44 protein-coding genes, 1 tRNA gene, 1 pseudogene and 1 riboswitch (1 of these 47 only partly in view) are annotated in these 52649 nt (G+C 71.1%); of the genes and pseudogenes, 31 read left to right on the top strand and 15 right to left on the bottom strand.

Translation table 11 applies throughout. The features are described from left to right. Together AC07DI_RS05905 and AC07DI_RS05900 are read left to right on the top strand one after the other, a co-directional pair. Nucleotides 1-1287 (top strand): SUKH-4 family immunity protein (locus tag AC07DI_RS05905; protein WP_478902460.1); only part of this gene is annotated, 1287 nt, incomplete at its 5' end. Nucleotides 1288-1542: 255 nt separating this feature from the next. Continuing rightward, the gene (locus AC07DI_RS05900) at nucleotides 1543-2445 is read left to right on the top strand and encodes a cellulose-binding protein (protein ID WP_478902459.1); all 903 of its coding nucleotides are present in this window, start codon (nucleotides 1543-1545) and stop codon (nucleotides 2443-2445) included. 26 nt (nucleotides 2446-2471) lie between these two features. On the opposite strand, the gene AC07DI_RS05895 is transcribed toward AC07DI_RS05900, so the two are convergent. Both AC07DI_RS05895 and AC07DI_RS05890 read right to left on the bottom strand, forming a co-directional pair. Continuing rightward, the gene (locus tag AC07DI_RS05895) at nucleotides 2472-2813 is read right to left on the bottom strand and encodes a hypothetical protein (protein WP_384255461.1); all 342 of its coding nucleotides are present in this window, start codon (nucleotides 2811-2813) and stop codon (nucleotides 2472-2474) included. Between the two features lie 50 nt (nucleotides 2814-2863). Continuing rightward, nucleotides 2864-4393, bottom strand: a complete 1530-nt coding sequence (locus AC07DI_RS05890; protein WP_478902846.1) for an MFS transporter — start codon at nucleotides 4391-4393, stop codon at nucleotides 2864-2866. Between the two features lie 501 nt (nucleotides 4394-4894). Here AC07DI_RS05890 and AC07DI_RS05885 point away from each other — a divergent pair. Both AC07DI_RS05885 and AC07DI_RS05880 read left to right on the top strand, forming a co-directional pair. Beyond that, on the top strand, nucleotides 4895-5683 hold the full coding sequence (locus tag AC07DI_RS05885) for an ABC transporter ATP-binding protein (protein WP_478902457.1): 789 nt from the start codon (nucleotides 4895-4897) through the stop codon (nucleotides 5681-5683). After that, nucleotides 5680-8262 carry an ABC transporter permease gene (locus tag AC07DI_RS05880; RefSeq protein WP_478902455.1) on the top strand — a complete coding sequence of 861 codons (2583 nt, stop codon included), beginning with the start codon at nucleotides 5680-5682 and terminating at the stop codon, nucleotides 8260-8262. Before AC07DI_RS05885 ends, AC07DI_RS05880 begins: the two co-directional genes overlap by 4 nt. A 90-nt stretch (nucleotides 8263-8352) precedes the next feature. Here AC07DI_RS05880 and AC07DI_RS05875 read toward each other — a convergent pair whose 3' ends face one another. From AC07DI_RS05875 to AC07DI_RS05865, 3 genes are all read right to left on the bottom strand, one after another. Next, nucleotides 8353-9804 (bottom strand): DUF2079 domain-containing protein, encoded by a 1452-nt coding sequence (locus AC07DI_RS05875; RefSeq protein ID WP_478902454.1) that lies wholly within the window; start codon nucleotides 9802-9804, stop codon nucleotides 8353-8355. A 244-nt stretch (nucleotides 9805-10048) separates the two neighbouring features. Beyond that, the gene (locus AC07DI_RS05870) at nucleotides 10049-10435 is read right to left on the bottom strand and encodes a hypothetical protein (protein ID WP_478902452.1); all 387 of its coding nucleotides are present in this window, start codon (nucleotides 10433-10435) and stop codon (nucleotides 10049-10051) included. After that, complete coding sequence (locus tag AC07DI_RS05865) at nucleotides 10428-10931, bottom strand: SigE family RNA polymerase sigma factor (protein WP_384255472.1); 504 nt, start codon at nucleotides 10929-10931, stop codon at nucleotides 10428-10430. The genes AC07DI_RS05870 and AC07DI_RS05865 overlap by 8 nt, the downstream gene beginning before the upstream one ends. A gap of 336 nt (nucleotides 10932-11267) precedes the next feature. Between AC07DI_RS05865 and mfd the strand changes: the two genes are divergently transcribed. The 16 genes from mfd (at nucleotide 11268) to AC07DI_RS05785 (ending at nucleotide 30985) form a co-directional block, all read left to right on the top strand. Next, nucleotides 11268-14798, top strand: coding sequence for a transcription-repair coupling factor (gene mfd, locus AC07DI_RS05860; RefSeq protein WP_478902450.1), 3531 nt, complete (start codon nucleotides 11268-11270; stop codon nucleotides 14796-14798). A 78-nt stretch (nucleotides 14799-14876) separates the two neighbouring features. Continuing rightward, complete coding sequence (locus AC07DI_RS05855) at nucleotides 14877-15587, top strand: MOSC domain-containing protein (protein ID WP_478902448.1); 711 nt, start codon at nucleotides 14877-14879, stop codon at nucleotides 15585-15587. Continuing rightward, entirely contained in the window at nucleotides 15584-16324 is a 741-nt protein-coding gene (locus tag AC07DI_RS05850) for an HNH endonuclease family protein (protein ID WP_478902446.1), read from the top strand. The genes AC07DI_RS05855 and AC07DI_RS05850 overlap by 4 nt, the downstream gene beginning before the upstream one ends. A 256-nt stretch (nucleotides 16325-16580) precedes the next feature. Further along, entirely contained in the window at nucleotides 16581-17324 is a 744-nt protein-coding gene (locus AC07DI_RS05845) for an N-acetyltransferase (protein ID WP_384255482.1), read from the top strand. 186 nt (nucleotides 17325-17510) lie between these two features. Continuing rightward, nucleotides 17511-18095, top strand: coding sequence for a hypothetical protein (locus tag AC07DI_RS05840; protein WP_478902445.1), 585 nt, complete (start codon nucleotides 17511-17513; stop codon nucleotides 18093-18095). Between the two features lie 2 nt (nucleotides 18096-18097). Next, on the top strand, nucleotides 18098-19651 hold the full coding sequence (locus tag AC07DI_RS05835; protein ID WP_478902444.1) for a serine/threonine-protein kinase: 1554 nt from the start codon (nucleotides 18098-18100) through the stop codon (nucleotides 19649-19651). 152 nt (nucleotides 19652-19803) lie between these two features. Continuing rightward, nucleotides 19804-20469, top strand: coding sequence for a SurA N-terminal domain-containing protein (locus tag AC07DI_RS05830; RefSeq protein ID WP_478902442.1), 666 nt, complete (start codon nucleotides 19804-19806; stop codon nucleotides 20467-20469). Between the two features lie 58 nt (nucleotides 20470-20527). Continuing rightward, nucleotides 20528-21556, top strand: a complete 1029-nt coding sequence (locus tag AC07DI_RS05825) for a nucleoside triphosphate pyrophosphohydrolase (RefSeq protein ID WP_478902441.1) — start codon at nucleotides 20528-20530, stop codon at nucleotides 21554-21556. A 42-nt stretch (nucleotides 21557-21598) separates the two neighbouring features. After that, complete coding sequence (locus tag AC07DI_RS05820) at nucleotides 21599-23554, top strand: sel1 repeat family protein (protein ID WP_478902440.1); 1956 nt, start codon at nucleotides 21599-21601, stop codon at nucleotides 23552-23554. A gap of 16 nt (nucleotides 23555-23570) precedes the next feature. Beyond that, nucleotides 23571-24833 (top strand): cytochrome P450 family protein, encoded by a 1263-nt coding sequence (locus AC07DI_RS05815; protein WP_384255497.1) that lies wholly within the window; start codon nucleotides 23571-23573, stop codon nucleotides 24831-24833. Between the two features lie 152 nt (nucleotides 24834-24985). After that, entirely contained in the window at nucleotides 24986-26065 is a 1080-nt protein-coding gene (locus AC07DI_RS05810; RefSeq protein ID WP_478902438.1) for a transglycosylase family protein, read from the top strand. Nucleotides 26066-26259: 194 nt separating this feature from the next. Beyond that, a riboswitch (cyclic di-AMP (ydaO/yuaA leader) is annotated at nucleotides 26260-26460 on the top strand. A gap of 4 nt (nucleotides 26461-26464) precedes the next feature. Next, the gene (locus AC07DI_RS05805) at nucleotides 26465-27196 is read left to right on the top strand and encodes a transglycosylase family protein (RefSeq protein ID WP_384255502.1); all 732 of its coding nucleotides are present in this window, start codon (nucleotides 26465-26467) and stop codon (nucleotides 27194-27196) included. A 344-nt stretch (nucleotides 27197-27540) separates the two neighbouring features. Next, nucleotides 27541-28827 (top strand): phosphopyruvate hydratase, encoded by a 1287-nt coding sequence (gene eno / locus AC07DI_RS05800; protein ID WP_384255504.1) that lies wholly within the window; start codon nucleotides 27541-27543, stop codon nucleotides 28825-28827. 133 nt (nucleotides 28828-28960) lie between these two features. Next, nucleotides 28961-29440 carry an FtsB family cell division protein gene (locus AC07DI_RS05795; protein ID WP_384255507.1) on the top strand — a complete coding sequence of 160 codons (480 nt, stop codon included), beginning with the start codon at nucleotides 28961-28963 and terminating at the stop codon, nucleotides 29438-29440. Between the two features lie 37 nt (nucleotides 29441-29477). Next, on the top strand, nucleotides 29478-30017 hold the full coding sequence (locus tag AC07DI_RS05790) for a DUF501 domain-containing protein (RefSeq protein ID WP_384255509.1): 540 nt from the start codon (nucleotides 29478-29480) through the stop codon (nucleotides 30015-30017). Further along, nucleotides 30014-30985 carry a Ppx/GppA phosphatase family protein gene (locus AC07DI_RS05785; protein ID WP_478902435.1) on the top strand — a complete coding sequence of 324 codons (972 nt, stop codon included), beginning with the start codon at nucleotides 30014-30016 and terminating at the stop codon, nucleotides 30983-30985. Before AC07DI_RS05790 ends, AC07DI_RS05785 begins: the two co-directional genes overlap by 4 nt. A 142-nt stretch (nucleotides 30986-31127) precedes the next feature. Here AC07DI_RS05785 and AC07DI_RS05780 read toward each other — a convergent pair whose 3' ends face one another. The 3 genes from AC07DI_RS05780 to AC07DI_RS05770 form a co-directional block, all read right to left on the bottom strand. Then, entirely contained in the window at nucleotides 31128-32312 is a 1185-nt protein-coding gene (locus AC07DI_RS05780; protein ID WP_478902433.1) for a methyltransferase domain-containing protein, read from the bottom strand. A 485-nt stretch (nucleotides 32313-32797) separates the two neighbouring features. Next, nucleotides 32798-32989 carry a DUF397 domain-containing protein gene (locus tag AC07DI_RS05775; protein WP_478902844.1) on the bottom strand — a complete coding sequence of 64 codons (192 nt, stop codon included), beginning with the start codon at nucleotides 32987-32989 and terminating at the stop codon, nucleotides 32798-32800. A gap of 13 nt (nucleotides 32990-33002) precedes the next feature. Next, a complete protein-coding gene (locus tag AC07DI_RS05770) occupies nucleotides 33003-33854 on the bottom strand; it encodes a DUF5753 domain-containing protein (protein ID WP_478902432.1) in 852 nt (283 codons plus the stop codon). A gap of 354 nt (nucleotides 33855-34208) precedes the next feature. Between AC07DI_RS05770 and AC07DI_RS05765 the strand changes: the two genes are divergently transcribed. Together AC07DI_RS05765 and AC07DI_RS05760 are read left to right on the top strand one after the other, a co-directional pair. Next, nucleotides 34209-34562 (top strand): ATP-binding protein, encoded by a 354-nt coding sequence (locus AC07DI_RS05765; protein WP_478902431.1) that lies wholly within the window; start codon nucleotides 34209-34211, stop codon nucleotides 34560-34562. Nucleotides 34563-34767: 205 nt separating this feature from the next. After that, nucleotides 34768-35118: a hypothetical protein gene (locus AC07DI_RS05760; RefSeq protein WP_478902430.1), complete on the top strand. Its 351-nt coding sequence runs from the start codon at nucleotides 34768-34770 to the stop codon at nucleotides 35116-35118. 138 nt (nucleotides 35119-35256) lie between these two features. Here the strand turns inward: AC07DI_RS05760 and AC07DI_RS05755 are convergent. After that, nucleotides 35257-35479: pseudogene (locus AC07DI_RS05755) on the bottom strand (hypothetical protein). A 405-nt stretch (nucleotides 35480-35884) separates the two neighbouring features. On the opposite strand from AC07DI_RS05755, the gene AC07DI_RS05750 reads away from it, so the two are divergent. Next, complete coding sequence (locus AC07DI_RS05750; protein ID WP_478902428.1) at nucleotides 35885-36454, top strand: peptidase inhibitor family I36 protein; 570 nt, start codon at nucleotides 35885-35887, stop codon at nucleotides 36452-36454. Nucleotides 36455-36551: 97 nt separating this feature from the next. Next, nucleotides 36552-36716: a hypothetical protein gene (locus tag AC07DI_RS05745; protein ID WP_478902426.1), complete on the top strand. Its 165-nt coding sequence runs from the start codon at nucleotides 36552-36554 to the stop codon at nucleotides 36714-36716. Nucleotides 36717-36869: 153 nt separating this feature from the next. Here AC07DI_RS05745 and AC07DI_RS05740 read toward each other — a convergent pair whose 3' ends face one another. Further along, nucleotides 36870-38099, bottom strand: coding sequence for a helix-turn-helix domain-containing protein (locus AC07DI_RS05740; protein WP_478902425.1), 1230 nt, complete (start codon nucleotides 38097-38099; stop codon nucleotides 36870-36872). A gap of 574 nt (nucleotides 38100-38673) precedes the next feature. Here AC07DI_RS05740 and AC07DI_RS05735 point away from each other — a divergent pair. Together AC07DI_RS05735 and AC07DI_RS05730 are read left to right on the top strand one after the other, a co-directional pair. Further along, complete coding sequence (locus AC07DI_RS05735; protein WP_384255514.1) at nucleotides 38674-40077, top strand: NAD(P)/FAD-dependent oxidoreductase; 1404 nt, start codon at nucleotides 38674-38676, stop codon at nucleotides 40075-40077. Nucleotides 40078-40377: 300 nt separating this feature from the next. Then, nucleotides 40378-41673 carry a class I SAM-dependent methyltransferase gene (locus AC07DI_RS05730; RefSeq protein WP_478902422.1) on the top strand — a complete coding sequence of 432 codons (1296 nt, stop codon included), beginning with the start codon at nucleotides 40378-40380 and terminating at the stop codon, nucleotides 41671-41673. Nucleotides 41674-41814: 141 nt separating this feature from the next. Here AC07DI_RS05730 and AC07DI_RS05725 read toward each other — a convergent pair whose 3' ends face one another. Further along, complete coding sequence (locus AC07DI_RS05725) at nucleotides 41815-44346, bottom strand: ABC transporter permease (RefSeq protein WP_478902420.1); 2532 nt, start codon at nucleotides 44344-44346, stop codon at nucleotides 41815-41817. Between the two features lie 150 nt (nucleotides 44347-44496). Beyond that, nucleotides 44497-45267, bottom strand: a complete 771-nt coding sequence (locus tag AC07DI_RS05720) for an ABC transporter ATP-binding protein (RefSeq protein ID WP_384255521.1) — start codon at nucleotides 45265-45267, stop codon at nucleotides 44497-44499. A 394-nt stretch (nucleotides 45268-45661) separates the two neighbouring features. Here AC07DI_RS05720 and AC07DI_RS05715 point away from each other — a divergent pair. Beyond that, nucleotides 45662-45744 (top strand) — tRNA-Leu (locus AC07DI_RS05715). 49 nt (nucleotides 45745-45793) lie between these two features. Here the strand turns inward: AC07DI_RS05715 and AC07DI_RS05710 are convergent. Further along, nucleotides 45794-47473 (bottom strand): IclR family transcriptional regulator domain-containing protein, encoded by a 1680-nt coding sequence (locus AC07DI_RS05710; RefSeq protein ID WP_478902418.1) that lies wholly within the window; start codon nucleotides 47471-47473, stop codon nucleotides 45794-45796. Nucleotides 47474-47597: 124 nt separating this feature from the next. Here AC07DI_RS05710 and AC07DI_RS05705 point away from each other — a divergent pair, with 124 nt between their 5' ends. The 3 genes from AC07DI_RS05705 to AC07DI_RS05695 all read left to right on the top strand — a co-directional run bounded on the left by AC07DI_RS05705 (nucleotide 47598) and on the right by AC07DI_RS05695 (nucleotide 51219). After that, nucleotides 47598-48782 (top strand): 4-hydroxybenzoate 3-monooxygenase, encoded by a 1185-nt coding sequence (locus AC07DI_RS05705; RefSeq protein WP_478902416.1) that lies wholly within the window; start codon nucleotides 47598-47600, stop codon nucleotides 48780-48782. Between the two features lie 87 nt (nucleotides 48783-48869). Next, nucleotides 48870-50222 carry an MFS transporter gene (locus AC07DI_RS05700; RefSeq protein ID WP_478902415.1) on the top strand — a complete coding sequence of 451 codons (1353 nt, stop codon included), beginning with the start codon at nucleotides 48870-48872 and terminating at the stop codon, nucleotides 50220-50222. A 67-nt stretch (nucleotides 50223-50289) separates the two neighbouring features. Continuing rightward, nucleotides 50290-51219 carry a Bax inhibitor-1/YccA family protein gene (locus AC07DI_RS05695; RefSeq protein WP_478902413.1) on the top strand — a complete coding sequence of 310 codons (930 nt, stop codon included), beginning with the start codon at nucleotides 50290-50292 and terminating at the stop codon, nucleotides 51217-51219. Between the two features lie 123 nt (nucleotides 51220-51342). Here the strand turns inward: AC07DI_RS05695 and AC07DI_RS05690 are convergent, their stop codons facing one another. Continuing rightward, nucleotides 51343-51573: a DUF4287 domain-containing protein gene (locus tag AC07DI_RS05690; RefSeq protein ID WP_355807324.1), complete on the bottom strand. Its 231-nt coding sequence runs from the start codon at nucleotides 51571-51573 to the stop codon at nucleotides 51343-51345. Nucleotides 51574-51675: 102 nt separating this feature from the next. Here AC07DI_RS05690 and AC07DI_RS05685 point away from each other — a divergent pair, with 102 nt between their 5' ends. Beyond that, nucleotides 51676-51987 carry a hypothetical protein gene (locus AC07DI_RS05685; RefSeq protein WP_384255533.1) on the top strand — a complete coding sequence of 104 codons (312 nt, stop codon included), beginning with the start codon at nucleotides 51676-51678 and terminating at the stop codon, nucleotides 51985-51987. 60 nt (nucleotides 51988-52047) lie between these two features. Here the strand turns inward: AC07DI_RS05685 and AC07DI_RS05680 are convergent, their stop codons facing one another. Continuing rightward, nucleotides 52048-52649, bottom strand: partial view of a hypothetical protein gene (locus tag AC07DI_RS05680; RefSeq protein ID WP_478902411.1) — the 3' portion only. Its footprint extends 253 nt past the window's final position; the window shows 602 of its 855 coding nt (coding positions 254-855); the start codon falls outside the window, past its right edge; the stop codon is at nucleotides 52048-52050.

Here is a 52649-nt window from a genome sequence, read left to right as displayed (position 1 = left end):
CCCGGTGGAATCAGGCCGCCGGGTGCTCCCGGTGCTCCCGGTGCTCCCGGCGCACCCCAGCCCCCCGGCCCGCCCGGCGCCCCAGGTGCTCCGCTGCCCCCCGCCGCACCCGCCCCCGGCACCCCGCCCCCCGGCGGCGGCGTCCACCACGCCGCGACCATGCTGGCCGGTCCCGCGGTCGGCGGCCCGGGTGCGCCCGGCATGCCTCCGCCGCCCGCGCCGATGCAGCACGGCCCAGGTGTGCCCGGTGCGCCCGGCGCTCCCGGGATGCCCGGCGGTCAGCCGTACGGCTATCCGCAGCAGCCCCTCGGGCAGCCCACCGTCGGGCCCGGCTACCAGGCAGTGCTGCGCTTCCGTGCCGCCGACGGGTCCGAGCAGCAGCTCATCCGCCGCTCGGCGCCCGGTACCCCGCACCCGGAGTGGCAGATCCTGCACGAGCTGCGCGGCATGAACGTGCCGCCGCAGCAGGTGCTCGAACTCCACACGGAGCTTGAGTCCTGCGAGCTGCCGGGCGCGTACTGCGCCCGGATGATCCGGGAGACCTGGCCGCAGGCGCGGATCACGTCCATCGCGCCGTACGGCAGGGACCACGCGTCCCGGCAGCAGGGCATGCGGCAACTGCTCGCGCACCAGGGGGAGCTGCACCAGGTCGCGGACGGCCCCGCGAGGCCCGCGCCGGTGCGCGCCCCGGTGCAGCAGATGCCGCCCGCCCCGCCGATTCCGCCGGAGGGCGTCGCGCAGGAGCTGGCTGCGGCCTTCGGGCCCGGCATCTTCCGGTTCGATCAGCGGGCGGTGTCGCGGCAGGGCGTGCCGGACATCGTGGCGCACACCCTCGTGGTGGCGGGTCTGCCCGTCGATTTCGGGCCGTTCTTCTGGGCGCAGGCCCAGCCGGGACGGCCGGTGCCGACGCTGGCGGAGCTGGCGCAGGAGCGCGGTGTGCAGCCGGGGTCCGACGCGGGCTCGTACCTGGTGATGGGCAGCGACTTCGGCCGTGCGCTCTGCGTCCAGTACGGCACGGCGAACATCGTGGCCGTGCCGGTGGAGGCGGGTCCCGGAGGTGCGCCGGTGCCGCCGCAGTTCGTGAACACGGGGCTGCCGGAGTTCGCGCGCTGCATGGCGCTGCTCGGCCGCATGTGGCGGCTGCGCTTCGGGCTCAACCAGGAGCAGGCGGGCCGCTGGACGGTGGACTTCCAGAACCAGCTGGCCGCGCTCGACCCGGCGGCGCTCGCGTCGCCGGAGAGCTGGTGGTCGGTGCTTCTGGAGCAGATGTGGGACGGCCTGCTCTAGACCGCGTCCCGAGCGGCAGGTGACGGACGAGGCGCCCGACCCGGGGGAAAGGGCCGGGCGCCTCGTCCGTGCCGGCCCGTACGGGGCGCGGGAGCCGATGAGTGTCGCCCCGATTCCGGCTTCCGGCCCCGATTGCCGCATCCTTGACCGGGTGGAGTGGGCGGAGTGTCGCGTTATGAGCGCTTCCGCTTGATCCATCAAGATGTGCGCCAATCGTGCTGTACGCGAGTGGTACGTCGGAGAGGGGATCCAAGGATGAGCAGCAGCGGTGCACCGTCGTCGCCGCACGGCTTCTTCACCGGGCGGGGGCGGGGCTACCGTCCCGCGCAGGTGGAGGCGTACGCCGCCGGTCTTTCCCAGGAGCGGGACGGGGCGTGGGAGCGTGCCGCCCGGCTGACCGTCCTGGCCAAGGAGATGGAGGCGGAGGCCGAGCGGCTGCGGGACGTGGTGGCCCGGCTCGCCCCCCAGACGTACGAGACGCTCAGCGTGCGGGCCCGGGAGATCCTGGCGGAGGTGGAGGCCGAGGCGGCCGCCGTGCGCGAGAGTGCCGGGGCCGATGCGCAGCGGCTGGCGGAGGAGGCCGAAGGGGCGGCGCGGGAGGCGCGGGACGCCGCGCGTGCCTACGCCGAGCAGGTCGGCGCGGACGCGGAGGAGTGGGCGCGGCAGCGGCTCCTCGCGGACCGGGCGACGGCCGATGAGGAGCGTGTCTCCGCGCGGCGGGACGTGAAGGCGTGGCGCGGCGATTCGCTGGCGGTGCTGCGTGAGATGCGGCAGCGGTGCGAGGGTCTGCTCGCCGACCAGCAGAAGGAGCAGGACGAGCGGTGGGAGGCGGCCGAGCGGGAGGCGGCGGAGCGGGAGGCCGCGTCGGACGCGCGGGTCGCGGAGCGGGTGGCCGCCGCCGAGGCCGGGCTCTCCGAGGCCAAGCGGATGTTCGCCGAGGCGGAGGAGGCCGCGCGGCACGGGCAGGAGGACGCGGAGGCGCGGGCAGCCGAGCTGGTCGCGGAGGCCGGGGTGCGCGAGGAGCGGCTGGCGCGGGAGACGGAGCGGGTGCTGCGCGAGCACGGTGAGCGGTGGGACGAGGTGCGGGCGCACATGGACCACGTACGCAACAGTCTGGCCACGCTGACGGGCCGGGCGCCGGTGGAGGAGGCTCCCTGACGGTCCCGTCATGGCGCCCCGCCGGGTCAGTCCAGTGCGGGCAGTCGGGGCAGGACGCCCTCGGGGCCGCCCTCGTCGAGGATCGCGTGGAAAGCGGCCGTCATGGCGTCGACCCCTGCGGTGGGGACGACGACGAGGTCCGCGCACTGGAAGAAGGCGCCGCCCGCGCATTCGCCCGTCTGCTTCCAGCGGTCCATGACGGCGGCGATCTCGCGGAGCGTCATGAAGCAGGCGCTCCACCTCGTGCCGTCGGGCAGCCGGAGTTCGGCGTCGACGTTCTCGACGTCCTCGGCGCGGTCGTCCGCTCCCAGCATGAAGAGGGCGGTGAACCGGTCGTCCGTGACGCGGTGGCAGGGCTCGCTTTCCATGGGCCCATCATCCGTGACGAGCCGCGGTGTCGGCACGGGTGGCATACCGGTCAGTCGGCCTGCCGCGTGGGCGACAGCTGATCGTGGCGTGGTTCCGGTTGCTTCTCCTGGAGTACGGGGAAGCGTCGGGGTGCCAGGAGGAGCAGGACGCCCAGGGCCAGTACGGCGGCGCATCCCGCCCCCACGTACACGGAGTCGACCGCCGAGTCGACCGCCCGCCGCAGCCGTTCGGGGTCGGCCACCGCGCCGGGGTCCTCAAGGACGCGCGCCACCGAGTCGAGGGATCCTGAGCCGCCGAGCCGCGCGCTCAGTACGCCGTTTGCCACCGCGCCGAACAGGGCGGCGCCCAGGGTCTGGCCGATCTGGCGGCAGAACAGGACGGAGGCGGTGGCCGTGCCGCGTTCGGCCCAGCCGACGGTGGACTGGACGCCGACGATCAGGGGGAGCTGGAAGAGGCCGAGGGCGGCGCCGAGCAGCAGCATCAACAGGGCGGGCTGCCATGCGGTGCCGGGGTAGGGCAGCAGGGGGAAGGCGAAGAGGAGCGCCGCGGCCGCGGAGATGCCGGTGGCGGCGGTGTTGCGGAAGCCGATCCTGCGGTACACGTGCTGGCTGAGCGCCGCCGAGACCGGCCAGCTCAGCGTCATCACGGAGAGCACGAATCCGGCGGCGACCGGCGCGAGTCCGAGGACGGACTGGGCGTACGTGGGCAGGAAGACGGTGGGCGCGACCATGAGGAGGCCGAGCGCGCCGAGGGCGAGGTTGACGGCGGCGATGGTGCGCCTGCGCCAGACCCAGCCGGGGATGATCGGTTCCGCGGCCCGGCGTTCGATCAGGACGACGGCGGCGATCAGGGCGAGCCCGGCGGCGAACAGCGCGAGGGAGGGCGCCGACAGCCATTCCCAGGCGACGCCGCCCTGGACGAGCGCGGTCAGGAGCGTGCCGCCGCAGGCGAAGACGGCGAGCGCGCCGGGCCAGTCGATGCGGCCGCGCGGGACGGTCTCGCGCTCGGGTTCGTTCAGGTGGCGGACGATGAGCCAGAGCGCGAGGACCCCGATGGGCAGGTTGATCAGGAAGATCCAGCGCCAGTCGGCGTACGCGACGATGAAGCCGCCGAGCGCGGGGCCCGCGATGGACGACGTGGCCCACACCGTCGACAACTTGGCCTGGATCCTGGGGCGTTCCTTCAAGGGGTACAGATCGGCGGCGAGGGTCTGCACGGTGCCCTGGACGGCGCCGCCGCCGAGTCCCTGGACGACGCGGAAGGCGATGAGCGACGCCATGTTCCAGGCGAGGGCGCAGAGCGTGGAGCCGAGCAGGAACAGGACGCAGCCCGTGATGAGGACGGGCTTGCGGCCGAAGGTGTCGGAGAGCTTGCCGTAGACGGGCAGGGTGACGGTGGCCGCGAGGAGGTAGCCGGAGAAGAGCCAGGAGAAGATCGAGAAGCCGCCGAGCGCACCCACGATCTGCGGGACGGCGGTGGACACGATGGTGGAGTCGACGGCGGCCAGCGCCATGGCGAGCATGAGTGCGGCGACGACCGGGCCCCTGCCGCGCGGGTCACCCGCTGTCCCGCCCGGTATCGCGCCCGGGGCGTCCGCGGCGCCCGGAGCCGCTTCCTGCGTGCCCAACGGAACTTCCTTCCCCCTGCAACCAGTTGCTGTGGTCACCTTCTCACCCGGCCGGAGCGGAGGGCAGGGTGGAGAGCGGGGGTGGAGCCGACCCCGAGTCCCGCTCCACCGGCGGGTGGAGATCCCCTAGGGGTACCTCCGTACAACGGACCGGGGAGCGATCGTCCCACTGGAGGATGAGGCGGGCCGGATCGGTCCTTAGATTGGCTTTACGAGCCGGGCACGGGGCCGGCTCGGACAACCACACCATCGGGGGTGGGGTTTTCCCCCGGAGAAGAGTGCGCCGAGCACCAGCGCGCCGGACCTGGTCCGGACAGCAGACTGAGGCGCGACAGCGCACGCACCGCATCCACCCGCACCACACCGCGGCGCGTCCACCCGCACCAGACCGCGGCGCGGACACGCACACCGCACACACCTGACGCACCGCATGACCGACATAGGAGACTTACCGTGACAACGGCTGTGACAACACCCAGGCACGGGGGCACTGGAGGACGCACGGCCGTGGCAGCGCGGGCGCGCCAGGTCGTCAAGGCGTACGGCTCCGGCGAGACCCGCGTCGTCGCCCTGGACCACATCGACGTGGACATCGTCCGCGGCCAGTTCACCGCGATCATGGGCCCCTCGGGCTCCGGCAAGTCCACCCTGATGCACTGCCTCGCGGGGCTCGACACGGTCAGCGGCGGGCAGATCTTCCTCGACGAGACCGAGATCACCGGGCTGAAGGACAAGAAGCTCACGAAGCTGCGCCGGGACAGGATCGGCTTCATCTTCCAGGCGTTCAACCTCCTGCCGACCCTGAACGCCATCGAGAACATCACGCTGCCGATGGACATCGCGGGCCGCAAGCCCGACCGCGCCTGGCTCGACCAGGTCGTGGAGACCGTGGGCCTCGCGGGCCGCCTCAAGCACCGCCCGACCGAGCTCTCCGGCGGCCAGCAGCAGCGCGTCGCCGTGGCCCGCGCGCTCGCCTCCCGGCCCGAGATCATCTTCGGCGACGAGCCGACCGGAAACCTCGACTCCCGGGCCGGCGCCGAGGTCCTCGGCTTCCTGCACCGCTCGGTGGCCGAGCTCGGCCAGACCATCGTGATGGTCACGCACGACCCGGTCGCCGCCTCGTACGCGGACCGCGTCCTGTACCTCGCCGACGGCCGGATAGTCGACGAGATGCACCACCCGACCGCCGACCAGGTCCTCGACCGCATGAAGTCCTTCGACGCGCGCGGGCGGACGTCATGACCGTCCTCAAGACCTCGATGCGCAACTTCTTCGCGCACAAGGGCCGCATGGCGCTCTCCGCGGTGGCCGTCATCCTCTCGGTGGCGTTCGTGTGCGGCACGCTCGTCTTCTCCGACACCATGAGCACCACCTTCGACAAGCTCTTCGCGGCCACCTCCGCCGATGTGACGGTCACCCCCAAGTCCGCCGGGGACGCGGGCGACACGCCGCGCAGCGGCAAGCCCGAGTCGCTGCCCGCCTCGGTGGTGCAGCAGGTGAAGAAGGCCGGTGGCGTCAAGTCCGCCGAGGGCGCCGTCAGCAGCCAGAGCGTGACGGTCGTCAACGCCGAGAACAAGAACATGGGCCCCACCAGCGGCGGCCCGACCATCGCGGGCAACTGGACGCGCAACGACCTGCGTTCGATGGACATCACCTCGGGCCACGCCCCGCGCGGCCCGACCGAGATGATGGTCGACGCCGACACCGCCGACAAGCACGACCTCAAGATCGGCGACAAGCTGCGCACCGTCGCCGCGACCGGTGACCACACCGCGAGGATCTCCGGCATCACCACCTTCAAGGTGACCAACCCCGGCGCCGCCATCTTCTACTTCGACACCGCGACCTCGCAACGCGAACTCCTCGGCGCCACAGGGCGGTTCACGCACGTCAACCTCACCGCGGACGCGGGCGTCAGCGACGCCCGGCTGAAGCGGGACGTGTCGAAGGTCCTGGGCAAGAGCGCGTACGACGTCAAGACGCAGAAGGAGACCGCGGACGACAACCGCGAGTCCGTCGGCAGCTTCCTCGACGTCATGAAGTACGCGATGCTCGGCTTCGCCGGTATCGCCTTCCTCGTCGGCATCTTCCTCATCATCAACACCTTCTCGATGCTGGTCGCCCAGCGCACCCGCGAGATCGGCCTGATGCGCGCCATCGGCTCCAGCCGCAAGCAGGTCAACCGCTCCGTGCTCGTCGAGGCGCTGTTGCTCGGCGTGTTCGGCTCGGTCCTCGGCGTCGGCGCGGGCGTCGGCCTCGCCATCGGCCTGATGAAGCTGATGGCCGGCATGGGCATGGAGCTGTCCACCGGCGACCTCACCGTCAACTGGACGACCCCCGTGGTCGGCATGGTCCTCGGCATCGTCGTCACCGTCCTCGCCGCCTACCTCCCGGCCCGCCGGGCGGGCAAGGTCTCCCCGATGGCCGCGCTGCGCGACGCCGGAACCCCGGCCGACGGCAGGGCGGGCGCGCTGCGCGCCGTCATCGGCCTGGTCCTCACCGGCGCCGGAGTCCTCGCCCTGTACGCCGCGACGCAGGCCGACAAGGCGAGCGAGGGCTCGCTGTTCCTCGGCGGTGGTGTCGTGCTGACCCTCATCGGCTTCGTCGTCATCGGCCCCGTCCTCGCCTCCGGCGTGGTCCGCGTCATCAGCGTGCTGCTGCTGCGGATGTTCGGCCCCGTCGGACGGATGGCTGAGCGCAACGCGCTGCGCAACCCGCGCCGCACCGGCGCCACCGGCGCGGCCCTGATGATCGGCCTCGCGCTGGTCGCCTGCCTCTCCGTCGTCGGCTCCTCGATGGTCGCATCGGCCACCGACGAGCTCGACAAGTCGGTCGGTACGGACTTCATCGTGCAGCCCACCCAGCCGGGCATCTCGATCACCGACAAGGCCGCGCAGGCGATGGGCAAGGCCGAGCACATCGGCCACATCACCCGCCTGAAGGCGATCGACGCCGACATGACCACGCCCGACGGCAAGACCGTGGACGGCGTCGGCCTGAGCGCCGCCGACCCCACCTACGCCAAGGACCTGCGCCGCGAGACGCTCTCCGGCGACCTGTCCGCCGCGTACGGCAAGGACGCCATGTCGGTCGGCGACGAGTTCGCGAAGAAGCACCACCTGAAGGTCGGCGACGAGCTGAAGATCGCCTTCGAGCACGGCAGGACGGCCGAGCTGAAGCTGGCCGCCATCACCAAGGACGAAGGCACCCTCGACAACGGCGCGATGTACCTGAACATCACGACGCTCCAGAAGTACGTCCCGGCCGACCGCATCCCGCAGAACGACATGATGTTCGCGACGGCCGACAAGGGTCACCAGGACGCCGCGTACGCCTCCCTGAAGGACTCCCTGAAGAAGTACCCGCAGTACAAGGTGATGGACCAGACCGACTTCAAGCAGACCCTGAAGGACCAGGTCGGACAGCTCCTGAACATGGTCTACGGCCTGCTCGGCCTCGCCATCATCGTCGCGATCCTCGGCGTGGTGAACACCCTGGCGCTCTCCGTGGTCGAGCGCACCCGGGAGATCGGCCTGATGCGGGCCGTCGGCCTCTCGCGCCGCCAGCTGCGCCGCATGATCCGCATGGAGTCGGTGGTCATCGCCCTCTTCGGCGCGCTGCTCGGCCTGGGCCTGGGAATGGGCTGGGGGGCGACGGCACAGAAGCTGCTCGCCCTGGAGGGCCTGAAGGTCCTGGAGATCCCGTGGCCGACGATCATCGCGGTCTTCATCGGGTCGGCGTTCGTGGGCCTGTTCGCGGCGCTGGTCCCGGCGTTCCGGGCCGGCCGGATGAACGTCCTCAACGCCATCGCCACCGAATAGCCACCGCCACGGGGGTGCGGGGGACAGGCCCCGGCGGGTGCGCGAAGCGCCCGCCGGGGCCGGCTGCGGTCCGGGCCCCGTCGGTCGTCGTCACGCCCTGCGCAACAACACGTACCCATAGGCGGTGTCGTCCAGGGCGTAACGGGTGCCCGGGTGCAGCTTGTTCGCGTACCCGACCGGGTCCTTCGTCCAGCCGTCCCGCACGTCGAGCGCGACATAGTCGGGGACGACGGGGCGGGCAGCACCCGTCCAGAAGACCCGGGTCCGGGAGGTCAGCCTGCTGATCGGCCCGATGTTCGCCTCGACGGTGGCGCCGTCCGGGACGCGGTCGAGCATCCGCTCCACTGCGCTGACCTGCTTGCTCTTCTCATACGTCGCCGACTCGGTGAGGCCCGCGAGGGGCAGCGACGTGGTGAGGGCGAGCGCCGCGGCGGCGACGCAGGCAGGGAGCCGGTCCGCGTACCGGCGCAGCCACGGCTTCCCGCTGCGGCGCGCCGTGTGGGCGGCGTCGACGAGGGCGAGCAGGACGACGGGCATCAGGACGGCGCTGTAGTGCCAGTCGGTGCCCCAGTAGTGGTCGTCGGCGGAGACGAAGCGCCAGCCGAGGGTTGGGAGCGCGACCAGGAGCAGCGGCGAGCGCAGGGCGAGCAGACCGGTGGTGGGCAGGAGCAGCCAGAGCAGGGTGCGCAGCTTGGTGCCGAAGCCGTCGAACACGCCGGCGGCGCCGCCCGCGTCGCCGACCTTGTCCCAGTAGTCGTACGCGCCGACCGAGTTGAAGGCGGGAATGATCGTGGTCAGGGTGACGAGGGTGGCGACGGCGCCGAAGGCGGCGACACCGAGGGCGTAGGGCACGGTCTTCGGCTCGGTGCGGCGGCACCGGATCGCCACGACCGCGGCGATGGCCGCGAGGGTCACCCCCAGGTCCTCCTTGACGAGGACGAGGGGCAGCGCCCAGAGCAGGGCCGCCCGCCAGCGTCGCAGCAGCAGCGCCTCCAGGGAGAAGGCGATCAGCGGCACCGCGAAGCAGATCTCGTGGAAGTCGAAGTCGACGGCGCGCTGGATCCCCCACGACAGCCCGTACGCGACCCCGACGGCGAGCCCCTGCGCCCGCCCCAGGAGCCGGTTCGCGGCGCGGGTGACCGGCACGACGGAGACGGCGATGAGCAGCGCCTGCGCGACGAGCAGCGTCACCGGCGAGGGGAAGACCCGGTAGAAGGGCGCGAGGAGGGCGGTGACGGGGCTGAAGTGATCGCCGAGGATGTTCGCCCCCGGCCCCTTGAGATCGGCCACCGGAGCCCGCAGATGCGCGTACGCGCGCACGGCCTGCTCGAAGATCCCGAGGTCCCAGGAACGGTTCTCCAGCCGCCGGTACCGGTTGACGGACACGAGCGCGTACGCGACGAACAGCCCGGCGGCGAGCAGCAGGGGCGCACGCTCCCAAAGCCGCCGCCCGACGGTACGAAGAGCGGAGGCGGGACCGGTGACGGAGGATCCGGCCCGACCTCGCCCGGGTATGAGCGCGTCGGTCTGTGCTCCGGGCATGGGCTGGCTTTCTGGTGAGAGGGACAAGAGGGAGGGGCCGGGCGCTTCCAGGCCCTGGGGCGGGCATTTCAGCCCCTCCGGCGTTTGAGTAGCGGGGTCCGGGGTGGAGCCCCGTGGGGTGGTGGCGCGCGCGGAGGAGGTGGGCTGCGACGTGTGCCGCTCCGGCGGGCATTTCAGCCCCTCCGGCGTTTGAGGAGCGGGGTCCGGGGCGGAGCCCCGTGAGGCGGCGGCACGCACGGAGAACTCAGCCCCCCGAAACCGTCGCCGAAGGCGCGGACGTGGAAGGCGACGTCGACGGCGAGGAGCTCGGCGAGGAACTCGGCGTGGAAGGCGACGACGACCGCCCCGCGGACGCCCCCGGCGAGGACACGGAGGTCGTCGGCCGCACCGGCCCCGCAGGACCCACCGACTCACCCTCCTGGCCCAACTGTGACGCGACCGCCGCCGCCCCGCCGGAGACCAGGCACACCGCGACCGCCGCGCCCGCCGCGTACATCCGCCGCCTGCGCCGCACACCGCGCGCGGCGACCTGCCCGGCAGGCACCGGCGAGGCGGACCGGCCCCCCGATTCCGCGGCCCGCTTCAGCGCGACGGCGAGGCCGTCGTCGGCGGGGGACTGGGACTCAGTCACGGTGCTCCTCCGAGGTGGGCGCGTCGTCGAGATGCGGCGCGAGTGCCGCCCTGGCACGGGACAGGTGGGACTTCACGGTCCCGGCGGAGATCCCGGTCTCCGCGGCGACCTCCCGCACGGACAGGTCGCACACGTAGTGCAGGACGGCCACCCGGCGCTGCCGCTCGGACAGCCGGCGCAGCGCGGAGACCAGGGCGACGGTCCCGGGGTCGGGCTCGGGCGCGGCGCCCGCGCGCTCCCCGTGATGCCGCCGCCACGCCTCCGCGGCCCGCCCGCGCCGCCGCCACCGGCTGACGGCGAGCCGCCAGGCGACGGTCCTGATCCACGCCTCGGGCCCGGCGTCCCGCTCCAGGCGGGAGCGGCGGGCCCAGGCGCGCACGAAGGCCTCCTGGACGACGTCCTGCGCCTCGTGGAGGTCGCCCGTCATCAGATACACCTGCCCGACCAGCGATCTCACGGAGTGCGCGTAGAACGCCTCGAACTCCTCGTCGGTCAAGGGGGCTCCGGGTTGGTGGTCGTGAAGGCAAGGTCGGGGCTTCTCGAAGGCAGTACGCCTGGCACACCCGTCCGGTTTACACGACGGCGCGAGAAAATTGGGACGGACGGTTTCCGGACATTGTGCGGGAGGCCGCATGTGAGCCCGCCCGCCGGGCCCACGGGGCGCCCCGGCCGCGCCGGTCACCCCGGAGTCGTACGCTGGAGCCCCCCGGCCCGTGCGACGTGCCGGGCGGTTCGCGTTGCCCACCCACCCCGGTCAGCCCCACCACTCCGGTCATCCCCAATCCACCCCGGTCATCCCCACCTCTCCGGTTATCTGGACGGAAAGCCTTCAATGAGCCTGCACGGTCTGCTCGACGCCGTCGTCAAGGACTCGGCACTCGCCGAAGCGGCCAAGGCCGCGACCGACGGCCACCGCATGCACGTCGACCTGGTCGGCCCGCCCGCGGCCCGGCCCTTCGCGGTGGCCGCCCTCGCCCGCGAGTCCGGCCGCACCGTCCTCGCCGTGACGGCCACCGGCCGGGAGGCCGAGGACCTGGCCGCCGCGCTGCGCACGATCCTGCCGCCGGACGGCATCGCGGAGTACCCCTCGTGGGAGACGCTGCCGCACGAGCGCCTCTCGCCCCGCTCCGACACGGTCGGCCGCCGCCTCGCGGTGCTGCGCCGCCTCGCGCACCCGCGTCCGGACGACCCGGAGACCGGCCCGGTCTCGGTGATCGTCGCGCCGGTCCGCTCGGTGCTCCAGCCGCAGGTCAAGGGGTTGGGAGACCTGGAGCCCGTGGCGCTGCGGTCCGGGGAGACCGCTGACCTGAACGAGATCGTCGAGGCGCTGGCGGCAGCGGCGTACTCCCGGGTCGAGCTGGTCGAGAAGCGCGGCGAGTTCGCCGTACGCGGCGGGATCCTCGACGTCTTCCCGCCGACCGAGGAACACCCGCTGCGCGTGGAGTTCTGGGGCGACGACGTCGAGGAGATCCGGTACTTCAAGGTCGCCGACCAGCGCTCGCTCGAAGTCGCCGAGCACGGCCTGTGGGCGCCGCCCTGCCGTGAGCTGCTGCTCACCGACGAGGTGCGCGAGAGGGCCGCGGCCCTCGCCGGACTCCACCCGGAGCTGGGCGAGCTGCTCGGGAAGATCGCCGAGGGCATCGCGGTCGAGGGCATGGAGTCCCTCGCGCCGGTCCTCGTGGACGACATGGAGCTGCTGCTCGACGTCATGCCCGAGGGTTCCATGGCGGTGGTCTGCGATCCGGAGCGGGTGCGGACGCGCGCGGCCGACCTGGTGGCGACCTCGCAGGAGTTCCTCCAGGCCAGCTGGGCGGCGACGGCGGGCGGCGGGGAGGCCCCGATCGACGTGGGCGCGGCGTCCCTGTGGGGCATCGCGGACGTCAGGGAGCACGCGGCACGCCTCGGGATGATGTGGTGGTCGGTGAGCCCCTTCGCCGCCGACGAGGAGCTGTCGAAGGACACGCTGAAGCTGGGGATGCACGCCCCGGAGACGTACCGCGGCGACACGGCGAAGGCCCTCGCCGACACCAAGGGCTGGCTCGCCGACGGCTGGCGCACCGTCTACGTCACCGAGGGCCACGGCCCCGCCGCCCGCACCGTGGAGGTCCTCGGCAGTGAGGGCATCGCGGCCCGCCTCGACGGTGACCTCGGCGAGCTGACGCCGTCCCTCGTGCACGTCTCCTGCGGCTCGATCGACTACGGCTTCATCGACCCGGCGCTCAAGCTGGCCGTGCTCACCGAGACCGACCTGTCGGGCCAGAAGGCGGCGGGCAAGGACGGCCAGCGCATGCCGGCCCGCCGCCGCAAGACGATCGACCCGCTGACCCTGGAGTCCGGCGACTACATCGTCCACGAGCAGCACGGCGTCGGCCGCTACATCGAGATGGTGCAGCGCACGGTGCAGGGCGCGACGCGCGAGTACCTCGTCGTGGAGTACGCGCCCGCCAAGCGCGGCCAGCCCGGCGACCGCCTCTACATCCCCACCGACCAGCTGGAGCAGATCACCAAGTACGTGGGCGGCGAGGCCCCCACGCTGCACCGGCTCGGCGGCGCCGACTGGACGAAGACGAAGGCGCGCGCGAAGAAGGCGGTCAAGGAGATCGCCGCCGACCTCATCAAGCTCTACTCGGCCCGCATGGCGGCGCCAGGACACGCCTTCGCGCCGGACACCCCCTGGCAGCGCGAGCTGGAGGACGCCTTCCCGTACGTGGAGACGCCCGACCAGCTCACCACGATCGCCGAGGTCAAGGAGGACATGGAGAAGACGGTCCCGATGGACCGCCTGATCTGCGGCGACGTCGGCTACGGCAAGACGGAGATCGCGGTCCGCGCGGCGTTCAAGGCGGTGCAGGACGGCAAGCAGGTCGCGGTCCTTGTCCCCACGACCCTCCTCGTCCAGCAGCACTTCGGCACGTTCTCCGAGCGGTACTCGCAGTTCCCGGTCAGCGTGAAGGCGCTCAGCCGCTTCCAGACGGAGACGGAGTCCAAGGCGACGCTCGAAGGCCTGCGCGAGGGCTCCGTGGACATCGTCATCGGCACGCACCGCCTCTTCTCCTCCGAGACCAAGTTCAAGGACCTCGGCCTGGTCATCGTCGACGAGGAGCAGCGCTTCGGCGTCGAGCACAAGGAGCAGCTGAAGAAGCTCCGCGCCAACGTCGACGTCCTGACGATGTCCGCCACGCCCATCCCTCGTACGCTCGAAATGGCGGTCACCGGCATCCGCGAGATGTCGACGATCACCACGCCGCCCGAGGAGCGCCACCCGGTCCTGACCTTCGTCGGCCCGTACGAGGAGAAGCAGATCGGCGCGGCCGTCCGCCGCGAACTCCTGCGCGAGGGCCAGGTCTTCTACATCCACAACCGAGTCGAGTCCATCGACCGCGCGGCGGCCAGGCTCCGGGACATCGTCCCCGAGGCCCGCATCGCCACCGCCCACGGCCAGATGTCGGAGCAGGCCCTCGAACAGGTCGTCGTGGACTTCTGGGAGAAGAAGTTCGACGTGCTCGTCTCGACGACGATCGTCGAGTCGGGCATCGACATCTCCAACGCCAACACGCTGATCGTGGAGCGCGGCGACAACTTCGGCCTCTCCCAGCTCCACCAGCTGCGCGGCCGGGTGGGCCGAGGCCGCGAGCGAGGTTACGCGTACTTCCTGTACCCCCCCGAGAAGCCCCTGACAGAGACCGCCCACGAGCGCCTCGCCACCATCGCCCAGCACACGGAGATGGGCGCGGGCATGTACGTGGCGATGAAGGACCTGGAGATCCGCGGCGCGGGCAACCTCCTCGGCGGCGAGCAGTCGGGGCACATCGCGGGCGTCGGATTCGACCTCTACGTCCGCATGGTCGGCGAGGCGGTCGCCGACTACCGCGCGTCCCTTGAGGGCGGCGTGGAGGAGGAGCCGCCGCTGGAGGTCAAGATCGAGCTCCCGGTCGACGCCCACGTCCCGCACGACTACGCCCCCGGCGAGCGCCTGCGCCTCCAGGCCTACCGCGCCATCGCCTCCGCCAACACGGAGGAGGACATCAAGGCGGTACGCGAGGAACTCACCGACCGCTACGGCAAGCTGCCGGAGCCGGTGGAGAACCTCCTCCTGGTCGCGGGCCTGCGCATGCTCGCCCGCGCCTGCGAGGTCGGCGAGATCGTCCTCCAGGGCAACAACATCCGCTTCGCCCCGGTGGAACTGCGCGAATCGCAGGAGCTCAGGCTGAAGCGGCTCTACCCGGGAACGGTCATCAAGGCGACGGCACACCAGATCCTGGTCCCGCGCCCGAAAACCGCGAAGGTGGGCGGCAAGCCGCTGGTCGGCCGCGAACTGCTCGGCTGGGTCGGGGAGTTCCTGACGTCGATCCTGGGGTCGTAGGGTCCGGGGCCGGCAAGGCCCTGTGGCCGGGACGTTACCGTTGGCCGCGAGAGTATGCCCAGGGGAGGGGAGAGCACCGTGACGCTCAAGGTCGTCGGTCTGCGCCGGTTTCCGGTGAAGTCGTTGCTCGGCGAGGAGCACGAGCGGCTCGACTTCGGCCCGCGCGGCGCCGTCGGCGACCGGCGGTGGGCCCTGCGCCACGCCGACGGCAAGCTGAGCAGCGGAAAGAACAACGCGCGCTTCCGCCGTACGCCCGGTCTGCTGGAGCACTACGCCACGTACGGCGAGGACGGCCTGCCCGTGATCACCGCGCCGGACGGTGCCACGCTGCGCCCCGGCGATCCGCGGATACCCGAGCGCTTCGGCGCCGGTGTCGAACTGGTCGAGGAGGGCGCGGAGAGCCACAAGGACGCCTCCGCCGTCTCCATCGTCGGCACCGCCTCGCTCCGCGCCCTCGGCGACCTGCTCGGCGACGCCGACCCCGTCGACGTACGGCGGCTGCGCAAGAACATCGTCGTGGAGACCGACGAACCCTGGATCGAGGAGGACTGGATCGGCCGGGAGATCGTCCTCGGAGGCGGCGGCAGCCGGGGGACGGCGGCCCTGACGCTGCGGGGCCTCAAGCGCGTCAAACGCTGCGTCATGGTCACCCAGGCCCAGCCCGGCCTCCCCGTGGACAACCGCGTCCTCAAGACCCTCACCGCCGCCCGCGGCATGTGCATCGGAATCCACACGGACCTGGTGACGCCCGCGCCGCTCGCCCTCGGAGACACGGTGGTGATCCGATGAACTGCCTGAACCGCCTGAACCGGCGCACCGCATCGGCCCTGATCGCGCTGCTCGCCGTCCCGGCCCTGCTCACCGGCTGCGAGAGCGGCGACGACAAGGCACAGGGAGGAGCCCCGGGGGCCGACGCCAAGGCGGGCTCCGCGCTCGCCGCCGTCGACACGCTCACCGTCAAGGGTCGCGCGCCGAAGACCGGTTACGAGCGGTCCAGGTTCGGCACGGCCTGGGCGGACACCGACTCCAACCGCTGCCCGACCCGGGACGACATCCTCAAGCGCGACCTGAAGGACGTCAGGTACCAAGGCGGCGCGTGCCGGGTGGCGTCGGGGAAGCTCGCGCCCGACCCGTACACCGGCAGGGACGTAACGTTCCGGCGCGGTCGCAGCCAGGTCGACATCGACCACCTCGTGGCCCTCTCGGACGCCTGGCAGAAGGGCGCCTTCCAGTGGGCCCCGGCCAAGCGCATCGCCTTCGCCAACGACCCGCTCAACCTCCTCGCCGTCGACGCGGCGACCAACCGCGGCAAGAGCGACGGCGACACCGCGACCTGGCTGCCGCCGAACAAGGCGTACCGCTGCGTCTATGTCGCCGGACAGGTAGCGGTGAAGAAGAAGTACGGGGTGTGGGTAACGGCCGCGGAACGGACCGCCATGAAGAAGGTCCTGTCCACCTGCCCCACCCAAAACCTCCCCACAGGCCCAGCCCCAACAACCGCCCCAAGCCGCTTCCACGCCCACTAGCCGACACCCCCGAGGGGCCCGAAGGGCCCTCAAGGGGCGCGGGGAACCGCGCGCCCAGCCACAACGAGCCCGCAGAAGACAAGAAGCCCGATGCCCCCGCAAGGGGCGCGGGGAACTGCGCGCCCAGCCACACCAAACCCGCAGAAAACAACGACTGGACGCCCCCAAAAGGGGCGCGAGGAACTGCGCGACCAGCCCAAACGGCCCCGCAGAAATCAAATTCCGCCCATCCCGCGGAACGCGTACCGTGCTGAACATGCCCCTGAAGATCACCCCCCTCTCCGAGCGCCCCGACCTCAAGGAGCCGCTCTGGGCCATGCCCCAGGACTGGCCGCCGTTCATCCAGCACGACCCCGTCGGCTGGTCGCTGATCGGCCGGATCACCGCGGACTTCCCGGAGTACGTCCTGGTCGCCACCGACGACGAGGGCAAGGTCGTGGCCCGCGGCTTCAGCGTCCCGCTCGCCCTGCGCGCCCGCACCGGCGGCGAACTGCCCGACGGCGGCTGGGACCAGGTGCTGCTGTGGGCCTTCTCCGACCTGCGGCACGGCAAGGAGGCGGACACGGTCAGCGCCATCGAGATCACCGTCGACCCCGCCGAGCAGGGCAAGGGGATATCGGGCCGGATGCTCGCCGCGATGCGGGACAACGCCCGCGCCCGCGGCTTCGGCGAGGTCGTCGCGCCCGTACGCCCCAACGCCAAGCACCGCGAACCGGCCGCGCTGATCGACGAGTACGCGTACCGCACCCGCGAGGACGGCCTCCCCCGCGACCCGTGGCTGCGGGTGCACGTGCGGGCGGGCGGCGTCATCGACAAGATCGCGCACGCCTCCATGACGGTGTCGGGATCGACCGCGCAGTGGCGCGAGTGGACCGGGCTGCCCTTCGACGAGGAGGGCCCGGTCGAGGTGCCGGGCGCACTGGTGCCGGTCCACTGCGACCCGGCGCGCGGCTACGCCGTGTACGTCGAGCCGAACGTCTGGATACGGCACGCCTGCTGAGGGGACGGCGGGACTCCTGCGCCACGAAAGTGACGGAAGGGTTCACTCCCGTGGCGGCGGCGACCGGGGGCGGCGGTGACCAGGTGACCAGTACGGCAACGGTTCGGTACAACCCGGGACCGGTACCCGGCGCGGGCCTATACGCTCGAATCCGCATTCGTCCGTCTTGAGGTACCAGGAGCAGCCATGCACGGCCCCGGCTATGCGTCACCGCACCAGCCGCCGCCCCCTCCCGGCGGCTCCGGCGGCACGCAGGTGACGTGGCGCGTGGTGTTCGTGGCGCTCGCGGTGATGACGTGCGGGATGCTCGGCTGGGCGCCGATGCTGCGGCTCGCGTTCGTGACGCGCAAGGCGCACGACTGGCTGCTCTTCACCGTCGTGACGGCGCTCGACATCACGGCCCTTGTGCTGATCGGCATGGACCCGGGCGAGGAGGAGTTCCAGGAGCCGGGCAGCGCGGGCATGATCGTCCTGCTGTGTACGATGACGGCCGCCGTCGCCTACTACCTCTTCGCGGACATCCGCCACTTCGGCCGCCTCTCCGCAAACCGGCAGCCGCGGTTCACCGGCTACATACCGCCGCAACCCCAGGCACACGCCCAGGCCCACGCCCAGCTCCAGACCCGGCCGGAGCACGGTTACGGCTACCCGCAGCAGCCCACCCCGCCCCCGCCGCCGCCCGCGCGTCCCGCCCCCGCCCGCATCAACCAGGTCCGCGCCGAACTCGACGAGCTCAGCGACTACCTGCGCAAGCAGGAAGGCGGCAGCTGACCGTGTCACCGGGTACGCCGCCGGGGACGGCGGCGGGCCGCGTCGTCGCCGGGCGCTACGAACTCTCCACGCTCATCGGCCAGGGCGGCATGGGCCAGGTCTGGACGGCGTACGACCAGCGCCTGGACCGCCGCGTCGCCGTGAAGCTACTCCGCCCCGACCGCGTCGCGGGCGCCGAGGCCGAGGAGCTGCGCCGCCGCTTCGCGCGCGAGTGCCGCGTCACCGCGCAGGTCGACCACCCCGGCCTGGTCACCGTGTACGACGCGGGCAGCGAGGGCGACGACCTCTACCTCGTCATGCAGTACGTCGACGGCGCGGACCTCGGCGACCACCTCGCCGGACACGCCCCCTACCCGTGGCAGTGGGCCGTCGCCGTCGCCGCCCAACTCTGCGCCGTGCTCTGCGCGGTGCACGCCGTGCCCATCGTCCACCGCGACCTCAAGCCGCGGAACGTCATGGTCAAGCAGGACGGCACCCTCACCGTCCTGGACCTCGGCATCGCCTCGGTCATGGACACCGACACCACCCGCCTCACCCACACCGGCTCGCCCATCGGCAGCCCCGCCTACATGGCCCCCGAGCAGGCCATGGGCGGCGCGGTCGGCCCGTACACCGACCTGTACGCACTCGGCGTACTCCTGCACGAACTGCTCAGCGGCGACGTGCCGTTCTCCGGATTCACCGCGCTCGGCGTGCTCCACCGCCACCTCTACGAGCCGCCGCTGCCGGTCCGCCGGCTGCGCCCCGAGGTGCCACAGGCCCTGGAGGCGCTCGTCCTGCGGCTGCTCGCCAAGGACCCGGAGCACCGCCACTCCAGCGCCCAGGAGGTGTACGAGGAGCTGGTGCCGCTGCTGCCCGCCCGCGGCGTCCCCTCGGGCCGCCCGCTCGACCCCACCCGCCCCTTCCTCCGCCCGCACGCACCGTGGCCGGACCGCGCGGCGACGCCCGCGCCCGCCCCCGGCATGCCGCCGCGCCCGCCGGACGCGCCGCCGCGCCAGGACCTCGCCCAGGCCGTCGAGGACGTCAAGCGGCTCCTCGGCGAGGGCCGCATCACGCAGGCCGTCGACATCCTCGGCGCGATCCTCCCGGACGCCGCCGCCCGGCACGGCGAGCACTCACCCGTCGTCCGCACCCTGCGCAAGCAGTACGCCGCCACGCTCATGGACGACGGCCAGTACCGCCGCGCCCTGCCCGAGCTGCGGCGCCTGGCCGACGAGCGGACCGCCGAGTCCGGCCGTGCCGACCCGCAGGCGCTCCAGTTCCGCCACGACGCCGCGCACTGCCTGGAGCAGCTCGGCGAACCGGTGGCGGCCCTCGCCGAGTACCGCGCCCTGCTCCCCTACTACGAGAACCAGTACGCGACCGAGGACCGCCGCCACTCCCTGGAGATCCGCCGCCGCATCGGCCACCTGCTCCTCGCCCTCGGCGACCGGGCCGCCGCGCACGACACCCTGAACCGGCTGCTGTACGACGCCGAGATGCTGCAAGGACCCGGGCACCCGTTCCCCGCGGAGATCCGGCGCACGCTGCAGTGGCTCGGACAGGTGCGCGGGTAAGCCCCTCCAGTGCGGCGGAGGGTGCCCCAACTCCCGGGAAATCGTTGGTCGAATAGATGTCGAATGGCTGGCCGGGACGACGGCCACTGCCTAACATCGATCACCGCAAGACTTTGTGCACCGCCGCACAATCTCTCCCTGGGAGGCCCTCCTTGCACCGCCGTCGTCGCACAGCGCTCGTCCTCTCCGCCGCCGCGATCGCCGCGGCCCCCCTCCTGACCGCCTGCGGCAGCGACGCGCACCCAGGCGCCGCCGCCGTCGTCGGCGGGGACCGCATCACGGTCGCGCAGCTGGAGGGCCGGGTGAACGAGGTGCGCGAGGCCCAGCGTGCCGCCGTCCCCGACGACGCGCAGTACTCGCAGGCCATCGCCAAGTCCGGCGGCCTCACCCGCAGCACGCTGCACACCATGGTCCTGGACAAGGTCCTGCACCGCGCGGCCACCGACGCCGGGGTGAGCGTCACGCGCCGCGACATCCAGACGATGCGGGCCGGGCTCGAACAGCAGGCCGGTGGCCGCAAGGCCCTGGAGCGCGGCTGGCTGCAGCAGTACAGCGTCGCCCCGGACCACCTGGAGGACAGTCTGCGCACGGAGATCGAGGCGCAGAAGCTCGCGCGGAAGCTGGGCGCGGACATGAACTCGCCCCAGGGCCAGGCGGTCTTCTGGAAGGCACTCTCCAGCGCCTCCAAGAAGCTCGACATCGACCTGAACCCGCGCTACGGCACGTGGGACGTCGACAAGAACAAGCGCGCGGACACGAAGACGCCCTGGCTGCGCGAGGTCACCGACGCGGGGACGGCGCAGGGCGGGCGAGCGTAGCAGGCGGTGGGGGAGCGGGGGCCGGGGCGGTGTCGGCGGGCTGGGTTACGTTCGACGGGTGAACGAGACCGAGACCACGCCCCCGGCCGACGCGCCCGACGCCCCCGGCACCCCTGACACCGCCGTCGGCCGCGTCATCCTGCTGACCACCAGCCACCGTGTCGCGCCCGGACTCCTGTCCTGGCCCGCCTGGCAGGCGCTGCACGGCGCGGACGAGGTGCTGTGCGCCGACGCGGACCACCCCCAGCTGCCGTACCTGCGCGAGGCCGGTGTGCGCGTCGAGCAGGCGGCGCCCGGTGCGCAGGAGCTGGTGGACGCCTGCGCAGGCGGTCGCACGGTCCTGGTCGTCGCCGCCGACGACGGCGAGTCCGCGCTGACGGACGGCCTGGCCCGGCTCGCGGGCTCGGGCCGCGTCGCCATGCCGGACCTGGAGCTCCTCCCCGCCTCGTACGACCTGCCGGGCGCCCGCCTGCTCGACCTCGTCCAGGTGATGGACCGGATCCGCGAGGAGTGCCCCTGGACCTCGCAGCAGACCCACAAGGGCCTGGCGAAGTACGCGCTGGAGGAGGCGTACGAGCTGGTCGAGGCGATCGAGGAGGGCGACAGGGAGGAACTGCGCGAGGAGCTCGGAGACGTGCTGCTCCAGGTCGTCTTCCACGCGCGGATCGCCGAGGAGGGCTCCGGCGAGCCGGGTGAGGAGCCGTTCTCCATCGACGACGTGGCGGCAGGCATCGTCGAGAAGCTCATCCACCGCCACCCGCACGTCTTCGGCGACGACTCGGCGCAGACCCCCGAGGACGTCAAGGCGCACTGGCTGCGCACGAAGGCGCAGGAGAAGCGGCGCACCTCGGTCACCGAGGGCATCCCGCTCGGCCAGCCCGGCCTGGCCCTGGCCGCGAAGCTGGCATCGCGCGTACGCACGGCGGGACTTGAGGTCGACGTGCCCACCGGGGACGGCGTCGGATACGAGCTGCTCGCCCTGGCCCTGCGGGCCGAGTCCGAGGGCGTCGACCCGGAGACCGCCCTCCGCGCTGCCGCACGCGCCTACCGGGACGCGGTGCGGGCGGCGGAGGGGGCGGGCGCTTAGTACGGTTGCCCCCTCAAGCGGTACGAGGGCGTGGGGGCTTGTGTGGCAGCGGAGTTGGAGGTACTGGCCGCCGAGGCGGCCGACGTCCTCGTGGCGGCGATGCAGGGGGACGAGGACCGCTGGGAGACGACCCGGGACGCGTTCGTGATGTTCTTCCGGCACTCGCGTGTCGTGGGGGCCGACACCGACCTCGACGTCGACAGGATGCGCGCGACGAGGCAGACCGTGGACCCGGCACGGCTGCGGGCGGCCTGGGCCGGGGTCGTGCTCCATTGCCTGCGGACCGGCGGGCGGGTGCGGGAGGGCCGCCTGCGGCTAGTCATGGCCTCCCTGGACCTCGACTCCGGCCGTGCCCTGCCCCCGGCGGCCGGCGCCGAGCCCGGCACGGCCGACGCCACCGGGCACTTCGAGATCGACTACGCGCCCCCCGCCTGGTACACCCGGGCCACGAGCGCGGAGGACTCCGACGCACCGGCCGAACCCGCCGCGCGGAACTCCGTCACCGGCGGCGCGCAGAGCGCCGTCGTGCAGGCCGGCTCCATCCAGTCCCTCACCGTCAACGCGCCGCCCGCCCCGCCCACGCCCCCGCACACCGCCCCCGCCGACAGCTGGCCCCGCGTCGACCAGCTGCGCCGCCTGGGCCTCGGCGTGCGCCCCACCCGCCGCTTCACCTGGGTGAAGGCCCTGCCTCCCTACGTCGCACGGGACTGCGACGCGGAGCTGTCCGTCCTTCTGCGGCAGGCCGCGCACCACGGCGGCCTCGTCATCGTCACGGGCGCGCCCCTGTCCGGAAAGACCTCCACGGCGTGGGCGGCCCTGCGGGCGAGCGTGCCGGAGGACTCCCGGGTCTTCGTCGCGGGCGGCGGAACGGACCTGCGCGACCTGCCCGACCAGCTCCGGGGCCGCGACGCCACGGGCACCCACATCGTGTGGCTCGACGACCTCGACGGCCACCTCGCGGAGCCCGGCACCCCCGGTGTCCTCGCCCAGCTCACCCACGACCGCGTCCTGGTCCTGGCGACGATGCGGGACGAGGCGTACGACAGACATCGCTTCGGACAGCATCCGGGCGCCCGCGTGCTGAGCGTCGCGCAGACGGTCGAGGTCGCCGCCGAGTGGAGCGAGGCGGAGCTGGCGCGGCTCGCGACGGTCGACGACCCGCGCTTCACGGACGCCGTCCGGTGGCGCGGGGACCTGGGCATCACGGAGTTCCTCGCACTCGGCCCCGACCTGTGGGAGGAGTGGCGCAGGGCGCGGCGCGCGGGCGGGCGGCTGCTCGGACACCTCCTGGTGCGCGCCGCGATCGACCTCGCGCGGTGCGGGCTCACCCGGGGCGTCACGCCCAAGCTGCTGAGGCAGATCAGGCAGGAGTACGAGCCGGTGGCGGCCGACACGGCCGGGGAACCCTTCGAGGAAGCGCTCGCCTGGGCCACCGCGCCCCGGCACGGCGTGACCGGCCTGCTCGTACCGGGGGAGTGGCCCGGCACCTGGCGGGCGTACGGCTCGCTGGTCGCGGACGCGGCCCGCTCGGACCCGGCGGTGCCGGACCGCGTGTGGACCCGCGCGTACGAGGAGCTGGAGCCGCACGACCCGGCCGAGCTGGAGGGCCTGGTGGCCGCCTTCCGCGCGGCCCTGACGCCCCGCGCCGAGGGCGGGGACGCCCACGTCATGACGTGGCTCGGCCAGCTGGCCCAGGACGAGGGGGAGACGGAGAGCGCCGAGCACTGGTTCCGGGAGGCCGCGGACCGCGGGAACCCCCGCGCCGCCGCCGCGCTGGGCCACCTCCTCGCCACCCGCGTGGCCTACCCCGAGGCCGTCCCCTACCTCACGGCCGCCGCCGACGCGGGTGAGCCGGGGGCGGCGGCGCTCCTCGGCCAGGTCCACCAGCACCTGGCCGTCCACTACTTCCGCATCGCCGCGGCCGACGGCGACGAGGCGGCGGCCCACCGCCTCAAGGGCCTGCTGCGCCCGACCGGACGGGAACCGGATCCGCCCTAGGGATACCGTCGACCGCATGCACGACCAGCCGCCCCCGCAGCCCGAACTCTTCACCTGGGAGTTCGCCACCGACCCCTACCCGGCGTACGCCTGGCTGCGCGAGAACTCTCCCGTGCACCGCACCACGCTCCCCAGCGGGGTCGAGGCGTGGCTCGTCACCCGGTACGCGGACGCGCGCGACGCCCTCGCCGACCAGCGGCTCAGCAAGAATCCGGCGCATCACGACGAGCCCGCGCACGCCAAGGGCAAGACCGGCATCCCCGGTGAGCGCAAGGCCGAGCTGATGACGCATCTGCTCAACATCGACCCGCCGGACCACACCCGGCTGCGCCGGCTCGTCGCGAAGGCGTTCACGCCGCGCCGCGTGGCCGAGTTCGCGCCCCGCGTGCAGGAGCTGACGGACCGGCTCATCGACTCGATCGTCGCCGAGCACGGTGCGGGGCGGGGCGGCACCGACCTCATCCACGAGTTCGCCTTCCCCCTCCCCATCTACGCCATCTGCGACCTGCTCGGCGTCCCCCGCGAGGACCAGGACGACTTCCGCGACTGGGCGGGCATGATGATCCGCCACGGCGGCGGGCCCCGGGGCGGCGTGGCCCGCTCGGTGAAGAAGATGCGCGGCTACCTCGCCGAGCTCATCCACAGGAAGCGCCTCGACCCGGGCGACGACCTCATCTCCGGCCTCATCAAGGCCTCCGACCACGGCGAGCACCTCACCGAGAACGAGGCCGCCGCCATGGCCTTCATCCTTCTCTTCGCCGGCTTCGAGACCACCGTCAACCTCATCGGCAACGGCCTGTACGCGCTCCTCACCCACCCCGAACAGCGCGAGCGGCTGCAGCGGGCGCTGGCGGATGGCGACACCGGGCTCCTAGAGACCGGTGTCGAGGAACTGCTCCGCTTCGACGGGCCCGTGGAGCTCGCCACCTGGCGGTTCGCGACCGAGGCGCTCACCATCGGCGGCGAGGACATCGCCGCGGGCGACCCCGTCCTCGTGGTGCTCGCCGCCGCGGACCGCGACCCGGCCCGCTTCGACCGGCCCGACACCCTCGACCTTTCGCGCAGTGATAACCAACACCTCGGATACGGGCACGGAATCCACTACTGCCTCGGCGCCCCGCTGGCCCGCCTGGAGGGCAGGACCGCCCTCGCGACGCTGCTCAGACGCCTTCCCGACCTGCAACTCGCGGTGGAACCCGCCGATTTGCGGTGGCGTGGCGGGCTCATCATGCGGGGACTGCGCACGCTGCCGGTGGAGTTCACAGACGCACAGCGGTGACGGCCCGGCTGACGGGCCGTCACGACTGTGATGTTCACGTGATCTCCGCTGCATCGACTTGTGACAAGCGTTCGACTGCGGCTACGTTCACGACGACTTGGGCGCCCCCGGGCGCCCCAGCCGTTCGCTGCAGTCTCCTGAAAGGCAACCGCATGCTCTCCGGTCAAGGTCGTCACCGACGCCCCCGCCAGGCCCCGGCTCTCATCGTCGCGGCAGGCGTCACCGGATCAGCCATCGCCATCCCGCTGCTCGCCGCCACCAGCGCGAGCGCCGCCTCCACCGACACGTGGGACAAGCTCGCCCAGTGCGAGAGCGGCGGCGCGTGGAGCGCGAACCCCGGCAACGGCTATTACGGAGGACTCCAGCTCTCCCAGGAGACCTGGGAGAGCCACGGCGGCCTCGCCTACGCGCCCAGCGCCGACCAGGCCTCCAAGTCCCAGCAGATAGCCGTCGCCGAGAACGTCCTCGACGCGAAGGGCACCGCCGCCTGGCCGAGCTGTGCCCCGATCGCCGGACTCACCGACGGCGGCGCCGCGGCCGACGTCGACCCGGGCGCCCCCATCGAGCAGGAGCCGTCCGGCTCGTCGGACTCCTCGGACTCCAAGGCTCCCAAGGATTCGGCGGACGCCAAGGGGTCCAAGGACTCCGAGAAGAAGGACGAACGGTCCGACGAGCCCTCGGACCCGGCGGGTTCGGCGGACGCGGCGGATTCGGACGACCCCTCCGACGACGCGAGCGACACGCCCGGGACCGACGCCGACGCGCGAGAGAAGAATCACGACGAGTCCGGCGAAAAGGATGGCAAGGGCGGTAAGTCCGGTACGGACGCCGATCCCGGCAAGGGCGGGGCGGACGAGGAGGACGGCGAGGGCGGCCCGGACGGCTCGGGCAAGTCCGGCGGCGAGGGCGGCACTTCGCCCGGCTCCGAGGGCGCGACGGCCCCCTCGGAGGGCTCCGACGGCTCCTCCGGTCGCCACCGCGGCGACCGCGCGGACGAGAGCGAGAGCGCCGGCGGCCGTCCCGGACGGCACGCCTCGCGCGGCGAGGAGCGCACCGGCGCGGTCGCCGACGGGACGTACACGGTGCGTTCGGGGGACAACCTCTCGCGCATCGCGGACGACCTCGACGTGAAGGGCGGCTGGCACGAGCTCTACACCGAGAACAAGAAGACCGTCGGCACCGACCCGGACCTCATTCTTCCCGGTCAGAGCCTCGATCTGGGCGAAAAGTAACGGTAGTTGACGAAGAGTCGGCCGGGGCCTTCGCGTCATATGCCCGGTTTGGCGTAAGTGAGACATGGGTCTCAGAAGCCGTGATCGTCTTTGAAATTGTGTGGAAGACGTGATTACCGTCGTCACCGCTCGCCACTGGTGAGCCCCGCCGGTCGGTACGCCGAATCCTGCCAACGGCCGGACGGGAACAGTCGTCGCTTCGAGCGCCGTGGGCAGGAGCGGGGGAACCAAGGTTTGCGCCGGTTCCGTCCGTCGAGCGGCTGAGCAGCCATCAGGCTGCGCCGCGGGACGGACGGGAACGGCTAGGGGTGAAGTCGCGCTCAAGGAGGGCGACCGGGCAACCACATCGGCCCGAACCCGACAGCTCACCTCGCAGGCGTCGGTGTAGGGGATCAACTCATGCTGCTTTCCGGCAAGGGCAAGCACCGTCGCCCGTCCAAGGCCACCCGTGTCGCCACGCTCGTCGGCGTGACCGGCGCCGCTGTCGCCGCCCCGCTGATGGCGGCCGGTTCGGCCAACGCCGCCACCGGCCAGGAGTGGGACGCCGTCGCCCAGTGCGAGTCCGGCGGTAACTGGTCCATCAACACCGGCAACGGTTACCAGGGTGGTCTGCAGTTCTCGCCCTCCACCTGGGCCGCGTACGGCGGTACGAAGTACGCGCCGACCGCCGACAAGGCCTCCAAGGCCCAGCAGATCGAAATCGCCGAGAAGGTCCTCGCGAGCCAGGGCAAGGGCGCCTGGCCGTCCTGCGGCGTCGGCCTCTCGGGCGCCTCGCCCAGCAGCGGCGGCGGCTCGCAGACGCAGGCCCCGCAGCAGCAGCGCCAGCAGAAGCCGCAGCCGCAGACGCAGCAGCAGGCTGCGCCCAAGCAGCAGGCGGCTCCGCAGCAGCAGGCCGCTCCGAAGCCGCAGCCCGCGCCGCAGACCGAGTCCAAGAAGACCGTCGAGACCCCGACCGGCAAGACGGTCAAGAAGGGTGACGGCGAGTACAAGGTCAAGACGGGCGACACCCTGTCCAAGATCGCCGAGTCGCACCACGTCAAGGGCGGCTGGCAGAAGGTCTACAAGCTGAACGGCGACATCATCAGCGACGCCGACTTCATCTACCCGGGCCAGCAGCTGCACCTCAGCTAGTCGCTGCGGCCCCACCCGGCCGTGCTTCGGCGGACGCACGGCCGCCCCCGTCCCCACGGGCTCCCCGCCCCGGTGCGCGTATCCCCCGTACGCACCGGGGCGGGGCCATGTCCGCCGCCGGAAACGTCCCCGGACGCGTCGCGACCGACGACTCCGTGTTCGCCGCGTGTTCGCTACTAGCGAGTAGAAACGTGGTCCTCCGTCCTGATTCCCGGGGATTTGGCCTCTTGTCCGTCCCACGGGACGGGCGGTCGGCTGGCTGAAGGCCCGGAGCCGGTTAGGCTCAGGAGACGCAGGGCCGAAGCGGCTCGCGTAAACGCGTCACATCCCAGAAGGAGATGCTCGTGCCGTCCATCGACGTCGTCGTAGCCCGGGAAATCCTGGACTCCCGAGGCAACCCCACGGTCGAGGTCGAGGTCGGCCTCGACGACGGCAGCACCGGTCGTGCCGCCGTCCCGTCCGGTGCCTCCACCGGTGCCTTCGAGGCCATCGAACTCCGTGACGGTGACCCCAACCGTTACCAGGGCAAGGGCGTCGAGAAGGCCGTCCTCGCCGTCATCGAGCAGATCGGCCCGGAGCTGGTCGGCTACGACGCCACCGAGCAGCGCCTGATCGACCAGGCCATGTTCGACCTGGACGCCACCGACAACAAGGGCTCGCTCGGCGCCAACGCCATCCTCGGCGTCTCGCTCGCCGTCGCGCACGCCGCCTCCGAGGCCAGCGACCTGCCGCTGTTCCGCTACCTCGGCGGCCCGAACGCGCACCTGCTGCCCGTCCCGATGATGAACATCCTGAACGGCGGGTCGCACGCCGACTCGAACGTCGACATCCAGGAGTTCATGATCGCGCCGATCGGCGCCGAGTCGTTCTCCGAGGCCCTGCGCTGGGGCACCGAGGTCTACCACACCCTCAAGAAGGTGCTGAAGGAGAAGGGCCTCTCCACCGGCCTCGGCGACGAGGGCGGCTTCGCCCCGAACCTCGACTCCAACCGCGCCGCGCTCGACCTCATCCTCGAGGCCATCAAGCAGGCCGGTTACGTCCCCGGTGAGCAGGTCGCGCTCGCCCTCGACGTCGCCGCGTCCGAGTTCTACAAGGACGGCTCCTACGAGTTCGAGGGCAAGTCCCGCTCGGCCGCCGAGATGACCGAGTACTACGCGGAGCTCGTCGCCTCCTACCCGCTGGTCTCCATCGAGGACCCGCTGTTCGAGGACGACTGGGCCGGCTGGAACACCATCACCGAGCAGCTCGGCGACAAGGTGCAGCTCGTCGGCGACGACCTGTTCGTCACCAACCCCGAGCGTCTGGCCCGCGGCATCGAGGAGAACTCGGCCAACGCCCTGCTCGTCAAGGTCAACCAGATCGGCTCGCTGACCGAGACCCTGGACGCCGTCGAGATGGCCCAGCGCAGCGGCTTCAAGTGCATGATGTCGCACCGCTCCGGCGAGACCGAGGACGTCACCATCGCCGACCTGGCCGTCGCCACCAACTGCGGCCAGATCAAGACCGGCGCCCCGGCCCGCTCCGAGCGCGTCGCCAAGTACAACCAGCTCCTGCGCATCGAGGAGATCCTCGACGACGCCGCGGTCTACGCCGGACGCAGCGCGTTCCCGCGCTTCCGCTCCGCGGAGTAGCAGGCCCCGCGCAGCCGAAGCATGGCCCGAGCAGCTCTCGTAGCCACGTAGTTACGTACGTCCCCGCACCCGGTCCCGTACCGTGTGCGGGGACGTACGTACGTATAGGCGCTGCTTCTGGGGAGACCGCACCATGGCCAAGGCCGGGACCAAGGACCGGTTCTCCACCGCGACCCGGCTCCGGCTGCTCGGGGAGCAGACCGCCGAGCGCGTCTACCGTTCCCAGACCAAGCGCCAGGCCCGCCGCTCCCGGCTCACCGGCCGCGCCGCCCTCCTCGCGCTCGTGCTCTGCTCGCTGGTCGTCGCGCTCGCGTACCCGATGCGGCAGTACGTCTCGCAGCGCGCCGAGATCGACGATCTGCGCCGGCAGCAGGCCGAGCACCAGGCGGACGTCGAGAAGCTGCGCGACGAGAAGGCCCGCTGGCAGGACGACGCGTACGCGGAGCAGCGCATCCGGGACCGCCTGCACTACGTGATGCCCGGCGAGACCGGTTTCACGGTGATCGACCCCGCGGCGGCGAAGAGCCGGCGCGCGGACCAGGGGGCGGCAGCGCGGCCCTGGTACTCGAACGTCTGGGACGGCGTCGACAAGGCCGACCGCCCCGACGACTGACCCCCGCGACTGACCCACGGACTATCGAAAGACAGGCATGGAAACGCCCCCGCCGACCACCGAACGCACCGAGCCGACCGACGCCGACGTCGAGGCCTTCAAGCAGCAGCTCGGCCGCCCGCCGCGCGGCCTGCGGGCCATCGCGCACCGCTGCCCCTGCGGGCAGCCGGACGTCGTCGAGACGGCGCCGCGCCTCCCGGACGGCACGCCGTTCCCGACGACGTACTACCTGACGTGCCCGCGGGCGGCTTCCGCGATCGGCACGCTGGAGGCCAACGGCGTGATGAAGGAGATGTCGGAGCGGCTCACGACGGACCCGGAGCTGGCCGCCGCGTACCGCGCCGCGCACGAGGACTACATCGCCCGCCGCGACGCCATCGAGGTCCTTGAGGGCTTCCCGAGCGCGGGCGGCATGCCGGACCGCGTGAAGTGCCTGCACGTCCTGGTCGGCCACTCGCTGGCCGCGGGCCCCGGCGTGAACCCGCTGGGCGACGAGGCCATCGCGATGCTGCCCGAGTGGTGGGCGAAGGGCCCGTGCGTGACGCCGTGCGTGGCCCCCGAGGAGGAGACCGCATGACCAGGGTCGCCGCCATCGACTGCGGCACGAACTCGATCCGTCTGCTGGTGGCGGACGCCGACCCGGCCACCGGTGAGCTGGTCGACCTCGACCGCCGGATGCAGATCGTGCGCCTCGGCCAGGACGTGGACAGGACCGGCCGCCTCGCCCCCGAGGCGCTGGAGCGCACCTTCGCGGCCTGCCGCGAGTACGCCGCCGTCATCAAGGAGCACGGCGCCGAACGCGTCCGCTTCGTCGCCACCTCCGCGTCGCGCGACGCCGAGAACCGCGACGAGTTCGTCCAGGGCGTCCTGGACATCCTTGGCGTCGAGCCCGAGGTGATCAGCGGCGATGAGGAGGCGGAGTTCTCCTTCACCGGCGCGACCAAGGAGCTGACGGGCCGTGACGACCTCGCCACGCCCTACCTGGTGGTGGACATCGGCGGCGGCTCCACGGAGTTCGTGGTCGGCACCGACTCCGTCCTGGCGGCCCGCTCGGTCGACGTCGGCTGCGTCCGGATGACCGAGCGCCACCTCGTACGCGACGGCGCCGTCACCGACCCGCCGGCCCCCGAGCAACTCGACGCGATCCGCGCCGATATCGAGGCGGCACTCGACCTCGCCGAGAGCACGGTCCCCCTCAAGGAGGCCCGCACGCTGGTGGGCCTGGCGGGCTCGGTGACGACCGTGGCCGCGATCGCGCTGGGCCTCGACACGTACGACTCGCAGGCGATCCACCACTCCCGCATCCCCTACGACCAGGTCAAGCAGATCGTGCACCGCCTGACCCACGCCACGCACGACGAGCGCGCCGCTATCCCGGTGATGCACGCGGGCCGCGTCGACGTCATCGCCGCGGGCTCCCTCGTCCTGCTCGCGATCATGGACAGGGTGGGCGCGCGGGAGGTCGTGGTCAGCGAGCACGACATTCTCGACGGCATTGCTTACAAAGTGGCAGAAGAGGTCGAGGAAGGTAATAAAGGCCTCTGACCTGCCAAGACGCTCGTGAGGCGGCCCCGGCTCCCCATACAGGGGGTCGGGACCGCGCTCTGTCGAGCGAGCGTTCTGGACCTGTAAGCGAACACATGAGCGACATTGTGGCGGGTGCTGAGGCCGTTCTCTGCGCGCATCCTTAAGCGAGGCGCCAGTCTGCGGCGGGGTCGTCCAGCCACACGGTTTGCCCTGTGGGGGTGGTCGTGAGGCCGAAGCGCGTATGGTCCGGACGGCCGTTATCGGCCCACCAGTCGTACGCGATGTGCGCGTCATCCCAGAGGCGCCGGTCGCCGCTCTGCCAGACGCGCGTGGTGTCGCCGTCCCGGAACATGACACACGCCCACGATCGGTCGCTGAGACTGTATAGCCAGACCGGTCGGGCGCCGTCACGCTTGTCCGCCACGGACATGATGCAGTTGGGGATGCGGAGGCCGTAGGCGAAGCGCTGGGCGCTGAACGGTGAGCCGCCGAGGAACTCGGCCTCGGTGAGCGTCGTTGCGGACTCGTCGCCGTCCGCCACGCCGCCTGGAACGTACTCGGCGTGGTCGACGAACGGTAGCCGTTGCGCGTGGAATTTCATGAACTCAACGGGCCCCGTGAAGCGACCCGAGGCGCTGCGGCCGTCCTTGGAGACGACCAGGCGGGCGACGGCATCACCCTTGCCAAAGTCTGTTCCCCACGGGGTGAGGATGATCCCGCCGGGCTGGGCCTGTTCAACCCACGCCCATGGAACATCGCTCCGCAGTCCGCAGGTCGCGATCACTCGGTCGTACGGGGAACGGTCGGGGTAGCCCTGTGTGCCGTCCCCCGTGACGGCTGCTACGGGGAGACTGAGGCGTTGCAGGGCCTTGTATGCGTTTTGGGCTGTGGCCGGGTCGATTTCGATGCTGGTCACGTTGTCGGCGCCGAGTCGGTGCGCGAGGAGAGCGGCGGTCCAGCCGGTCCCGGTGCCGATCTCCAAGACTTGGTGACCGGGTCTTACGGACAGGTCCCGGAGCATGGAGAACACCACGGACGGCATTGACGCCGAGCTGGTTGAGAGCGTGCCGGGTTGCGTTCCGGTGTGGTTGCCGTCGTCCCATTGCGTGACGATGGGTACGTCGCTGTCCGCGTAGGTGTGCCACTGCTCGGGGGCCTCTGTGCGGGACACGGGGACGCTGCGGCCCGCGGCCATGTCGAACGGCCACATGAGGTCGGGCAGGAACGCGGAGCGGGGCACGGCGGTGAATGCCGGGACCCAATCGGCTGTGAGGGCCCCGCCGGCCATGAGGGCGCGGCCGAGCTCGGTGCGGCTTGCGCGTGTTGCGGAGGCGCCGGTCGTCACGGGATGGCCTTGGGCTTGGGCGGATTGGGGACGCCCGGCCCGCCGTCGGGGGAGGGGGGATCTTGGGGGCCGGGCCAGGGCTCGCCCGGTACTCCGCCTTTGTCTGTCTGTGTCACTGCGAGTGTCTGCATGTCTGTCGCCTTCCCAAGGTCTTGGGGAGTTGCACGAGAGCGTGTTCGGAGGGCGGTGGACGCCCGTTTGCGTCGAGGTGCGCTTGGTGATTGCCCCCCCGCCTGCGGCGTGGGCACCGATAGCTGGCGGGGGGCAACCCTGTGCGCTCCCCTCAACCGGCGCAAGGAGGAGGGGAGTTGCGTGCCGCGGTAGCCCGTTACGGCGACGCGCTTCCGACGGTAGCGGTAGCTATGAATCCGTATCAACAGTTTGACGTCTAACGAGTGAGACGGCATATGCCATTGTTTGATACGAGACGCCAACGGCCCCCTGTCCGTGCGGACAGAGGGCCGTGTGTCTGGCGTGCCGGTGGTCTAGATCAGGTGATCGAACTCGCCGGCCTTGGCGCCCCTGAGGAAGGTGAGGAGCTTCTCGGGGGTCGTTTCGACGACCGTATCGGGGTTGTCGCTCTCTCGCAGATGTACCGATTCGCCCACACGCTTCAGCTCAAGGCAGTTGCCCTCTGCGTCTGTCGAAAACGACGACTTAAGCCACTGATTTTCCACTATTCCCACGCCTTCATGCTTGTTTTGCGATTTCGCGGATGAAGTCGCGCGACCGCACCGGGTCGAGTGACTTCGTTTCGGTCCGATCCAGCACAGCCCGGTAGTTGGCGAGACGCGTCTCAGCGTCGAAGAACGCGGGGCCGGTTGGGGTGTCGGTCTGCACGGTGTCGAGTTGCGCCACTGACCCGTACGCATACAGTGTCGACGATCCGGCGTTCGGAAAACCACCGACGGCGAAGGGGATGACCCGCACGGTCACGTTGTCCCGCTCGGATTCGCTGATCAGGTAGTCGAGTTGGGCCTGTGCGATCTGGCGCCCGCCGAACTCCATACGAAGAGCGGCTTCGTGAATGAGGAACGTGCACCTTGGTGGCGTCGCGCGGTCGAGGACGTCGCGGCGCTTCAGCCGGTGTGAGAGTCGGCGGCGGTGGTCTGCGGGGCTCAGGGGTGGCACGGCCTCGGCGAAGACGGCGCGTGCGTAGTCCTCGGTCTGGAGCAGGCCGGGCATGTGCATCATCTGAACTGCTCGCAGAGCGACGGCGTGGTGCTCAAGCTCGGCGAGGTCAAGAGCGCCGGCGGAGAGTTCGCCGCGGTAGTCCTCCCACCAGCCCTTGCCTCGCTCTTCCGCCATGGCGGCGAGGGCGTCGATGTACTCGGCGTCGGGGCAGTCGTACTGACTTGCCCAGGCGCGTACGCGCTCACCGCTTACGCCGAAGCGTCCGCTCTCGGTGTTGCTGATGGTGGTGCGGTCGGTACTGAGCAGGGCGGCGGCCTCTGCGAGTGACAGTCCGGCATGCTCCCGGATCTTCTTCAGTTCGGTACCCAACCGGCGTTGCCGTGCGGTCGGTGCCTTCCTTGGCGGCATCGGGTCCCCTCCTGCTGTTGGCACTCAGTGTGGCCCGTCGCCATCCAGGTATCTACCGCGTTCATCTGTTGAGTCGTTTGGGTACAACTAGTGAGACGTACGCGCTACGGTCTGTCGCAGCATCACGCCGTACGCCAGTAATCCCGCAGCGCCAACCGCTCACGCATGCCTAGAACCTCCTGTGTGATCTTGGGAGGCGGTCAAGCCACGGTGGCAGGCGGCGCGCGTTACAACCGCTTGGGAGACGACGAAATGCCTACAGCCCTAGCACCCCCCGCCCGGCCTTCTCCGCCCCCGCCCACAACCCCCGAGTCGTATCTTTTGGTCGCGGGCAACCGACCGAACGCCCCCGCAGTGCTCCGGAACCTCGTCGTGACGGTTCTCCGCTCGACTGGACACGAGCGCCTCGCCGAGGTTGCGCGGCTCTTGACCAGCGAGATCGTCACCAACGTGTACCGGCACACGAAGACTCCCGCGGTGCACGTCGAGGTACTGGTCGCCCCAACTCAGGTGCGTGTGAACGTCCGCGACAACGACCCGCGATACCGATCCATGCCACCCGAAGTAGCCGACGGCGAGGGCGGGCTCGGTCTGTTTGTCGTCGGCGAGTTCGCCGACTCCTGGGGGATCACGCACTTCGGTGGCCTGACTCCAACCGGCAAAGCTGTGTGGTTCTGCCTTGTCGAGGATGGAAAGAGGGCCCCGTGATCCGGCCAAGCATGGTGCACGTGTCGGGGAATCGGACCGATGGCATACCGGATGAGCTTTGGTTGCACTTCGACATGGGGCACCTGGTCGAGCTGCCTCATGAACTGGCGCGGTGCATCACCTATCAACTCGCCGACCGTGTCGGCCTGTTAGTCATGCCCCGATCCAGCTCGCCGGAGGGGGACAGGTGAACATGGACCGCGTCATGTGGGGCGCAATCATTCTGTCCGTCTCGCTCGCGCTCCTCGCGCTCCTCGCGCTCCTCGCGCTCCTCGCGCTCCTGGCGATCTACGCGTCGATGCCGAGTCCGCACCGTGCAGTGACACCCCCGCCGCTCAACCAGGACGGCTACACCTACACCTGCTACTGCTACAGCGCTCCGGTACGCGTGCTGATTCAGACGCCGCGCAGCTCCACCCGCGCGGGCGGGCGTAGGCGCCGTGCTCGACGCTGCGCCTGGTCCATTCGCCGCCGCGTCCGCCCGATACCCGACGTCTCTCACGTGGGGGCGGGCGGCGGCGGAAGGGGAGCGGTTCCCGTGTCTGTGGCCGTATAGGTCCACTGGCACGGTGATTCCCTGAGAGGACCCCCCGGGCGGGAGCGGCCCCCGGGGGGTCCTTTCGTCTTCTGTCTTCTGCACAAACGACAGAACGCCCCCCGCGACGGCCATGCTTGGCCGTCGCGGGGGGCGTTCTCATGATCGGGCGGCGAGCTGCCACAGAGCACACGGCGAGGCCGCAAAGGGCGACCAGGGCGACGAGCGACGGGAGCGGCCACCGTGCCCGTTCGAGGGCGTCGAGGCGGGTCTCGTGGTCGGCGATGGCGCGGTCGGTCTGCTCGCCTCGCTGGACGAGCAGGGCGAGGGAGCCGTCGACGCGGGTGAAACCCGTTTCCATCGTGCCTCTGAGCTTTTCCAGCTCGACGGCGACGGCGACGGCGACGGCGAGGCCTGGAGGTGGCGCACCTGCTCGCGGTCGCCTTCGTCGATGGGGCGAGCCACGCTGATACTCACCTCATTCCGAAAGTCAGTTGCTCAAAAGGGCCTCAACTCGGTTTGTAGTCCTGCGATTTCATAACGCATTGCACGCTATACGCCTCCGAACTCGTATGGCCGTGGGTGCGCGTCCATAACATGCATTGGGCGTTGCGCTGGCCGGTGTACCCGGACGCTCCTAACGTCAAGGGCGTTGATGATTTTGAAGGTTGTTGAATAGTACGAAACCGCATCACCTGCTGGGGGTGATCACGTGCCGAGTGAACGGGCCCTAAACGTCCTGGTTAAGATCACTTGCGAAGTTGATTCCGCCTGATTGGAAAGTGCGTTGCGCAAGGCAAAGTTCATAACCGTCCCCCTCGCCGCTGCTGCGGTTCTGAGCATGATGGGCGCGGCTCCTGCTGGAGCTGAGCAGCAAGCAGGCAGTGGGCGGAGCGCGCTTCAGGCGGATATCGATCAACAGCTGCGTGACTACCCCGGTGGCGTTCAGGTCAGCGACAATGCGGTCTCGTATGAGGGTGGCAAGGCAGTCGTGGTCTTCCCGAACCCGGGGGAGGATGAGGCTCCCGACGGCCTGGGTGATGGTGTGCGCACGGTGAAGGCGGCAAGCACCGGGCTCCTCATGAACGCGCAGGCGCCGGCCATGGCCGGCGCCACCGTGAACGGCTGCCCGAAGGGCTGGACCGAGAGCGGCCGTTGGTACTGCTTCTACGCCGATAAGAACTTCAAGGGGCGGCGCCTTCAGTTCAATGAGACGACTGCGGGGATCGCCAGAGATAACGGGTTCGACAACCAGGCATCGTCCTGGGTGAACACCAACGAGCATGCCTCCAATAAATGGTTGGCCATGGACAAGGTCAGCACGAAGGGCGGGTCCGGCCACCTGTGGACCATGTGAGCCAACTCGAAGTCAAGCTAAGTCGGAAACAAGGCCAATGACCGGATGTCGGGCTGGTGCATGACCGGTTATTGCGGCTAGTAGGTAGGATGGCGCCATGAAGCAATGGAGTGATGTGAACGGCACGCGCTGGAAGCGCACTTGTTGGATGCTGCTCATCGGCTACACCGTCGGTGTGGTTGCCTTCTATGGTGCCTCCGCGCTCTCGGATGATGGTCCGCACGAAGGGACGACCCTGGGGCAGGTCTTCACTGGTAAGTGAATATCTCGCTCTGCGCCCCTCGCTACGAGGGGCGCTCGCTGTGCCCGTGCTTGACGGAGGTTGTGTGGGCGGGTGAAGGGGCAAGGCCCCTGAGGGCCCCGCCCCCTCGTCGCGGGTGCTACGGGCCGAATATGAAACTGAGGAATACCACCCTTATCCGTCGAGGTGGAAGCGGTCTGACATGCGGCGCAGCTTCTCGCGGGTGGAGGCTCGTTCGGCGTGGACGATGCTGCGCAGTGTTGACCGGGCGATGGGATGGTTGCGGATGAGCTGGGGCGCGATGCCCTCGGCGGTCTCCAGTTCCTTCAGTGCCTTGTCGCGGTTTCCGTCCCACAACCAGGCACGGGCGATGTCCATGTGGTGGTGCCCCTGGCGGGATTTGGGGAGTGCGGAGACCAGGTCGTGGGACGTGCGCCGGTTTATGGCGAGTGCCTTGCGCTGCTCGCGCATTTCAAGTGCGACGCTGATCGCGTGGATCTGGACGTTGCCGGGTGAGAACGTGAGCGAATGTCGGTCGTACACGGGCGGGCCTGCGTACTCGCCCAACCGTTCGGCGGCGGTCTTGGCGAGTCCGATGCGGTCGTCGGCCTCTGCGGTGCGCCCGCCCCGCGCCGCTGAGACGGCGGCGCGTAGTTGGAGTGATCCCCATGCGCGGATGGCGAGCGGCTCGCCCTGATCGAATCCCTGCTGCACGCTGCCGATGGCGCGGTCGGACAGGGCGACGGCGTCCTCCCAATCCGCGGTTGCCCACATGTCCCATACGCGCATCCAGTCGGCCACGGCGGGCATGACGGAGTCGTCGGACAGACGCGCGGACCAAGCCGCGCGCTCACAGGCCATGGCGACCAACTCGGGGTGCCCGAGGGCATGCGCTGCGGTGTGAGCGAACTTGCAGCACACGGCGTAGATGGCGAACGCTTCCTCGCGTTCGTGGCCGGTGGAGACTTCGGCGAGGGCGCGAGCCTCGCGGAAGAGGTCGGGCAGGATTTGCATGATCGCCACGTTCGCCGCGGCATCGCGCAGACGGTGCAGTCGCGTCGTTTCCTGCCAGAGTTGCCCGGAGGTTCGCGGGGTGCCGTCGAAGACCGGGGCAAGGTCGTAGCGGCGCATCTCGCGCAGGATGGAGGACGCCGCGACCTGCCACAGATTTTCGTCCGGCGAGCTGTTGTAGGGGCGCCCGATCAGGTCGTTGGGGTGCACGTGCAGCTCTGCGGCAACTTGGTTGAGCAGGCCGATGTGGTCGAGTTCGATCAGGCCGCGTTCCATCTTGGAGACCCAGCCCTGGGTCTTCTTGAGGGCGGTGGCAAGGTCGGCCTGTGGCATTCCGAGGCGGAGGCGAGCGCGCCGGACGCGTCGGCCGATCTCCTCGGCTTCCTCCAACATCAGCGCGCGCCCCCCCTTGCTGCGAAGGGCCGACGGTTTGCAAGCGTTCGGCGTGGCATCCGTGCTCCGTCCGTCGGCTCATAGCCACGACGGTACAGAGCAGACACGAGGTGTGGGGTCGAGGAAGTCCTCTTGCCCCAGGGCCTGGCTCGACCGGTGCTCAGGTGTGCGCCTGAGCAGGCCCTGTACCGTCTGAGCGGTCGCCAGAGGGGTCCAGAGGCGCTCCGGCGACACTCCGTCGGGAAAGTTCGTGAAGTTCTTCACAAGGAAAACGGCCCTGTTGGGCGAGGTTCAGGGGCGATGGGCGTCCGAGCGGGGCTCCGAGGGGTCCCGGAGCGCGTGGCCGGACGGCTTCGCGGGTGGGAACCGGGCGGGGCGCCGGGCGTTGGTCCAGTCCGGGCCGGAGCCTCGGAGCACAGCTCACAAGGGGTGGACAACGACTCGCGAGGCGACGTGGTTCCCTCGCGGCGCCATGACCTCCGTCACGTGGGCGGCGAAGTGTAGCAGAGGGTCTGTGCATGCTTGTGAAGGGGCGCACGAGCAACCCCCGTCCGGCGGGTGGATACTCGATGGCATGAGCACCACGGAGCGTCCCAGGATCCTCGTAGTAGGCGGTGGGTACGTAGGCCTGTACGCAGCTCGGCGCATTCTCAAGAAGATGCGCTTCGGAGAGGCGACCGTCACGGTCGTCGACCCCCGGTCGTACATGACCTACCAGCCTTTCCTCCCCGAAGCCGCCGCAGGCAGCATCTCGCCTCGGCATGTCGTCGTACCGCTGCGACGCGTACTGCCGAGGGCCGAGGTCCTCACCGGCCGGGTCACCACCATCGACCAGGACCGCAAGGTGGCCACGATCGCGCCGCTCGTCGGCGAGGCGTACGAGCTGCCCTTCGACTACCTCGTCATCGCGATGGGCGCGGTCTCCCGCACCTTCCCGATCCCCGGCCTCGCCGAGCAGGGCATCGGCATGAAGGGCATCGAGGAGGCCATCGGCCTGCGCAACCACGTCCTCGAGCAGCTGGACAAGGCCGACTCCACGACAGACGAGGAGGTCCGCCGCAAGGCGTTGACCTTCGTCTTCGTCGGCGGTGGCTTCGCGGGTGCGGAGACCATCGGTGAGGTCGAGGACATGGCCCGCGACGCGGCCAAGTACTACAACAACGTGAAGCGCGAGGACATGCGCTTCGTGCTGGTCGACGTCGCCGACAAGATCCTCCCCGAGGTCGGCCCGAAGCTCGGTGCCTACGGCAAGGAGCACCTCGAAGGCCGCGGCGTCGAGGTCTACCTGAAGACCGGCATGGACTCCTGCGTGGACGGCCACGTGGTCCTCAACAACGGCCTCGAGGTCGACTCCAACACGATCGTGTGGACCGCGGGCGTCAAGCCGAACCCGGCGCTGTCCCGCTTCGGTCTGCCGCTCGGCCCGCGCGGCCACGTGGACACCCAGACGACGCTCCAGGTGCAGGGCACTGACTACATCTGGGCCGCGGGCGACAACGCCCAGGTGCCGGACGTGGTCGGCCGCAAGGCCGGCAACGAGAACGCCTGGTGCCCGCCGAACGCCCAGCACGCGCTGCGCCAGGCCAAGGTCCTCGGCGACAACGTGATCTCCGGCATGCGGGGCTTCCCGCAGAAGGAGTACAGCCACGCCAACAAGGGTGCGGTCGCCGGCCTCGGCCTGCACAAGGGCGTCGCGATGATCGTCATGGGCAAGATGAAGATCAAGCTCAAGGGCCGTCTCGCCTGGTACATGCACCGCGCGTACCACGGCATGGCGATGCCGACGTTCAACCGCAAGATCCGCGTCTTCGCGGACTGGACGCTCGGCATGTTCCTCAAGCGCGAGGTCGTCTCGCTCGGCGCCATGGAGACGCCGCGCGAGGAGTTCTACGAGGCGGCCAAGCCCGCCCCGAAGCCGCAGGCCGCGGCCGAGCCCGCCCCGGCGGTCAAGGCCGAGGAGAAGGCCAAGGCCTCCTGACCCCGCGTCGCTGATCCACCCCGAAGGGGGCCGCCCGCCATCCGTGGTGCGGGCGGCCCCCTTCGGCGTACCCGGAGGGGGAGGGCCGTGGACGGAGGCCGCGCCCGGCAGCCGCGCCCGGGAGTCGAGGGCCGGAGGCAGGTAGATGGGATGGGCATCTATTTTGCCGTACCGTGACGCCGCAACGGGACTGCGCCCGGGGGCCTTTGGTGTTTACGTGGTGTTGGACCGTCCCCGGGACCCGCCTGCCCGAACTCCGACTCCGTCGGGGCGAAGGAGGCCCATTCGGAGGTGTGCGTCATGCAGGACGCCGCACTGCGGCTGAAGAATCTCGCCGAGCAGCTCATCGGAGCCCCGCTGCCCGTGCGTATCCGCGCCTGGGACGGGTCGGAGGCGGGCCCGCCGGGCGCCCCCGTCCTCGTCGTGCGGAGCCGCCGGGCCCTGAGACATCTGCTCTGGAAGCCGGGCGAGCTGGGCCTGGCCCGCGCCTGGGTGGCCGGCGACCTGGACGTCGACGGCGATCTGTACGCGGCCCTCGACCTGATGGCGGAGTTCATCTGGGAGCGGGGCGACGACGCCAGGGGCCTGCGGGAGTCGCTGCGCGATCCGAAGGTCCGCGCCGCCGCCCGCTCCCTGTTCGCCCTCTCCGCGCCCTTCCTGCCGCCGTCCCCGCCGCCCGAGGAGATGCGCAGGCACGGCAGGCTCCACCGGCACACCAAGGGCAGCGACCGGCAGGCCATCAGCCACCACTACGACGTCGGCAACGACTTCTACGAGCTGGTCCTCGGCCCCTCGATGGTCTACTCCTGCGCGTACTGGGAGTCGCCCGAGAGCACCTTGGAGGGCGCCCAGCGCGACAAGCTCGAACTCGTGGCGCGCAAGCTCGCCCTCAAACCCGGCATGCGCCTGCTCGACGTCGGCTGCGGCTGGGGCTCCATGGCGATCCACGCGGCCCGCGAGCACGGCGTCAGTGTCGTCGGCGTGACCCTCTCGCAGGAGCAGGCCGCCTACGCCAGGAAGCGGATCGCCGAGGAGGGGCTGACGGACCGCATCGAGATCCGCGTACAGGACTACCGCGACGTGCGCGACGGGCCCTACGACGCCATCAGCTCCATCGGCATGGCCGAACACGTCGGCGCCGAACGCTACCTGGAGTACGCGCACGACCTGTACGCCCTCCTCAAGCCCGGCGGACGGCTGCTCAACCACCAGATCGCACGGCGCCCGCAGGCGGACGAGTCCGCGTACAGCGTGGACGAGTTCATCGACGCGTACGTCTTCCCCGACGGGGAGCTCGCGCCCGTGGGCAGCACGGTCGCGCTCCTGGAGCGGGCAGGTTTCGAGGTCCGCGACCTGGAGGCCATCCGCGAGCACTACGCCCTCACGCTGCGCCGCTGGGTCGCGAACCTGGAGGCGCACTGGGCCGAGGGCCAGCGCCTCACCTCACCGGGCCGCGCCCGCATCTGGCGTCTCTACATGGCAGCATCCGCCCTGGCCTTCGAACGCAACCGCATCGGCGTGAACCAGGTCCTTGCGGTGAAGACGCCGGAGGAGGGGGCTTCGGAGATGCCGCTGCGTGCCAGATCCTGGCGATAGCAACCAGCAGGCCCGGCGAGTGGTTCCAGCCCGTCCGGCGTTTGAGGACGAGCCGCGCAGCGGCGATACGCCGGACACCCGAAGGGCCCTGGACGAGTTTCCTCGTCCAGGGCCCAAGAACGGTCCCCCCTAGCGGGAGCGCTACTCGCTCTTGATGGCCATCAGCGGATTCAGCCGCGCCGCGCTGCGGGCCGGCCACATCGCCGCGAGGACGCCGACCAGGGCCGCGAGGGCCAGGAAGAGCGCGATGCGGGCGTACGGGACCTCCATGGCGTACGTCGTCATCGAGTCGCGGATGCTGGTGCCCACGGCCCAGCCCATGAAGACGCCGAGACCGATGCCGAGCACCGCGCCGAACAGCGAGATGATGACCGCTTCGAGGCGCACCATCTGCTTGACCTTCGCGCGGTCGAGGCCGATGGCCCGCAACATGCCGATCTCGTGCTTCCGCTCGAAGACCGACATGGCCAGGGTGTTGATGACACCGAGCACCGCGATCAGGATGGCCATCCCCAGGAGGCCGTACAGCATGTTGAGGATCATGTTGATGCCGCCCGCGACCTGGTTGCTGATCGCGGCCTTGTCCTGGACGGTGATGGCGGGGTTGTCGCCCAGGGCGTCGATGATGGCGTTCTCGGCCTTGTCGGAGGTGCCGTCCTTCATCTTCACGAGCACCTGCTTGTCGACGACCTTGTCGAGGTGCGGGTCGACGACGGAGGTGGGCGCGACGACGCCGCTGAGCATCTCGTTGCCCTCGTAGACCCCGGCGACCTTCAGCTTGACCGTCTTGTGGTCGGCGTCGAACTTCAGCGGGAAGGTGTCGCCCGCCTTCAGGCCCTTGTCCTTGGCGGCGTCCTCGTCGATGAGCGCGCCGCCGGCCGCGAGGCCGTCCACCGAGCCGCTGGTGAAGTCCGGACCGACCAGCTTGCCGAAGGTCTTCGGGTCGACGCCGGAGACGGTGGACCAGCTGCCGTCGACCTCGCCGTCCGCGGTGCGCAGCGGGGTGGTCGCCTCGACCTCGGGGAGCTTGTCCAGCTTCCCGCGGACCTCGGGGGTCAGCGACTCGAAGTTCGCCATCGAGACGCTGTAGTCGGCCTTCAGGTAACCGGCCGCCATCTTGTTGATGGCGCTGCTCATGGAGGTCGCGATGACCGTCATCGCCGTGATGAGGGTGAGGCCGATCATCAGGGCGGAGGCGGTGGAGGCGGTGCGGCGCGGGTTGCGGACCGAGTTGAGGCGGGACAGCTTGCCGGTGACGCCGAACGTCTTCAGGAGCGGCGCGGAGGCGGCGATGAACGGGCGGGACAGCAGCGGGGTGAGGACGATGACGCCGACGAGGATGACGCCCGCGCCCCCGGCCATCACGTAGTTGTCGTCGTTGAAGAACAGCACCATGCCGAGGGCGACGATGACCGAACCGATGGTGTTGCGGATGACCAGGCCGCGCGTCGTCGGCGTCGCGTGAACGCTGTTCATGGCGGCGACCGGCGGGATCCTGGCGGCGCGGCGGCCCGGCAGCCAGGCGGCCAGCATGGTCACGACCACACCGATCAGGAGCGCGGCGAGCACGGTCGTCGGGCCGATGACGAGCGGTCCGTCGGGCAGCGAGGCGCCGCCGGAGTTCATCAGGGCCTCCAGGCCCACGGCCACGCCGATGCCGAGCGCGAAGCCCGCCACGGCGGCGACCAGACCGACGAGGAACGCCTCGATGAGCACGGAGCGCGTCACCTGCCTGCGCGAGGCGCCGACGGCCCGCATCAGGGCCAGTTCCTTGGTGCGCTGGGCGACCAGCATGGTGAAGGTGTTGGCGATGATGAAGATGCCGACGAAGAGTGCGATGCCGGCGAAGATCAGCAGGACCTGGCTCATCGAGCTGGTCCCGCGCTCGATCATGTCGTCCTGCTGCGACTTGAGCTCGCCGCCCGTCATCAGCGAGGAGTCCTTCGGCGAGATCTTCTCGACCGCGCTCTTCAGGGCCGCCTCGGAGGTGCCGGCGGCCGCCTTCACGTCGATCTCGTCGTAACCGGACTTGTTGAGCGCCTTGAACGCGGTCTTGTTGTCGAAGACCACCATGCTGCCGCCCGCGACCACGCTGCCGTCGTCGGTGTCGAAGACGCCGCTGACCTTGGCGGTACGCACCGGTCCGTCGGTGGAGTAGCGGACGCTGTCGCCCACTGTGAAGCCGGTGCGCTCGGCGGTCCTGCTGTCCAGGGCGATCTCGCCGCCGGACTTCGGGGCGGCGCCCGCGGTGAAGGCGTAGCGCGGGTCCTTGCCGTCCTTGCCCGGGTAGTAGTTGGTGCCGGTGGTGCCCCACTCGCCGCCGACCAGCTTGCCGTCCTTGTCGGCGAGGGCGGTGAAGCCGGAGACGGACCCGATGGCGGAGTCCGCGCCGGGCAGCTCCCGGGTCTTCTTGAGGAGGGAGTCGGTGAGCCTGGAGCGCTGCTCGCCGCCTTCGTCCGAGGAGCTGCCTTCGTCCGAGGAGCTGCCGTCTGACTGGACGGCCACGGAGACGTGGTCGAAGCTCTTCGCCGACTTGTTCTTGTAGGCGTTGCCGAAGGTGTCGGTGAAGACCAGGGTGCCGGAGACGAAGGCGACGCCGAGCATGACGGCGAGCACGGTCATCAGCAGCCGCGCTTTGTGCGCCATTACGTTGCGCAGGGCGGTACGGAACATGGGTGTGAGTCCTGGGTCAAGTGAGAGGGGGGAGCCCCGCAGGGGCCTCCCAGGGGCGCGGGGAACTGCGACAAGCCACGAACGGCCCGCAGCCCCGACGGATGCCGGGCCTCGACGGCGGTGGGGGACCACCCGAGGCCGAGCCACGAACTAGCTGGTCCGACCCTTCGCGTCGAAGTGCTTCATCCGGTCGAGCACCCCGTCCGCCGTGGGACCGTGCATCTCGTCGACGACCCGCCCGTCCGCGAGGAAGATCACGCGGTCCGCGTACGAGGCGGCCACCGGGTCGTGGGTGACCATCACGACGGTCTGGCCGAGGTCGCGCACGGAGTTGCGCAGGAAGCCGAGGACCTCGGCGCCCGAGCGCGAGTCGAGGTTTCCGGTCGGCTCGTCACCGAAGATGATCTCCGGCTGGGAGGCGAGCGCGCGGGCCACGGCGACGCGCTGCTGCTGGCCGCCGGAGAGCTCGGTGGGCCGGTGGCTGAGGCGCCCGGAGAGGCCGACCATCTCGATGACCTGCTCGACCCACTGCTTGTTCGGCTTGCGGCCCGCGATGTCCATCGGCAGCGTGATGTTCTCCAGGGCCGTCAGGGTCGGCAGCAGGTTGAACGCCTGGAAGATGAAGCCGATCTTGTCCCGGCGGAGCTTGGTGAGCTGCTTGTCCTTGAGCGTGGACAGCTCCGTGTCGCCTATGCGTACGGAGCCGGAGCTGAAGGAGTCCAGACCCGCGACGCAGTGCATCAGGGTCGACTTGCCGGAGCCCGAGGGACCCATGATCGCGGTGAACTCGCCCTGCCCGAAGTCGACGGACACCCGGTCCAGGGCGACCACCTGGGTCTCGCCCTGTCCGTACACCTTGGAGAGATCCGTGGCACGCGCCGCCACGGAGGTGGCGCGGGTGGCGAAGGGGGTGGTGGTCACGGGGCGGTGCTCCTGTCGGTACGACGAGTGGGGACGTACTCCATCGTCCTGGCCGATCAGCGCCCTGAAGTCACCCGCTGATCCGGTTCCGGGGGCCCTCTCCAGTCGGACTTGAGGACGTCCTGTCATACCTGGGGATGACAGGTGTCCCCGATGCGGAAAGGGGGTGAAAGCGGGGACGGGAACGTCAGGGCGGCTAAATTCCGTCATTCCGTGCAGAGGCCCACGAGACCGGCCGGGGCCGGGGAAAGGCCTCCGGCAAGTACCGATGGACTGTGCCGAGGACTGATGCACCCTCAGACGTCAATAAAATAAGACAACATCGGTCCGTCCCTCCGCTGTTCGAGGGACGCCTCCCGATAGGGTCGAAGCCTCGACGCGGAGCCCATGGCCTGCCCGGATGGTGGAATGCAGACACGGCGAGCTTAAACCTCGCTGCCCCTCGGGGGCGTGCCGGTTCGAGTCCGGCTCCGGGCACTTCCGCTGCGTCAGTTCCCTTGCCGCGCAACCCCGTTGGCGGGTTCTCCTAAAGCATCCGCACGCTGTTGAAGCGGGCCGCCGTGTGCAGATCGGCCTCGATCGCCGCCGCGGTCTCGCGCAGCGCGGGGAGCAGGGCGTCGCGCGTCGCGGCCAGGGGGCCCGCGCCGGCGTGCTGCGCGACGTTCAGTGCCGCGACGACCCTTCCCCGCGCGTCCCGCACCGGCACGGCGACCGAGCGCAGGCCCTCCTCCAGCTCCTCGTCGGCGGTGGCGTGGCCCTCGGCGGCGACCCGGCCGAGGAGCCGGGCGAGCTCGCCGGGGTCCGTCAGAGTCCGCGCGGTGAGGGCGCGCGGCGGTGCGGCCCGCAGGAGCCGGGCGCGTTCCGCTTCCGGGAGCCCGGCGAGGAGGACCCGGCCCATGGCGGTGGCGTACGCGGGGAAGCGGGTGCCGACCGTGATGTGCACGCTCATGACCCGCACCGACGCCGCCCGCGCGACGTACAGGATGTCCGTCCCGTCCAGGACCGTGACGGAAGCCGACTGGCGCACCCGGTCCGTCAGGTCGCGCAGATGCGGCTCGGCGAGCTCGGCGAAGGTGAGCCGGGACAGGGCGGCGTGGCCCAGCTCCAGGATGCGGGGGAGCGGGCGGTACAGGCGCCCGTCGTGGGCCGCGTATCCGGCCAGCTCCAGGGTGCGCAGACAGCGCCGCGCGGTGGCCCTCGGCAACCCCGTGGCCGCCGCGAGCGCGGTGAGCGGCAGGCCGTCGCCCCTGGCCTCGCCGAGGGCGCGCAGCACGGTGAGGCCGCGGGCGAGCGACTGCAGGAACCCGGCGCCCAGGTCGGCCTTGGCGCCCAGGTCGGCCTTGGCGGCGAGGGTGGTGCTGGTGCTGGCGGTGGCGGTGGTGCTGTCGGTGGCAGTGCCCGCGCCCGCGCCCAGGTCCGCGCCCCCCGCCTCCCCCAGCACCGCCAGCCGCTCCGCCTCCGCGCGCAGTCGCGGCAGTACCGCGTCGGCGAGGCCCTCCGCCGTGTGTCTGCTGGTGTGGCTCACCGCCGAGAGGGCGTATCGGATCCGGCCCGAGGCGTCGCGCACCGGGACCGCCACCGCGATCAGCCCCGGCTCGATCAACTGGTCGTCCAGGGCCCAGCCCGTCTCGCGGGAGCGTGCCACCCGGGCGGCGAGATCCGGCAGGCCCCTCGGCGCGGGCCCCGGCGGCAGTGCGGGGAAGGCGTCCTCCGCGGGCCCGGCCGCGGCGCGGGCCCGCCACGCCGCCCACCGCTCCTCGTCCCACGCGTCCGCGAACAGCGCGCCGGGCGCGCACCGCTCGGGCGGCAGCAGGTCGCCGATGCGGAAGGCGACCGACATCGCGCGGCGCCGCGCGGCCTGCGTCACGAAGCGCACCCCGTCGCCGTCGGGCACCGCGAGGGACACCGACTCGTCGAGCTCGTCCGCGAGCCGGGCGGTGCGCGCCGCGACCTCGCCGGTCAGGCCGCTGGCTGCGAGGTAGGCGTTGCCGAGCTCCATGAGGCGGGGGGCGAGATGGAGCTCCTGGCCGCGGACGCGGACATAGCCGAGGCGCTCCAGCGTCGCCACGACCCGGTCGACCGTCGAGCGGGCCAGGCCCGTCGCGCGCACGAGGTCGCTCGCGCGCATTCGCCCGGGACCCGGCGGCGCGAGGGCCCGCAACACGGCGAGACCGCGCTCCAGGGGACGTACGGACTCTTCGGACACGGCGCCGCTCCTCGCATCAGGTGCCGCACGACCGTTGACAGCGCGGAGTCGCGGCCCGAGACTCCCGGCAGCACATTATGAACGAAAGTTCACCAGGCGAACAAGGGTAGAGGGGATCGGGCGAGTGAGGCGCACCACCGTCGGGATCATCGGAGCCGGACCGGCCGGGCTGCTCCTCGCCCGCCTGCTGCACAACGCAGGCATCGACTCCGTCGTCCTGGAGAGCCGCGACCGCGCCTACGTGGAACAGCGCCAGCGCGCCGGGATCCTGGAGCAGGGCACCGTCGACGTCCTGCGCGAGGCGGGAGCGGCGGCCCGCATGGACCGCGAGGGCCTGGCGCACAACGGCATCGAGCTGCGCTTCGACCGGCGCAGGCACCGCGTCGACTTCCCGGCGCTGACCGGCGGCAAATCCGTCATGGTCTACGCGCAGACCGAGGTCTGCAAGGACCTGATCGCCCTTCAGCTGGACGACGGCGGGCCGCTGCTCTTCGGGGCGGAGGCGCTGGAGGTGACGGGCGCCGACACCGGGAGCCCGCGCGTGCGCTACCGGCACGAGGGGCGCGAGCAGACCCTGGCATGCGACTACGTGGTGGGCTGCGACGGCCACTGGGGCGTGGCCCGCCGCGCCGTGCCCGAAGGGCTCTCCAGGACCTTCGAGCGCACGTACCCCTACGGCTGGCTCGGCATCCTCGCCGACGTACCGCCCTCCCACGACGAGCTGGTCTACGCCCGCCACGACCGCGGCTTCGCCCTCCTCTCCATGCGCTCGCCGACCGTCACGCGCGCGTACTTGCAGGTTCCGGGCGACACGGTGGCGACGGACTGGACCCACGACCGGATCTGGGACGAGCTCGACCGCCGCCTGGAGACCGACGACCCGGCCTGGACGCTGCGGCGCGGGCCCGTGACCGCCGTCTCCGTCACGCCCATGCGCAGCTACGTCCACGAACCCATGCGGCACGGCAGGCTCTTCCTCGCCGGGGACGCCGCGCACATCGTCCCGCCGACCGGCGCGAAGGGCCTGAACCTCGCGGTCGGCGACGTCGTCACGTTCGCCCGCGCGCTGATCCGGTACCGCGACAAGGGCGACCCGAGCCGCCTCGACGCGTACTCCGAGACCTGCCTGCGCCGCGTCTGGCAGGCCGAGCGCTTCTCCTGCGCGATGACGTCGCTGCTCCACCGCGCCCCCGACGCCACCCCCTTCGACGACCGCCTCAAGATCGCGGGGCTCGACCGGATCACCACCGCGCGCTCCGCAGAGACCGACCTCGCGGAGGCCTACACCGGCTTCCCCCTGGACCACTGAGAACCGCGCCCGCACCCCGCCCGCACCACGGAGAACCACCCCCGAACCACAGAGGACCACGACCGGACCACAAGGAAGAGCCCCCCCGTGAACCCTCCCGAGCGCACCTTCCGATCCGTCGCGCCCGTCATCGCCCTGTGCTGGCTGGTCGTCTTCTTCGACGGCATGGACGTCAACATCTACGGCGCAGTGCTCCCGCACCTCGTCGACGACCCCGACCTCGGCTTCACCGCCTCCACCGCGGGCACCATCGGCTCCTGGACCACCTTCGGCATGCTCATCGGCGCCCTCGGCTGCGGCACCCTCACCGACTGGGCCGGACGCAAGCCGATGGTGGCGGGCAGCGTCGTCCTCTTCTCGCTGGGCTCCGCGCTCTGCGCGCTCGCGCCGAGCGCCGCGGCCTTCGGCGCCGGGCGGTTCGTCTCCGGGCTCGGACTCGGCGGGCTCATGCCGATCGGGCTCGCGATGGTCGCCGAGTTCGCGCCGCCGCGCAGGGCCGCGCTCGCCACCGGCCTCATGATGACCTCGTACCACGCGGGCGGCATGACGGCGACGGGCCTCGGGCTCGCGCTCGGCCCCGACCACGGCTGGCGCGTCGTCTTCTGGACCGGCGTGGTCCCCGCCCTCGTCGCCGTGCCGCTGGTGTGGAAGTGGCTGCCCGAGTCGCCGGGCGTCCTGCTCGCCAAGGGACGGGGCCGGGAGGCGGCGGCGGTCGCCGAGCGCTACCGGCTGCCGGTCCCGAGCCCCGCCGAAGCCCCCGGGGCCGGGGTACGGGGCAGCGTCACGGCCGTCGCCGCGCTCTTCACCCCGGGCCGCCGCCTCGCGACCCCGCTCCTGTGGCTCGCCTCCTTCGCCGGGCTGCTCCTGGTGTACGGCGTCTCCACCTGGCTCCCGGAGCTCATGCGCGCCTCCGGCTACTCCCTCTCCTCCTCCGTCACCTTCCTCATGGTGATCAACGCGGGCGGCATCGTCGGCCTGCTGGCCGCCGGGCGCACCGCCGACCGCTTCGGGCCGTTCAAGGTCTCCGCGATCTGGTTCCTGCTCACCGCGTGCGGCGCCTTCCTGCTCAAGGCCCAGCTGCCCCTCGGTGTCGCCTACGGCGTCGTCTTCGTCACCGGCATCTGGCTCTTCTCCGCGCAGGTCATGGTGTACGCGGCCGCTCCCTCGCTCTATCCGCAGGCGCAGCGCGCCACAGCGCTCGGCTGGGTCGCGGGCGTCGGGCGCACCGGGGCGGTGGTGGGGCCCTGGCTGGGCGGGGCGGTGGTCGAGGACGGCAACGCCTCGCTCGGCTTCACCACCTTCGCGGTCGCCGCGGTCCTCGGCGCCGTCGCGATCTCACTGGTGGCACTCGTGCGGGGGAACGGTTCCGATCCGGGAACAGTGCGGGCGATGCCACGCGTTCTCGGTCACGGAGGGGGAAAGATCCTCCCCAAGCACTAGGTCCATCCTTTTGCCTACGCATTACTCTTGAGGCAAAGCCACACACGGTGGCCCATGGAGGAGTGAAATGAGGAGCAGTAACCCGGTCTTCTCGCGACGGGGGTTCAGCCGCGACAACGGCTACGCGGGCTTCGGCCAGCAGCCGCAGGCCGGGGGACCCGCAGCCGCGACCCAGACCCAGCAGGGCAACCCGTACGTGCAGGGCAATCCGTACGCCGGAGGCCAGCAGGCCCCGGGCAACCCGTACGCCACCAACCCGTACGCCCAGCAGGACGTGCAGTACGGCGCGCCCCAGGCCCCGGTGACCACCGCCGGCCGCATGACGATGGACGACGTCGTCATGCGTACGGCGACCACGCTCGGCACGCTCGTGGTCACGGCCGCGCTCGCCTGGGCGCTGCTGCCGGTGGACGACGCCAACATCAGCAAGTCGTACGGCATCGCCGTGGGCGCCGGTCTGATCGCGATGGTCATCGGCCTCGTGCAGGCCTTCAAGCGCAAGGCCTCGCCCGCGCTGATCGTGACGTACGCCGCCCTTGAGGGTGTCTTCCTCGGCGTCGTCTCCAGCGTCGTCGACAACCGCATCGCGAGCGGCGCGGCCATGCAGGCCGTCCTTGGCACGATGGCCGTCTTCATCGGCGTCCTCGTGGCGTACAAGGCGGGCTGGATCCGCGTCAACCGCCGCTTCTACGGCTTCGTGATGGCCGCGGCGATGGGCTTCCTGCTGCTGACCGCCGTGAACCTGCTGTTCATGGTCTTCGGCGGCGGTGACGGCCTCGGCTTCCGCAGCGGCGGCCTCGGCATCGTCTTCGGCATCGTCGGCATCCTGCTCGGCGCGTGCTTCCTGGCCCTGGACTTCAAGCAGGTCGAGGACGGCATCGCGTACGGCGCGCCGAAGGAAGAGGCCTGGCTCGCCGCGTTCGGTCTGACGATGACGCTCGTCTGGATCTACATGGAGTTCCTGCGCCTGATCGCGATCTTCTCGGGCAACGACTGAGTCGATTCGCATCAGTGACGGCCGAAGGGCCCGCGGACCGGAGACGGTCCGCGGGCCCTTCGCCTTTGTACGTGAGGAGGTGCGTGTGAGGGGTGTTGCGTGTGAGGGGTGTGGATGGGGGACTCAGAGCAGTTTGCGAGCGGCCCGCCTGAGGTCGTACTCGTGGATGATCGCCTTCGCGTGGCCGTACGCGAGGTTGTGCTCGGCGCGGAGCCAGCTGACCTTCTCCTCGAAGCGGAAGAGAGAGGGGCCTTCGTCCACGGCGCGCAGCCAGTCGGACACTTCACGACCGGTGCATTGGGGGATTCGGGCGAGCAGGTTGCGGTGGGTCTCCTCGGAGAAGACTTGGGACATCGGCGCCTCCGGACGCGTCGCGATGTGTTCCGTCCTTCACGCCACCGTGCCTGAGCGCCGGGGCGTTGGCAACAGTCCCGTAAAGGCACATAGGGTCGCGGGGTGCTCGATACGACGCCTTTGACAGCCGCAGTGGACCATTTCGCCGACCGTCTGCGGGCCGCGCCGCAGAGCCGCCTGCAGCGCGGGGCCGCGACCGAAGCGCTCGCTCTGGCCAGGGAGTTGGCGGTGCGCGCACAGCGCATCGAGACGCCGGACGCGGAGCCGCGGGAGATGCCGGACGCGGGGATGTTCGCCGCGGCCGACCAGATCACCGTCGCGGGGCGCGATCTCGCCCTCGTCCTGACGGACCCCCAGGAGCTGGCGCATGCGCTGGAACTGGTGGCCCAGGCGCAGAAGCGGGCCGGCGTGTAGGCGCCGGCCGCGGGGTCTGCGGGGTCTGCGGGGTCTGCGGGGTCCGCGAAAGACAGGTGCTCAGACCGACGCGATGACGCGGTCGGCCAGGATGTAGATGTTCTCGGTGCCGCACTCGAAGGTCAGGGCGTACGCCCCGGAGATCCCGGAGCCGCCGAGCAGGAACGGGGTCTTACCCTCGCGCAGGGCCGCCGCGAGGAGCTCCGCGGTCTCGCGGTGGCCGGGCGTCATGCACAGCGTCGTACCGTCCGCGAAGACGTACACGTCCAGGGTGCCCAGCGGGCCAGGGCGGACGTCGGCGAGGGCGGTGCGGGCCTGGGCCAGCTCCTCCAGGCACGCGACCGTGCGCTCGTGGTCGCCGTGCCCCTCGGGCGCGGGCGTCTGCACCGGCACGAAGTCAGGGTGCGAGGGGTGACGGCGCCGGGCGGCGGCAAGCTCCGGGGAGTCCCCGGCGAACTCGTCGGTGCCCACCGGGTCGGCGAAAGGCTCGGTGACCGGTTCGAGACTCTCGGCCTCAAGGCCCGCGAAGTCCGCCTGGCGCGGCAGGAACAGCTCGTCGGCGATGCCCTCGGGCAGGCCGGAGAGGTCGGAGAGCCCGCTGAGCAGCGGTCCGTCGGAGCCCTCGCGGGCCTCCTGGGCGGCCCAGAAGGCGCGGGCCTCGG

It is taken from the genome of Streptomyces sp. NPDC044106, assembly GCF_056433985.1.
The sequence above is the reverse complement of the archived record's forward strand: the minus strand, read 5'-3'. Positions and strand labels throughout refer to the sequence as shown.

Coding starts and splice junctions, on each gene's coding strand:
- AC07DI_RS05790 (WP_384255509.1), top strand. CDS start 29,478: ATGGAAACGCCCCCGCCGACCACCGAACGCACCGAGCCGACCGACGCC.
- AC07DI_RS05770 (WP_478902432.1), bottom strand. CDS start 33,854: ATGCCGCCAAGGAAGGCACCGACCGCACGGCAACGCCGGTTGGGTACC.
- AC07DI_RS05815 (WP_384255497.1), top strand. CDS start 23,571: ATGCACGACCAGCCGCCCCCGCAGCCCGAACTCTTCACCTGGGAGTTC.
- AC07DI_RS05785 (WP_478902435.1), top strand. CDS start 30,014: ATGACCAGGGTCGCCGCCATCGACTGCGGCACGAACTCGATCCGTCTG.
- AC07DI_RS05695 (WP_478902413.1), top strand. CDS start 50,290: ATGAGGAGCAGTAACCCGGTCTTCTCGCGACGGGGGTTCAGCCGCGAC.
- AC07DI_RS05850 (WP_478902446.1), top strand. CDS start 15,584: ATGAACTGCCTGAACCGCCTGAACCGGCGCACCGCATCGGCCCTGATC.
- AC07DI_RS05875 (WP_478902454.1), bottom strand. CDS start 9,804: ATGCCCGGAGCACAGACCGACGCGCTCATACCCGGGCGAGGTCGGGCC.
- mfd (WP_478902450.1), top strand. CDS start 11,268: ATGAGCCTGCACGGTCTGCTCGACGCCGTCGTCAAGGACTCGGCACTC.
- AC07DI_RS05805 (WP_384255502.1), top strand. CDS start 26,465: ATGCTGCTTTCCGGCAAGGGCAAGCACCGTCGCCCGTCCAAGGCCACC.
- AC07DI_RS05690 (WP_355807324.1), bottom strand. CDS start 51,573: ATGTCCCAAGTCTTCTCCGAGGAGACCCACCGCAACCTGCTCGCCCGA.
- AC07DI_RS05895 (WP_384255461.1), bottom strand. CDS start 2,813: ATGGAAAGCGAGCCCTGCCACCGCGTCACGGACGACCGGTTCACCGCC.
- AC07DI_RS05735 (WP_384255514.1), top strand. CDS start 38,674: ATGAGCACCACGGAGCGTCCCAGGATCCTCGTAGTAGGCGGTGGGTAC.
- AC07DI_RS05845 (WP_384255482.1), top strand. CDS start 16,581: ATGCCCCTGAAGATCACCCCCCTCTCCGAGCGCCCCGACCTCAAGGAG.
- AC07DI_RS05810 (WP_478902438.1), top strand. CDS start 24,986: ATGCTCTCCGGTCAAGGTCGTCACCGACGCCCCCGCCAGGCCCCGGCT.
- AC07DI_RS05740 (WP_478902425.1), bottom strand. CDS start 38,099: ATGTTGGAGGAAGCCGAGGAGATCGGCCGACGCGTCCGGCGCGCTCGC.
- AC07DI_RS05795 (WP_384255507.1), top strand. CDS start 28,961: ATGGCCAAGGCCGGGACCAAGGACCGGTTCTCCACCGCGACCCGGCTC.
- AC07DI_RS05730 (WP_478902422.1), top strand. CDS start 40,378: ATGCAGGACGCCGCACTGCGGCTGAAGAATCTCGCCGAGCAGCTCATC.
- AC07DI_RS05880 (WP_478902455.1), top strand. CDS start 5,680: ATGACCGTCCTCAAGACCTCGATGCGCAACTTCTTCGCGCACAAGGGC.
- AC07DI_RS05725 (WP_478902420.1), bottom strand. CDS start 44,346: ATGTTCCGTACCGCCCTGCGCAACGTAATGGCGCACAAAGCGCGGCTG.
- AC07DI_RS05900 (WP_478902459.1), top strand. CDS start 1,543: ATGAGCAGCAGCGGTGCACCGTCGTCGCCGCACGGCTTCTTCACCGGG.
- AC07DI_RS05840 (WP_478902445.1), top strand. CDS start 17,511: ATGCACGGCCCCGGCTATGCGTCACCGCACCAGCCGCCGCCCCCTCCC.
- AC07DI_RS05745 (WP_478902426.1), top strand. CDS start 36,552: ATGAAGCAATGGAGTGATGTGAACGGCACGCGCTGGAAGCGCACTTGT.
- AC07DI_RS05760 (WP_478902430.1), top strand. CDS start 34,768: ATGTGGGGCGCAATCATTCTGTCCGTCTCGCTCGCGCTCCTCGCGCTC.